Source organism: Rhizobium vallis, assembly GCF_003985155.1.
GTDB classification, from domain to species: domain Bacteria; phylum Pseudomonadota; class Alphaproteobacteria; order Rhizobiales; family Rhizobiaceae; genus Rhizobium; species Rhizobium vallis.
Genome location: NZ_ML133698.1, coordinates 1 through 56,614 on the forward strand (window position 1 = coordinate 1; position 56,614 = coordinate 56,614).

At 60.8% G+C, this 56,614-nt stretch carries 54 protein-coding genes and 2 pseudogenes (1 of these 56 cut by a window edge); 31 read left to right on the plus strand and 25 right to left on the minus strand.

Going from position 1 to position 56,614, the window contains the following annotated elements; translation table 11 throughout:
• Positions 1-53: 53 nt before the first annotated feature.
• Positions 54-209 (minus strand): hypothetical protein, encoded by a 156-nt coding sequence (locus EFQ99_RS35190; protein WP_164736454.1) that lies wholly within the window; start codon positions 207-209, stop codon positions 54-56.
• A gap of 441 nt (positions 210-650) precedes the next feature.
• Between EFQ99_RS35190 and EFQ99_RS28140 the strand changes: the two genes are divergently transcribed.
• The 9 genes from EFQ99_RS28140 to EFQ99_RS28180 are packed head-to-tail and all read left to right on the plus strand — an operon-like array spanning position 651 to position 10,668.
• Positions 651-1,073, plus strand: a complete 423-nt coding sequence (locus EFQ99_RS28140; RefSeq protein ID WP_126924610.1) for a ParB N-terminal domain-containing protein — start codon at positions 651-653, stop codon at positions 1,071-1,073.
• Entirely contained in the window at positions 1,070-2,434 is a 1,365-nt protein-coding gene (locus tag EFQ99_RS28145; protein ID WP_126924444.1) for a Y4yA family PLP-dependent enzyme, read from the plus strand. Before EFQ99_RS28140 ends, EFQ99_RS28145 begins: the two co-directional genes overlap by 4 nt.
• A gap of 11 nt (positions 2,435-2,445) precedes the next feature.
• On the plus strand, positions 2,446-3,456 hold the full coding sequence (locus tag EFQ99_RS28150) for a cysteine synthase family protein (protein WP_126924445.1): 1,011 nt from the start codon (positions 2,446-2,448) through the stop codon (positions 3,454-3,456).
• The gene (locus EFQ99_RS28155; protein ID WP_126924446.1) at positions 3,453-4,595 is read left to right on the plus strand and encodes an NAD/NADP octopine/nopaline dehydrogenase family protein; all 1,143 of its coding nucleotides are present in this window, start codon (positions 3,453-3,455) and stop codon (positions 4,593-4,595) included. The genes EFQ99_RS28150 and EFQ99_RS28155 overlap by 4 nt, the downstream gene beginning before the upstream one ends.
• Positions 4,592-6,472, plus strand: coding sequence for an IucA/IucC family protein (locus EFQ99_RS28160; protein WP_126924447.1), 1,881 nt, complete (start codon positions 4,592-4,594; stop codon positions 6,470-6,472). The genes EFQ99_RS28155 and EFQ99_RS28160 overlap by 4 nt, the downstream gene beginning before the upstream one ends.
• Entirely contained in the window at positions 6,469-7,701 is a 1,233-nt protein-coding gene (locus EFQ99_RS28165; RefSeq protein ID WP_126924448.1) for an MFS transporter, read from the plus strand. Before EFQ99_RS28160 ends, EFQ99_RS28165 begins: the two co-directional genes overlap by 4 nt.
• The gene (locus EFQ99_RS28170; protein WP_126924449.1) at positions 7,698-8,858 is read left to right on the plus strand and encodes an ABC transporter substrate-binding protein; all 1,161 of its coding nucleotides are present in this window, start codon (positions 7,698-7,700) and stop codon (positions 8,856-8,858) included. Before EFQ99_RS28165 ends, EFQ99_RS28170 begins: the two co-directional genes overlap by 4 nt.
• Complete coding sequence (locus EFQ99_RS28175; RefSeq protein WP_208722824.1) at positions 8,855-9,922, plus strand: FecCD family ABC transporter permease; 1,068 nt, start codon at positions 8,855-8,857, stop codon at positions 9,920-9,922. Before EFQ99_RS28170 ends, EFQ99_RS28175 begins: the two co-directional genes overlap by 4 nt.
• The gene (locus tag EFQ99_RS28180; protein ID WP_126924450.1) at positions 9,916-10,668 is read left to right on the plus strand and encodes an ABC transporter ATP-binding protein; all 753 of its coding nucleotides are present in this window, start codon (positions 9,916-9,918) and stop codon (positions 10,666-10,668) included. Before EFQ99_RS28175 ends, EFQ99_RS28180 begins: the two co-directional genes overlap by 7 nt.
• 30 nt (positions 10,669-10,698) lie before the next feature.
• Here EFQ99_RS28180 and EFQ99_RS28185 read toward each other — a convergent pair whose 3' ends face one another.
• Positions 10,699-12,843 carry a TonB-dependent receptor gene (locus tag EFQ99_RS28185; RefSeq protein WP_425376292.1) on the minus strand — a complete coding sequence of 715 codons (2,145 nt, stop codon included), beginning with the start codon at positions 12,841-12,843 and terminating at the stop codon, positions 10,699-10,701.
• Between the two features lie 428 nt (positions 12,844-13,271).
• Between EFQ99_RS28185 and nuoH the strand changes: the two genes are divergently transcribed.
• Genes nuoH through EFQ99_RS28200 form a run of 3 tightly spaced genes read left to right on the plus strand, consistent with a single transcriptional unit; the run spans position 13,272 to position 15,336 of the window.
• The gene (gene nuoH, locus EFQ99_RS28190) at positions 13,272-14,273 is read left to right on the plus strand and encodes an NADH-quinone oxidoreductase subunit NuoH (RefSeq protein WP_126924613.1); all 1,002 of its coding nucleotides are present in this window, start codon (positions 13,272-13,274) and stop codon (positions 14,271-14,273) included.
• Positions 14,274-14,283: 10 nt separating this feature from the next.
• Entirely contained in the window at positions 14,284-14,850 is a 567-nt protein-coding gene (locus EFQ99_RS28195) for an NADH-quinone oxidoreductase subunit I (RefSeq protein ID WP_126924451.1), read from the plus strand.
• A gap of 45 nt (positions 14,851-14,895) precedes the next feature.
• On the plus strand, positions 14,896-15,336 hold the full coding sequence (locus EFQ99_RS28200; protein WP_126924452.1) for a CBS domain-containing protein: 441 nt from the start codon (positions 14,896-14,898) through the stop codon (positions 15,334-15,336).
• Positions 15,337-15,520: 184 nt separating this feature from the next.
• Here the strand turns inward: EFQ99_RS28200 and nuoG are convergent, their stop codons facing one another.
• The 14 genes from nuoG to EFQ99_RS28270 all read right to left on the minus strand — a co-directional run bounded on the left by nuoG (position 15,521) and on the right by EFQ99_RS28270 (position 29,894).
• Positions 15,521-18,088 (minus strand): NADH-quinone oxidoreductase subunit NuoG, encoded by a 2,568-nt coding sequence (gene nuoG / locus EFQ99_RS28205; protein ID WP_126924453.1) that lies wholly within the window; start codon positions 18,086-18,088, stop codon positions 15,521-15,523.
• A 32-nt stretch (positions 18,089-18,120) separates the two neighbouring features.
• Complete coding sequence (gene nuoF / locus EFQ99_RS28210; RefSeq protein WP_126924454.1) at positions 18,121-19,386, minus strand: NADH-quinone oxidoreductase subunit NuoF; 1,266 nt, start codon at positions 19,384-19,386, stop codon at positions 18,121-18,123.
• 4 nt (positions 19,387-19,390) lie between these two features.
• Positions 19,391-19,900, minus strand: a complete 510-nt coding sequence (nuoE, locus tag EFQ99_RS28215; RefSeq protein WP_126924455.1) for an NADH-quinone oxidoreductase subunit NuoE — start codon at positions 19,898-19,900, stop codon at positions 19,391-19,393.
• A 16-nt stretch (positions 19,901-19,916) separates the two neighbouring features.
• Entirely contained in the window at positions 19,917-21,131 is a 1,215-nt protein-coding gene (gene nuoD, locus EFQ99_RS28220) for an NADH dehydrogenase (quinone) subunit D (RefSeq protein ID WP_126924456.1), read from the minus strand.
• 29 nt (positions 21,132-21,160) lie between these two features.
• Positions 21,161-21,697: an NADH-quinone oxidoreductase subunit C gene (locus EFQ99_RS28225; protein WP_126924457.1), complete on the minus strand. Its 537-nt coding sequence runs from the start codon at positions 21,695-21,697 to the stop codon at positions 21,161-21,163.
• Entirely contained in the window at positions 21,694-22,197 is a 504-nt protein-coding gene (locus tag EFQ99_RS28230) for a NuoB/complex I 20 kDa subunit family protein (RefSeq protein ID WP_003582024.1), read from the minus strand. Before EFQ99_RS28230 ends, EFQ99_RS28225 begins: the two co-directional genes overlap by 4 nt.
• Positions 22,185-22,550, minus strand: coding sequence for an NADH-quinone oxidoreductase subunit A (locus tag EFQ99_RS28235; RefSeq protein WP_126924458.1), 366 nt, complete (start codon positions 22,548-22,550; stop codon positions 22,185-22,187). The genes EFQ99_RS28230 and EFQ99_RS28235 overlap by 13 nt, the downstream gene beginning before the upstream one ends.
• A 129-nt stretch (positions 22,551-22,679) precedes the next feature.
• Positions 22,680-24,119: an NADH-quinone oxidoreductase subunit N gene (locus EFQ99_RS28240; protein ID WP_126924459.1), complete on the minus strand. Its 1,440-nt coding sequence runs from the start codon at positions 24,117-24,119 to the stop codon at positions 22,680-22,682.
• Positions 24,116-25,591, minus strand: coding sequence for an NADH-quinone oxidoreductase subunit M (locus EFQ99_RS28245; RefSeq protein ID WP_126924460.1), 1,476 nt, complete (start codon positions 25,589-25,591; stop codon positions 24,116-24,118). Before EFQ99_RS28245 ends, EFQ99_RS28240 begins: the two co-directional genes overlap by 4 nt.
• Positions 25,592-25,600: 9 nt before the next feature.
• Positions 25,601-27,376: a Na(+)/H(+) antiporter subunit D gene (locus EFQ99_RS28250; protein WP_126924461.1), complete on the minus strand. Its 1,776-nt coding sequence runs from the start codon at positions 27,374-27,376 to the stop codon at positions 25,601-25,603.
• Entirely contained in the window at positions 27,369-27,623 is a 255-nt protein-coding gene (locus EFQ99_RS28255; RefSeq protein ID WP_126924462.1) for a hypothetical protein, read from the minus strand. Before EFQ99_RS28255 ends, EFQ99_RS28250 begins: the two co-directional genes overlap by 8 nt.
• Positions 27,620-29,086 carry a monovalent cation/H+ antiporter subunit D family protein gene (locus EFQ99_RS28260; protein ID WP_126924463.1) on the minus strand — a complete coding sequence of 489 codons (1,467 nt, stop codon included), beginning with the start codon at positions 29,084-29,086 and terminating at the stop codon, positions 27,620-27,622. The genes EFQ99_RS28255 and EFQ99_RS28260 overlap by 4 nt, the downstream gene beginning before the upstream one ends.
• A gap of 5 nt (positions 29,087-29,091) precedes the next feature.
• A complete protein-coding gene (gene nuoK, locus EFQ99_RS28265) occupies positions 29,092-29,394 on the minus strand; it encodes an NADH-quinone oxidoreductase subunit NuoK (protein ID WP_008522864.1) in 303 nt (100 codons plus the stop codon).
• Complete coding sequence (locus EFQ99_RS28270) at positions 29,394-29,894, minus strand: NADH-quinone oxidoreductase subunit J (RefSeq protein WP_126924464.1); 501 nt, start codon at positions 29,892-29,894, stop codon at positions 29,394-29,396. The genes nuoK and EFQ99_RS28270 overlap by 1 nt, the downstream gene beginning before the upstream one ends.
• 239 nt (positions 29,895-30,133) lie before the next feature.
• Between EFQ99_RS28270 and EFQ99_RS28275 the strand changes: the two genes are divergently transcribed.
• The 3 genes from EFQ99_RS28275 (at position 30,134) to EFQ99_RS28285 (ending at position 34,992) form a co-directional block, all read left to right on the plus strand.
• Positions 30,134-31,552, plus strand: a complete 1,419-nt coding sequence (locus EFQ99_RS28275; RefSeq protein ID WP_126924465.1) for an NfeD family protein — start codon at positions 30,134-30,136, stop codon at positions 31,550-31,552.
• Positions 31,549-32,322: a slipin family protein gene (locus EFQ99_RS28280; RefSeq protein ID WP_126924466.1), complete on the plus strand. Its 774-nt coding sequence runs from the start codon at positions 31,549-31,551 to the stop codon at positions 32,320-32,322. Before EFQ99_RS28275 ends, EFQ99_RS28280 begins: the two co-directional genes overlap by 4 nt.
• Positions 32,323-32,445: 123 nt before the next feature.
• The gene (locus EFQ99_RS28285; protein WP_126924467.1) at positions 32,446-34,992 is read left to right on the plus strand and encodes a methyl-accepting chemotaxis protein; all 2,547 of its coding nucleotides are present in this window, start codon (positions 32,446-32,448) and stop codon (positions 34,990-34,992) included.
• A gap of 155 nt (positions 34,993-35,147) precedes the next feature.
• Here EFQ99_RS28285 and EFQ99_RS28290 read toward each other — a convergent pair whose 3' ends face one another.
• Positions 35,148-35,459: a hypothetical protein gene (locus tag EFQ99_RS28290; RefSeq protein ID WP_126924468.1), complete on the minus strand. Its 312-nt coding sequence runs from the start codon at positions 35,457-35,459 to the stop codon at positions 35,148-35,150.
• A gap of 240 nt (positions 35,460-35,699) precedes the next feature.
• Here EFQ99_RS28290 and EFQ99_RS28295 point away from each other — a divergent pair, with 240 nt between their 5' ends.
• Positions 35,700-36,830 carry an HPP family protein gene (locus EFQ99_RS28295; protein ID WP_126924469.1) on the plus strand — a complete coding sequence of 377 codons (1,131 nt, stop codon included), beginning with the start codon at positions 35,700-35,702 and terminating at the stop codon, positions 36,828-36,830.
• A 45-nt stretch (positions 36,831-36,875) separates the two neighbouring features.
• On the opposite strand, the gene EFQ99_RS28300 is transcribed toward EFQ99_RS28295, so the two are convergent.
• The 3 genes from EFQ99_RS28300 to EFQ99_RS28310 all read right to left on the minus strand — a co-directional run bounded on the left by EFQ99_RS28300 (position 36,876) and on the right by EFQ99_RS28310 (position 40,269).
• Entirely contained in the window at positions 36,876-37,550 is a 675-nt protein-coding gene (locus EFQ99_RS28300) for a GntR family transcriptional regulator (protein ID WP_126924470.1), read from the minus strand.
• Between the two features lie 41 nt (positions 37,551-37,591).
• Entirely contained in the window at positions 37,592-38,257 is a 666-nt protein-coding gene (locus EFQ99_RS28305) for a GntR family transcriptional regulator (RefSeq protein ID WP_126924471.1), read from the minus strand.
• A gap of 122 nt (positions 38,258-38,379) precedes the next feature.
• Positions 38,380-40,269: a bifunctional sugar phosphate isomerase/epimerase/4-hydroxyphenylpyruvate dioxygenase family protein gene (locus tag EFQ99_RS28310; protein WP_126924472.1), complete on the minus strand. Its 1,890-nt coding sequence runs from the start codon at positions 40,267-40,269 to the stop codon at positions 38,380-38,382.
• Between the two features lie 217 nt (positions 40,270-40,486).
• Here EFQ99_RS28310 and EFQ99_RS28315 point away from each other — a divergent pair, with 217 nt between their 5' ends.
• The 7 genes from EFQ99_RS28315 (at position 40,487) to EFQ99_RS28345 (ending at position 46,066) form a co-directional block, all read left to right on the plus strand.
• Positions 40,487-41,317: a transporter substrate-binding domain-containing protein gene (locus tag EFQ99_RS28315; protein ID WP_126924473.1), complete on the plus strand. Its 831-nt coding sequence runs from the start codon at positions 40,487-40,489 to the stop codon at positions 41,315-41,317.
• Positions 41,318-41,424: 107 nt separating this feature from the next.
• Positions 41,425-41,868: a type II 3-dehydroquinate dehydratase gene (locus EFQ99_RS28320; RefSeq protein ID WP_126924474.1), complete on the plus strand. Its 444-nt coding sequence runs from the start codon at positions 41,425-41,427 to the stop codon at positions 41,866-41,868.
• A gap of 16 nt (positions 41,869-41,884) precedes the next feature.
• Positions 41,885-42,553, plus strand: a complete 669-nt coding sequence (locus EFQ99_RS28325; RefSeq protein WP_126924475.1) for an amino acid ABC transporter permease — start codon at positions 41,885-41,887, stop codon at positions 42,551-42,553.
• Positions 42,554-42,563: 10 nt separating this feature from the next.
• Positions 42,564-43,205, plus strand: a complete 642-nt coding sequence (locus EFQ99_RS28330) for an amino acid ABC transporter permease (protein ID WP_126924476.1) — start codon at positions 42,564-42,566, stop codon at positions 43,203-43,205.
• Between the two features lie 92 nt (positions 43,206-43,297).
• A complete protein-coding gene (locus tag EFQ99_RS28335) occupies positions 43,298-44,029 on the plus strand; it encodes an amino acid ABC transporter ATP-binding protein (protein WP_126924614.1) in 732 nt (243 codons plus the stop codon).
• A 131-nt stretch (positions 44,030-44,160) separates the two neighbouring features.
• Positions 44,161-44,988, plus strand: a complete 828-nt coding sequence (locus EFQ99_RS28340) for a shikimate dehydrogenase family protein (protein WP_126924477.1) — start codon at positions 44,161-44,163, stop codon at positions 44,986-44,988.
• A gap of 31 nt (positions 44,989-45,019) precedes the next feature.
• Positions 45,020-46,066 carry a Gfo/Idh/MocA family protein gene (locus EFQ99_RS28345; protein ID WP_208722825.1) on the plus strand — a complete coding sequence of 349 codons (1,047 nt, stop codon included), beginning with the start codon at positions 45,020-45,022 and terminating at the stop codon, positions 46,064-46,066.
• Positions 46,067-46,180: 114 nt separating this feature from the next.
• Here EFQ99_RS28345 and groL read toward each other — a convergent pair whose 3' ends face one another.
• Positions 46,181-47,809, minus strand: coding sequence for a chaperonin GroEL (gene groL, locus EFQ99_RS28350; RefSeq protein WP_126924478.1), 1,629 nt, complete (start codon positions 47,807-47,809; stop codon positions 46,181-46,183).
• A 397-nt stretch (positions 47,810-48,206) separates the two neighbouring features.
• On the opposite strand from groL, the gene EFQ99_RS28355 reads away from it, so the two are divergent.
• From EFQ99_RS28355 to EFQ99_RS28380, 6 genes and pseudogenes are all read left to right on the plus strand, one after another.
• On the plus strand, positions 48,207-48,497 hold the full coding sequence (locus EFQ99_RS28355; RefSeq protein WP_126924479.1) for a hypothetical protein: 291 nt from the start codon (positions 48,207-48,209) through the stop codon (positions 48,495-48,497).
• 181 nt (positions 48,498-48,678) lie between these two features.
• A complete protein-coding gene (locus EFQ99_RS28360) occupies positions 48,679-49,032 on the plus strand; it encodes a hypothetical protein (RefSeq protein ID WP_126924480.1) in 354 nt (117 codons plus the stop codon).
• Positions 49,033-49,110: 78 nt separating this feature from the next.
• A complete protein-coding gene (locus EFQ99_RS28365) occupies positions 49,111-49,425 on the plus strand; it encodes a DUF2934 domain-containing protein (RefSeq protein WP_126924481.1) in 315 nt (104 codons plus the stop codon).
• A 5-nt stretch (positions 49,426-49,430) separates the two neighbouring features.
• A pseudogene (locus tag EFQ99_RS28370) lies at positions 49,431-49,625 on the plus strand (HD domain-containing protein); the annotation flags it as partial.
• Between the two features lie 128 nt (positions 49,626-49,753).
• Positions 49,754-50,422: a response regulator gene (locus EFQ99_RS28375; protein ID WP_126924482.1), complete on the plus strand. Its 669-nt coding sequence runs from the start codon at positions 49,754-49,756 to the stop codon at positions 50,420-50,422.
• On the plus strand, positions 50,412-51,812 hold the full coding sequence (locus EFQ99_RS28380; RefSeq protein WP_126924483.1) for a sensor histidine kinase: 1,401 nt from the start codon (positions 50,412-50,414) through the stop codon (positions 51,810-51,812). The genes EFQ99_RS28375 and EFQ99_RS28380 overlap by 11 nt, the downstream gene beginning before the upstream one ends.
• An 80-nt stretch (positions 51,813-51,892) precedes the next feature.
• Here the strand turns inward: EFQ99_RS28380 and EFQ99_RS28385 are convergent, their stop codons facing one another.
• The 3 genes from EFQ99_RS28385 to EFQ99_RS28395 form a co-directional block, all read right to left on the minus strand.
• Entirely contained in the window at positions 51,893-52,774 is an 882-nt protein-coding gene (locus EFQ99_RS28385) for an ABC transporter permease (RefSeq protein ID WP_126924484.1), read from the minus strand.
• A gap of 12 nt (positions 52,775-52,786) precedes the next feature.
• Entirely contained in the window at positions 52,787-53,605 is an 819-nt protein-coding gene (locus EFQ99_RS28390) for an ABC transporter ATP-binding protein (RefSeq protein WP_126924485.1), read from the minus strand.
• 93 nt (positions 53,606-53,698) lie between these two features.
• Positions 53,699-54,712, minus strand: coding sequence for an ABC transporter substrate-binding protein (locus tag EFQ99_RS28395; RefSeq protein ID WP_126924486.1), 1,014 nt, complete (start codon positions 54,710-54,712; stop codon positions 53,699-53,701).
• Positions 54,713-54,820: 108 nt separating this feature from the next.
• Here EFQ99_RS28395 and EFQ99_RS35675 point away from each other — a divergent pair.
• Positions 54,821-54,970: pseudogene (locus tag EFQ99_RS35675) on the plus strand (type II toxin-antitoxin system RelE/ParE family toxin); the annotation flags it as partial.
• A gap of 6 nt (positions 54,971-54,976) precedes the next feature.
• On the opposite strand, the gene EFQ99_RS28405 reads toward EFQ99_RS35675, so the two are convergent.
• The gene (locus EFQ99_RS28405; protein WP_126924487.1) at positions 54,977-55,984 is read right to left on the minus strand and encodes a LacI family DNA-binding transcriptional regulator; all 1,008 of its coding nucleotides are present in this window, start codon (positions 55,982-55,984) and stop codon (positions 54,977-54,979) included.
• 207 nt (positions 55,985-56,191) lie between these two features.
• On the opposite strand from EFQ99_RS28405, the gene EFQ99_RS28410 reads away from it, so the two are divergent.
• Positions 56,192-56,614: the beginning of an alpha-L-fucosidase gene (locus tag EFQ99_RS28410; RefSeq protein ID WP_126924488.1), read on the plus strand. The gene runs 903 nt beyond the window's last position; only the first 423 of its 1,326 coding nucleotides appear in the window; its start codon is at positions 56,192-56,194; the stop codon falls past the right edge of the window.

Here is a 56,614-nt window from a genome sequence, read left to right on the forward strand (position 1 = left end):
GCACTTCGATGCGCTACTGCCTTCTGGGATTGTGCCGTCAATTCGCTCCATCCCTAAGATAATTGTGAAAGCTGGCCTGAGGGCAATAGTTCCATGGGGACACGCGATTTTACGCCATGCTTTGCCAAGGCGATGAACTTCAGGAAGCCTTTGTCTGGAATTACGATGCGGACCGGAACGCCGGCATATTCGATCACCTGCTTGGCCATTGCGATCCTCCGATAACATCTGCGCGTCCAGGCGAACCCGGCATAGGCTTTGTATAGTAATTTTATAGACTATAACGGAAAATGAGGATGACTATTCCGGCCGTCCCAAATGAGACAGGCATTTGGAGAAAATAATTCTAGTTTGCCGCGTATCGTCTGGGTGGTCGACGAACAGCGAATAGCACCGACGCTCGCGTTTGGCACAATTGCGCATGTCTAAACTGATTGTGACCGGGTTTTGGCATTCGTCTGCGGGCGCCGATGCCATCCCGTGGCGACATGAACCCCTCGGGTCAGGTCTCAGCAAAATCGTCAGGCAGAGTGAAAACCCTTCGTTGACAGAATTGTCATGATCGCGTTAAGGGTGCGATATAACATGAGTACAAGAATCAAGTTTTTGGCAATTTTAGTCAAATAAGACAACGAAAGGTGGCTGAAACCATGGAATTTCACATTCTGTCCCCGCATAAGTTGATTCCTACCGAGGAGACCGATGCATGCAGGGTCGATGAAGTTCATGGCCTCATTTCCACCGCCGGCTGCTGGACAGTCCCGATCATGGTGGAGAAGGACGCGCTTTTCGTGATGGACGGCCATCACCGTTTGGAAGTGGCTTTCCGGCTTGGGCTGCGTGCCGTTCCAACCATTCTCCTCGACTACAGGAGCGTACGCGTCGAAGCCTGGAGGGCCGGTGAGACGATCACGCCGGCCGACATTTACGACATGGCTCGCAGCCGCCGAAAATTTCCGATCAAAACCACCCGGCACATTTTTTTGGACGATCTCCCCGCGTGCGATGTGAGCCTCGATGATCTCAGACAGTGGTACGAGCCTCTTGATGGTTCGGAGAGGCTTGCCGGATGACTTCCCACATCATCGCAATGACGGGGGCGGAGTTGTCTCCGATTCTCTCTCCTCTTGCTGCTGACATTCTAACCGCGAGCGCGCCGCTCCTGCACCAGTGGATCCAAGAGCACGGGTCTCCGCTTCACCTCGTGCTTCCGTCGGAGCTCACGGCAAATGTTGAAGCCATGCGCCACGTTCTCGACGATCGGGGAGTTGTGTACGCGATCTATTATGGTTCGAAAGTCAACAAATCCTCAGGCCTGATGCAGGCCGCCCTCGAGGCAGGCGCAGGCATCGACGTGTCGAGCGTTTACGAGCTTCGTGATGCTGTGAAACTTGGGGCTCGGGGTGACGATATTGTGGCGACCGGTCCCGCAAAGACGGCGCAATTTCACGACGAACTCGTCCGCATCGGGGCTCTTGTGTCGGTGGATAGCCCAGAGGAACTGACCGACATATCGAGGCGGCTGCCGGCAAATGGCGCCCAGCAGCCTGTCCTCTTGCGATTGCAACCGAAAGGTCATGAGAAAAGCCGTTTTGGCATGGCTGCCGACAAGGTGCGGGCCTGCCTTTCGCGCATCGCCGCCGATGATCGTCTCCGCTTCGATGGCATACATTTCCATTTGAGCGGATATCGCTGGCAGGATCGGGCGGTTGCGTTTGAAGAGGCTGCCAAGCTGGTGGAGGAAGCACGCGCAATCGGACTTTCCCCGACAATGATCGATATCGGCGGCGGATTGCCGGTCCAATATGTGTCTAGGGCGGCATGGGAAGAACATCTGCAGCGCCAACGCGGCGATGATTACCGGACCGGCAAAGTTCCGGCTTCCTTTTATCCCTACGGCGGTCCGCAATCGGCCGCGGCGTGGCTTGGCTGCTTTTTGGGTGCTTTGCTCTCATCGGGCCAGACGATCGAGGATTACCTCAAGCAGCACCAGCTAACGCTCGCGATGGAGCCGGGGCGCTCCCTTGTGGACCAGGCGGCGATTTCAGCTTTTCGTATTACCCGCGTGAAGGATCTCGGAGGCGGAAATGGCGTGATTTTCGTCGAGGGCAGCAGTTTCAGCGCCTGCGAGACCTGGTTTGCTTCCGAATTCATGGTGGATCCCATCCTGCTACGCCAGAACGGCCGGGCTCCCGCCGGTGAGGCCTTCCGGGCCTACATTGCGGGTCATAGCTGCCTTGACGAAGACGTCCTAAGCAATCGTTGGCTTGGCTTTCCCCATGCTCCCGAGGTCGGAGACCTTCTCGTCTGGGCCAATACAGGCGGCTATCAGATGGATCTCCTGGAAAATGAGTTTCATCGGCACCCGATGCCCAAACGGTTGTGCGTAACAAAGAGCGCAGCCGGCGAACTGTCGATCTATCCCGATAACTAGGAGAGAACATCATGCTTCCTACGAACGTGACCCAATTGATTGGGCGCACCCCGGTCATGTCGATCGAGGTCCCGAGCCGAAATTCCAAACTGGTGTTGAAGATAGAAAAGAACAATCCTGGCGGTTCCATGAAGGATCGCATGGCGCGCAGCATGGTGGTGGCGGCCTTGCAGGATGGCCGGCTTGCTCCGGGAGGCACGATCGTCGAATCGTCCTCGGGAAACACCGGTATCGGCCTGGCGCTGGCGGCAGTTGAGTTCGGGTTGAATTTCATTGCCGTCGTGGATCATCATGCCGCGCCGGACAAGATCCGCATGATGCGCGCGATCGGCGCCGAGATCCGCTACGTCGAAGGGGACTTCAGGGAAGATGAAGTTGCCGTCGTCGCCAGGCAGAGACTGGCAGCGCAACTCGGCGCGCAACTGCCGGGCGCCATGTTCATGAACCAGTCCGACAATCCCGCTAATCCTGAAGGTTATGCTGACTATGTTGATGAACTGATGGAGCAACTTCCTGGCGGCATCGATGCATTTGTGGGATGCGTCGGCACCGGCGGGTCGATGACAGGCATTTCGCAGCGGCTCAAGCAGCACTTGCCCACGATCCGCACGATCGCCGTGGAGCCTGCGGGCTCCATCGTGTTCGGACAACCGGGACATTCCTATTACCAGTCCGGAACCGGCACGCCGGCCGGCGACGAAGTCGGCAAGGTCCTCGACTATAGCTGCATTGACGAGGGCGTACAGGTTACCGATCAGCAGGCATTCGAAACTGCGCGTTATATTGCGCGTCGCAAGGCGCTGCTCGTTGGCGGCTCGACAGGCGGGGCGATCTACAAGGCTCTCGAATTCATCGCTTCCGGTAAGTTGCAGGGTACCGTCGTGACGACCGTAGCCGACGGAGGGGAAAAATATCTCGGTTCGGTCTTCGACGACGACTGGATGGCAAAGCGCGGCCTGTTCGACCCGTCGATTGCCGCCCGGCTCGATGCGTGGCTTTTCGGACAGGCACGCGCGGCATGAAGGTCACAATATGCGGGGCCGGGCGAACCGGCCATCTGAACGCCGTCCTGTTCAAACAACGCGACGGCGTGGAAGTATCCGTTCTGACATCATCGGCAGACCTTGCCGGGAAATGGTCGAACGGGGAGCAGGTCTGGCGAGCGAATTCGTCCGATGGCAGCGTTTTGGCGGCGAGGATTGATCATGTCGGCATCGATCCCCGCACAGCGCTTGCCGATGCGGATCTGGTCGTTGTGACACAGCCTGCCCAGGCACGCCCAGCGCTGTTGCGGCAGATAGGTCCCCATCTGCCGGAGAATAAGCGGGTCTTCGTCGGAGCCATTCCGGGATTTTGCGGGTTCGACTGGCTTGCCGAGACTGCGTTTGGTGGCCGCGATAATATTGTGATCTGGGGGATGAAGGACGTTCCCCACACCGCCTACAATCTCGTTGCGGGCAGCGAAGTGCGCATGGGCGGCGCAAAGGCTCAGCTCTATGCGGCGCTTCATCGTCGCGAGGAGGCGGCCGCAAAGGAAGAGTTGTCGGACTTGCTCGGCCGGCTCTACGAAGCGCCGATCGGCATCCTCGACGACTATCTCGAGATTACGCTGACTCCAGGCAATGCATTGATGCATCCGGCGGTCCTCTACGGACTGGTTGGCCCCGGTGCCCCATGGGAGGAACAGCCCTTCGATGAGCCGATCTGCTGGTGGAGCGATTGCCCGCGCGCCGGCGCGGACATGCTGGAAGCGTGTGATGCCGAAAATCAGGCGCTCAAGCACGCCGCCGAAAGGCGGCTCAAGGTCGATCTGGCAAGCGTAAAGCCACTTCGGCAGGAGCTGATCGAGGCCTATGGCGACCAGATCGGCGATGACAGCACGATGTATTCCCTGCTGAGAACCAACAGCGCCTATGCCGGAATCCATGCGCCGCTCGTTGCCAATCCGGATGGACCGGGTCTGGTGATCGATCGGGAAAGCCGCGCCTTTCATGAAGATATTGCTTTCGGTCAGGCCCTCCTCCTTGAGGTGGCCAAGCGGCTGGATGTGCCGGTGCCTGCTATCGAAACCACTTATCATTGGGCGCGGGCCTACCACGGCAATCTGCCGCAACCTCCTCTGAATTTTGTTCCCTCGAAATGGGCGGAGGCAATCGGATGAATGAAAATACCGTCAATTCCCACGCGGGGGGGAGAGATGCGCCCGACCTGCAACTTCACCAGCAGGCAAGGCACAACGCCCTAGCGCGCCTTGTGCGATGCCTCCTCGCCGAACGTATTCTCAATCCCGACGCCTTGCTTTGGTCCGCAGACGGGACACAGGCATGGCTTCCATTATGGTCTGCCAGAAAGGTACTCCATTTCGCAGACTTGCGGCGTTTGCCGGCGAACACGATGTTGAATCGCGGGGCGATCGAGATCATCGATGACAGGGGCAGGCGGCGAAGACTGGAAGCGCCTGCCGATCTCGTCGCCGAAAGCTCATCGGACTGGTCGGTCGAACCCGCCTCGGATGGGATTGCGCGTCTGCTCGCCGATATCGAGAACAGCATGCAGAACGACGCGCTGATCCGTCGTCACCGCCGGGACTGGAGTGCAACGCTGAGCCGGGAAATAGTGGCTGGCGGCGGCACCGGCCTCATTTCCCATCTTCAGCATACGCGTCCTGTACATCAGGCAGCCATGATGCTGGACCAGTGGGGCTCCTTGGAGGGACATCCATTTTACCCGACCTGGAAGTCGAAGCCCGGCCTCACGGCACAGGAGGTCGAGGCCTTGTCGCCGGAATTCGGCGCGCGCGTCAATCTGCGCATAGCTGCGCTGCGGCAGGATTGGGCCTATGTGGAGACGATGCCCCATGTCGACAGCTACAACGGCTGGTTCCACGACAATTACCCCGAGCTCTGGGACGCCTGGGTCAAGGCATTGACGGAAAGGGGGCAAACGCCTGCGGACTGGCTGCCCTTGCCGATTCATGCCTGGCACCTGGATCATTTTGTCCGCCGGGAATTTGCTGACGAGATCGCTTCCGGTGTGCTTCTGATCGATGGACCGGAGATTGCCACGATCCCCTCCATGTCCTTTCGCACGATGCTGCCGGACCTGGAAGAAGCAAGGCCGTTTGTCAAATTGCCGGTCGCCGTCTGGATGACGAGCGAAATGCGGACCTTGCAGGCGAAGTCCATTCACATGGGCCCGAGGCTCAGCACCTTGATTTCCGATATTCTCGCAGCCGACGAAACCATTGGAGGCGAACTGGAGTTCTTCCGCGAAGAGCTGGGGGCGATCCTCCGCCATCCCGAAACAGGCGACGAACATCCCGGCCGTTTCCTCTCCGTCGTCTATCGCGAGGCCGACGGGATCGCACGCAAGGACGGTCTGATGCCCGTCACCGTGGCCGCCTTGCTTGCCGCAAGTCCCGTCGACGGCCGGCCGCTGATCTGCGAACTGATCGCGCGCATGGGCGATGATCGGGCAGCCGCCGCAGAGTTCTTTCGCAATTATGCCGAGGTCGTTCTCAGGCCAACGATCGCCATGTATCTTTCATACGGCATCGCCTTTGAAGCCCACCAGCAGAACAGTACCGTACTCTTCGATCCGTCAGGGCGCCCGCAGCGATTGCTCATTCGCGACTTCGGTGATGGCCGCAGCTTCGCCCCCTTGTTCGAGGCGCGAGGATATTCGCTGAAGCCGTTCAGCCGCGCCGGCATCTTGCCGACCACCTTCAATGACGACATCGCTCTTGTTCGGTCGTTCGTCATCGATGCCTGCTTCGTCTGCCATCTTCATGAAGTGGCGCTTTGCCTGAACGAACATTTCGGGCTCAGCGAAGCATGGTCGATCCTGAGGCAGAAGACCGAAGAAGCGTTTGACCGGGTTCGACCCCGCATGCTGTCCGAAGAATTCTGGCTGGAAGAGCGGGAGGCGTTTCTTAATCGCCCTTGGCCGACCCGTTCCGTCTTGCGCATGCATCTCGAGCGATATCGCGACTATCGTCTGGAGCATCAACTGCCAAACCCGCTGATAGAGACGCCATGACCGGGACTATTGCGGTTATCCGAGGCTTCGGGCCGGTCTTCGCTATCCTCTTCGGCCTGCAGTTCATCTCCATGGGAGCCATGGAGATGAGCGGTCCATTCTGGCCACTGCGCATCGAGGAATTATCGTCTTCCGGCGGAATCTTCGCATTGGCTGGAATCGGGGTCTATGTGTTCCCAATGGTCGGCGTCTCTCTCACCAGCGCCCTGTGGGGAAGGATGGGTGACCGGTACGGCAACCGCCTGATGATGGTCAGAGCGCTTGCCGGGCTTGCGGTCACCCAGATCCTCGTTTCCTTCGCTGAGGACGTCTGGCTGATCCTGCTCCTGCGGTTTCTGCAGGGGTGTTGCGCTGGCTATATCGCGCCGGCCCAGGCCTATGGCATCCAGGTCACCGGCGGCCGTAACCGAGGGGTGCTTCTGACCTGGCTTCAGGTGGCGACCAATGTCGGTTCACTCGGTGGCGCATTTCTCGGCGGTCTCATCCTCGACGCATCGTCCTTCACGACGATCAACCTGACGGCCGGTTCCATCTGCGCTGTCTGCGCCGTCGCTGCCTGGGTGATCCTGCCTCGGCCTGCGGCAGAAACGAGCGGAGCCGGTCGAAGCCAGGCTCGCCAAAATCAAGCATTCAGGGGGCAAGCGACGCCACCTGTCTGGGGCCTATTGGCACTGACGGGAATGATGCTTGCCAGCCGAATGGTTTTGCAGGTGCCTTTCGCGCTTTATATGGCTGAGGTCTTTCGAGCTCCTCACTGGGTCACCGGCTTCAGCTATGGCCTTCTGGCGCTCGGCTTCGTCGTGGCGGCTCCGCTCTGGGCGCAATTTTTCAACGACCGTCCGGCAAGCTTCATCCTTGGTTGGATGATCCCTATTGCCGGTGGATGCGCATTGCTTACCATTCTTGCCGGCCTGACCCGCTCCGTCGAATATTTTGCTGCGATCTATCTGTTCTGGGGTGGCCTGCTGGGTGGAACGACACCCATTCTCGTGGCCCTCATGTCAGCCGCCACGGCCGATGGTCGTCAGGGTTCGGTATTGGGCACTGCCCAGTCCTGGCAGCAGATCGCATCCGTGGCGGGGATAGCCATCGGAGCGGGCACGACCCAGATATTCGGACTTACAAGCGTTTACCCTCTCGTCTCGCTGCTCTACGCGGCATCCCTCTTTGCTGCTGTCGGCCTGTGGTTCTTTGCACGCTCGCGCCTACCTGTTGGAGATTCCCTGTGACCTGCCTTCGCCTCTACGCGTTTGCGATAATCCTGTTGTTGACGCCGCTTACTGCTCTTTCTGCTCGCGCCGAAAATGACGCGATCCCGCAAACGACTGTTACCGTCAAGGATATCGCCGGGCGGGATGTGCAAGTTAAGGTGCCCGTCCGCCGGATGCTGCTCGGAGAAGGCAGACAACTCTACCTGGTCGCATCACTCGACAGAGAGGATCCGCTGCAACGCATCGTCGCATGGCGTAACGATCTGATCGAAGCCGATCCCGCGACCTACAAGCAATATCTCGACAAATTCCCCGACCTCGCGAAATTGCCGACTTTCAAGGGGAATGAAGGAAGTCTGATCGACATCGAATCCGCGATCGTGAAGAAACCCGACGTGGTTCTCCTCAACCTTGAAGCCAAGCAGGCGAATGAAGACGCTCAGTATATCGAGAAACTCGCATCCCTTGATATACCAGTCCTCTATATCGATTTCAGGCACTATCCGCTTCAGAACACGGACCCGACTATCCGGCTGCTCGGCAAGATCATGGGGCGCGAGGAGCGAGCCGCAGACGTGATCGCATTCCGCAAACAGGCGATGGCTCGGGTCGAGGACGTGCTTGCCAAGACGAAGCCGGACCGCCCGAAAGTTTTCATCGAGCGCATCGGCGGATACACGGAGGACTGCTGCCTTTCATTCGGCGCCGAGAATTTCGGCAAATATGTCGACCTGGCCGGCGGGCACAATATTGGCAGTGATTTTCTGCCTTCGACATTCGGCCAGCTAAGCCCTGAACAGGTGGTCGTCTCCAATCCCGATCATGTCATTGTCACCAGCGCCGATTGGCAGGCCTACGTGTCTGGCGGCCACTGGATTCCGGTCGGCCCAAATGCAGATCTGGATGCCTCGAGGAAGAAGCTCGAGTGGTATACGATGCGGGATGCCTATGCCGGGACAACGGCGCAGACGAAGCGTAATTTCCACGCCATCTGGCACCAGTTTTACAACAGCCCCTACGAATTTATCGCGGTCCAATGGATTGCAAAGTGGCTCCACCCCGATCTCTTCGCCGATCTCGACCCGGACAAGACGTTTTCTGAATATCACAAGCGCTTTCTGCCCATCGCCTATCAGCCCGGCTACGCCGTCAGCCTGGATGCCCAAGCACAATGACCGAGGCTCAGACAGTCATCGGCCATGTTAATGCGGTCGGCCGCTATCGCCTGGCAAGTCTCAGAAAGCATCTTGTGCTTTGTCTGCTGATTGCAGCGGTCGTCCTTGTGTTCCTCGCCGATATTGCCACCGGTCCAGCCTGGTACGGACTGGACGATGTGTTGAAGACCGTGCTGATGCCTGCGGATGCGCAAGCCCAGATGCGCGTCGTGATCTGGTCCATCCGGATGCCGTCAGCCCTTATGGCTGTTGTCGTCGGGATGGCGCTGGCGACCGCCGGCGTTCAGATGCAGACGGTGCTCAACAATCCGCTCGCGAGCCCGTTCACTCTTGGGATTTCGTCGGCAGCAAGCTTCGGCGCGGCCTTGGCTCTCGCATTCGGCCTGTCCTTCATTCCGGTCGCCGGCGATTATATCGTTGCGGTCAATGCTTTTATCATGGCGCTTGGATCCGCCCTCATCATCCATTCCGTGGGATTGCGGCGGGGAAGCTCGGTCCAAACGATCGTGTTGCTTGGTATCGCGCTGGTGTTCAGCTTCAATACCGCCTTGGCGATGGTCCAGTATTTTGCCAACGATCAGGCTGTTGCTGCCATCGTGTTCTGGACGATGGGCAGCTTGACCAAGGCAACCTGGCCGAAGCTTGCCGTGACAGTCGCCGTCCTGGTTCTGACCATTCCCATCTTCGTCTATCGACGCTGGCAGTTGACAGCACTTCGGCTCGGAGAGGCTCGGGCAGCATCTTTCGGAATCCCGGTTCGTCGCCTTCGGCTGGAAACGCTGGTGCTCATATCGCTCCTGTCGTCCATCCCGGTAGCATTCGTCGGAACGATCGGCTTTGTCGGACTTGTGGCGCCACACATCGCGCGCATGCTTGTCGGTGAGGATCAGCGGCACCTGCTTCCGGCCAGCGCCATGATCGGAGCCCTGATCATGTCATCCAGTTCCACGGTGGCGAAAGTTCTCGTGCCGGGCGCGGTGTTACCGATCGGGGTCATCACCGCCGTCATAGGCCTGCCGGTCTTCTTTTATCTTATCCTGAAGGGAGGGCGGGAAACGTGGTAGTCCTGAGCACTGAAGCCCTGGGGGCGATTTACGGCGCGCGACCTGTCCTCAGCGACGTATCATTGCCTCCATGCCACGGCGGAGAAATCATCGCGCTGATCGGAGCCAACGCGGCCGGCAAGTCAACGCTTCTGCGTCGTATAGCCGGCATCCTTCCCGGTCCCGGCGAATGTCGGCTGACGGGCGTGGACGATCGCGAAACGGCGATAGCTTACATGCCGCAGGATCAGGTGACCGGAGCTGCTTTGACCGTCTTCGAAGCCGTGCTTTTGGCGCGCAAGCAGACCAGTGGCTGGAAGCTGGCTGATACAGATCTCCATGAGGTCGAGCGAGCATTGGCCGCCTTGCAAATCGCAAATCTCGCGTCCGAATATGTTTCGGAGTTGAGCGGCGGTCAGCGCCAGCTCGTCGCGCTTGCGCAATGCGTTGTCCGCACGCCGACCGTGCTGCTTCTCGACGAGCCGACGAGTGCCCTTGATCTTCATCGTCAGTTCGACGTCATGAGGCATGTCAGGTCGCTGGCGAAGGAAAAGGGACTGCTCGTCATCATCGCGGTGCATGATCTCAATCTGGCGATGAAGTTTGCCGACAAGATCGCCATTCTTGCGCATGGAACGCTGCATGCTTTCGGCCCGGTTGCCGACGTGCTGACGCCTGGAAATCTCGAGACGGCATTTCGTGTGAAAAGCCGTCTCGAGACATGTTCTCAAGGCAAGCTTCACCTGATCGTCGATGATGCAGTGTGAGGCTTGCCTTAACGGACGGTGCTGACAACCTCAGAAGTCTGTGGTTATCGATACCTTGAAGGTGCGCGGCGCACCCTGGGCGATGGTGCTGAAGCTTGCGACCCCAGACCAGTAATCCTTGTCGAGGACGTTTTCGACGGAGGCCCGGAAGGTGACGGGCCTCTGTTCGATCTCCGTCTTGTAGCGTGCGCCCAGATCAAGCCGCGTCCAGGAAGGGATCTTCAACGTGTTCGTCGTATTGATATATTGCTCGCCGGTGTGAATGACATTGGCCGTCAGCGTCAGGCCTTCGAGGAAAGACGTGTCCCATTCCGCTCCGATGTTCGCCTGGATCTTCGGTACGCCGATCGGGCGCTTGCCGCGGGTCGCAGCGCTCGAGGTATTCGTCAGTTCGCCATCCATCAGCACCACGCCGCCAAGCACGCGCAGATCGTCCGTGACTTCGCCAAACACGTTGAACTCAACGCCGCGATTGCGCTGTTCCCCGCCAGCGGTGAAGATCTGCCCGCTGCCGCTTGGCTCCAACTGGCCGAAGGGTTTCTCGATCTGGAATGCGCTGACGGTCATCGCAATCTGTCCGAGGTCGATCTTGGTGCCGATCTCGTATTGGGTCGTCTTGTACGGAGCGAGCGTTTCGCCCGCATTGATGGCTGTCGTCGGAGCAGTATCGCCTATGCTCAGGCCCTGCGCGTAGTTGGCATAGAAGGAAACCTCGTCCCAGGGGCGGACGACGAGGCCAACGAGGGGCGTCACGGCGTCCTCATCCGAAGACGACGAGACAGCACCTGTCGTTGCATTGAAGTTCTTCGAGTCGATCTGCTGAAAGCGACCGCCAAGAGTGAGCTGCACGCGCTCGTCGAGCATCGACAAGGTGTCCGACAGGCCGACGCCGGACAGCCTGGCTTCCGAGACCTTCGGTACTGAACTGGGATTGGCGACGAACTGCTCGATACGACGGACAGGGTCGTACATATTGCTCCGCTGGGCAGTGCCTGAAACGATTGCACGATCGAGGCTCTGGTGGAGATAGCTCGCCTGCAGGGTCAGTGTGTGGGAGATCGGCCCCGTGTCAAACTTGGTGCGGATGCCCGTTTCTGCCGTAAGCCTGTCGACGTCGAACACCGCATTCTGTGGCGTGATGCTGACGTCGCCGGCCGAGTTCAGGATGGTGGGCAGACCAAAAAGGCGATGCACGTGAGAATTGCCGCCACCCACGGCGCCAAACCAGGTGATGTCGTCGGTCAGATCATATTCGACCCTGCCCAAGACCGAGCGGTCCGCGCTCTTCGACCACTCCCACGGCTCCTGAACATTGAGCGATCCGTCGGGTGCGCTCGGCACGATCAAACCGGTGGTTTGAAAGAAGGGACGCTGCGGCGCGTCGAAAGTTTCGCGCTGTCCGATCACGTCGAGTGTGGCTCGAAGGTTTTCCCCCTGATAATCAAGAGCCAAGGCTCCAACGTAAAAGTCCCGTGTCTGATCATCAATCGGCGTGTCACCACCGTGGGCACTGCCGTTAAGACGAATGCCAAATTGCCGTTCGTCGCCGAACCGCCGCGACACGTCGACATGAACACCGCCCTGAAAGTCGGAAGCGTAATCTGTCGTCAGCCGCGTCAAATCCTCATCGAGCGCGCGCTTCGGAACGATGTTGATCGTGCCGCCGACGGCGCTGTTTGGAGAGATCCCATAAAGGAAAGCTGTCGGACCTTTTAGCACCTCGACACGCTCTGCATATTCGGTGAAGACCCGGTAGGTCGGGGCGATCCCATAAATCCCATCAAATGCGATTTCGCCGGCGTTTCCTTCGCCGACCGGAAAACCTCTGATGTAGAACGAGTCCAACATCCCCCCTGACGAGTGGGTATTTCTGACGGACGGATCGTTGTCCATCACCTCGCCCACAGTCTGGGCACCCTGGTCTTCGATTTTCTGGGACGTATACCCGGTCACATTGAAAGGGGTGTCCATGAAATCCCGGTTTCCCAGAGCCCCCAGGCGTGCGCCTTTGGCGATCTGACCGCCTGCATATTCTTCCGGTAGGGTCCCGATCGTGGAAGTGGCGTCTTTCGTCGCCGTAATCACTATTGGTGCCAATTCGGTGGCACTCTGCCCGTACGCGGCACCGTTTGCCACAGCGGTCGCTACGACGGTGCACCCCAACATAAACTTCATACAAAATCCCCTAATCAGTCGTCGCATGATCCCGTGAGCCGCGATCATCAGCACGAAACCGCTAAATAACATGATAAAAAATGTCAAGATTTATGGGTTGCATATGTGCTTGAAGCCACAGTGAAATCGTCCCTATGATTTGCCGGCCTTCGTCGCCAGCCCCGATGGTGATGCCGATGCCTGAGGCGTATCTCGATCCAAGATCAATCTCATCGCTTGAGGTGCTGCTGAACGATCTCAAGGTCGGCACAATTGTCAGGACGCCCGGGCGACACATCATAGCCAGCGACGACATAACTGTGATGGCATTGTATGAGGTGCGTCGCCGTTGTACCATGCAGCCTGACGGTTGCGCACAGTGCCAGGTCTATAGCTGGAGCCATAGTCCGGTCGCACGTTTCAACCCGATGAATAAGTGGCCGCGGATCATGGAGCTTATCGTCGCCCTTGGCCTGATTGTCTTCAAGGTCGCGTTTCTGATTGCGATCCTTCTGCTGCTGCCGTTGCCGCTAACCTGGCTGGAACGCAAGGTCGCCGGGCACATCCAGCAACGGATGGGGCCGATGCGTGTTGGGTGGCACGGGCTGCTGCAGCCGATGGCGGACGGCATAAAGCTCTTAACCAAAGAAGACCACATCCCGGCCGAGGCCGATCGCTTCCTGTTCAAACTGGCGCCAATCCTGGCGCTCGCCCCGCCCTTTGTGGTGTTCGTCGCGATCCCCTTCGGCGAAAGCATCTCGGTCCTCGGCACCGAGATCACCCTCCACGTCTCCAACATGAATGTGGCGCTACTCTTCGTCTTTGCGGTGATCGGGATCGAGGTCTATGGCGTCATCTTTGGTGGCTGGGCCGCTAACAGCAAATACGCGGTTCTCGGCAGCCTCAGGACCTGTGCGCAGATGATCAGCTACGAGATTCCGATGGGATTCGCGGTGATCGGGGTGGTCATGTTGGCGCAATCCATGAGCCTGCTCGACATCGTGCGGGCCCAATCCGATGTCTGGAACATCGTCTACCAACCGGTCGGCTTCTTCGTGTTCTTCGTCGCCGGATTGGCCGAAGCGCAGCGTATTCCCTTCGATCTTTCGGAAGCGGAAGGCGATCTGGGGGCCGGCTTTCATACCGAATACAGCGGCATCCGCTTCGCGTTTTTCATGGTCAGCGAATACGCCATCGTGTTGCTGGTGTCGGTCCTTGTGGTGATCCTGTTTTTCGGCGGCTGGAACGGTGTCCTGATCCCCTTGCCACCACTCCTCTGGTTTGTGCTCAAGGTCGCGTTCTTCGTTTATGTGTTTATCTGGTTCCGCTTCACTTTCCCCCGCTACCGCTACGATCAACTGATGGCGATCGGATGGAAAGTCTTGCTTCCTCTGTCGATGGCGAACATAATTATAACCGGTGTACTTTTAGGGGCCGTAGCGGCTCCGTAGCGAGGCGGCGATGTCGCGCGCGCAGGACAGAGTTGGAACATGGATTGGCTGGGCATTCTTCGCCGATCTGGCGAGTGCGTTGGCTCTGACCTTCGGCTACGTGTTCTCCAAAACCGTCACCATGCAATATCCGGACAAGGAAAAATGGCTACCCTACTCACGCTATCGCGGGCATCACTTCCTGACGCGTGATGAAGAGGGCGAGATCAAGTGCGTGGCCTGCGAACTCTGCGCGCGGATTTGTCCCTGCGACTGCATCGAAGTCGTCCCCTACGAGGACGAGAAGGGGAACCGGCACCCGGCTAAATTCGAGATCGACACGGCTCGCTGCCTGTTCTGTGGGCTGTGCGAGGACGCCTGCCCAGCGGATGCAATCGCGCTTGGCCAGCAATACGAATTTTCGAGTTTTTCCTCGCGTGACCTGGTGATCGGGCGCGACGACCTGCTCGCCAAGCCGGGCAAGGCGGCAACCGGCGGCGGCGTGGTTGCCGCGCGCCTGAATACAAAAAAGGACGTGCTCGTCGAGACGAGAGAGACGAAGGGCTACAACTGGTGGCGGAATATCCGGCGAACGTGAACGCGCGCCATCCGTCGAGCCGGAGCGCGCAGACAGGAGGCTCAGATGCTTGTCGGCGAAATCATGAAGAACAAAGGTGTCGGTGTCATCGCGGTCGCTCCCGATCAGACGATGGTGGAGGTCTTGCGGCTGTTTCGCGATAACAATATCGGCTTCGTCGTCGTCAGCCAATCGAACGACGAATACCTGGGTTCGCTATCGGAGCGGGATTGCTGCAATGCGGTGGCGGAATACGGGGCCGAGGCGGCGATGATGCGGGTCGCAGATGTCATGAACCGCAATGTGGCGACCTGTTCGACACGGGATTTGCTACCCGTCGTGATGGGGATCATGACCCAGCGACGGACACGTCATGTGCTGGTCATGGATGAAGGCGACGTTGTCGGCGTGGTCAGTATCGGCGACGTGGTTAAGCACAGGCTCGACGAAGCGCAGCGCACAGAGCAGGATCTGCAGGATTACATCTGCGGGACCAGGTATCACTGACGTCGCCAGCTTGATGTGAAGACGCTGGGGCAGGGCGGCTTGCCGAGGGCGGCGCCCGACCCCAATCTTCAGACCCCACGCTAAAGCGCGTCGCGATCTTTCAGATTCGCTCCTTGCGCTTTAGCTCTTTGTTTTTACGCATGTCGTTGCCGCAAAACCGCTGCACACTTTTGTGCGACATGCTTTAGATCCGGCTCGTGCGGTCGACCTCAACAGTGGCATGCACCTTCTGGACCTCCACCGGGCATGGGTATTCGCCCCGCCGCATCAGGCCGTTGAGACGCAAGGCTCTATAGTTTTCCGGAACGAAGACGAGGCCTTTGGGAAACCGCTTGTCGACCTTGAGTTGCGCCGTCAGTTCTCCCTGGGCGGAACGCACAATGACCTGATCGCCATCCGACAGGCCAAGCTGTGCGGTATCCTCTGCGCTCATCGCGACATAGGGATCATTGGCGACCGTGTTCAGGATGTCCGACCGTTCGGAAAGATATCCGTTGTGGAACAGGCAGTCGCCGGTGATCAGCATGAGCCGGTCTCCTGCTGTCGGGACGGGCGGCGGCGCAAAGAACCTGGCCACAGGTGGCGTCGGCACCGCCTTGGTGAATGCGCCGTCGGCGCCAAGCGCGTCCTCAGTCAATCCCTGATAGGCCGGAACCAGCCGTGCAATCTCGTCGAAAATTTCGCCTTGCGTCGACGGCCGCAGTGCCTGGTTGCGAAGCGCCGCGACGAAGTCGAAGATCGCCAGATTGCCCCGCGCCTCGAAGGCGGGTTCGCGGAATTTGCGGACCTTCTGGGTCCGGCCCTCGTTGTTGGTGAACGTGCCGGTTTCCTCGCCGTAACCTGCCGCGGGCAGGACGACCTCGGCAAGGCCCGCCGTATCCGTGAGGAAGGCGTCCTGCACGATCAGGAGATCGGCGGCGCTAAGCGCCCGCGTCACGAAATCCCTGTCGGGATAGGCGATCAGGGGGTCGGTTCCGACGATGTAGAGAGCGCCCATCCGCCCGCCGACGCAGAGCTCCAGAATGGCGTCGAGATCCGCGCCGGGTTCGGACGGGATTTCGGCGCCCCAGGTCCGCGCAAGAGTTGTGCGCGCCACATCGTCGGCGACCGCCCGCAGCCCAGGCAGAGCTGCCGGCAGAACTCCCATGTCCCAGGCGCCCATCTGGTTGGCACGGTCGAAGAGGAACTGCATCGCCGGGCCCTTGCCGAGCAGGCGCAGAACCTGCAGCAGGTTATTGATCTGCTGCAGCGTCGCGCGCGCTTCGGGTGATCTCAGGAGGTCGACGCTGACAAGCACCGTGACGCTGCGGCCTTCCGTGAGCTCGGCTGCCAGACGATCCGGTCCGTCAATGCCGGTTTCCGCCGCCGGCTTGCCGATTGTCGCGTCAATGCCCGCAAGAACATCGCCCGGCAAGGCCTGACCGACTGTCGCTGCGAGACCGGCCACCACCGCCGCAAGGCTCGCCGCTTCTCCGCCCGGCAGCACGCGAACCACCACCCGGGCATCGGCGTCCAGACGGGATGGCCGCGCCGAGAGCATGAGCAATCCGGTCTGTCGCCGCCGCACGCTATCCCGCAGCAGGTATTCGGTGACCGGGTTCCCCTCGGTGACGTTGCCGCCGATGACGAGCACGCAGTCGTTGCCGATCACTTCGTCCAGCGGTGCGCGGCTGTTGAAGGCTGCCAGCAGCGGGCCGAGCGTATCGAAGGGCGTGGACCAGCGTGACGAGCAATCAATGTTGTTGCTGCGGAATGCCGTCCGCATCAGCTTCTGAAACTGATAGAGCATCTCGTTGGGGAGGCGAGGCGAGGCCAGTCCGCCGGCAGCCTTGCCCTCGACGGCCGATAGCCGCCGGCGCAGATAGTCCCCAGCCTCATCCCAGGAAACCGGAACCAGGGCGCCATCACGACGGATCATCGGTCGCTTGATCCGGTCCCGGCTCGCGACGAAATCGAGGCCGAAGCGTCCCCGAACGCAGAGCGTTTCGCGGTTGACACCCTCGTCCCACTTCGAGCGCACCCGCATGAACTCGCCCTTGCGTGTGCCGACCGTCAGCTGGCAACCAGTGCCACAATGCGGGCAGATCGTGTCGGTCTCGGTGAGATCCCAGGGCCGCGCCTTGTAGCGATAGGGGAAGCTCATCAGCGCGCCGACCGGGCAGACCTCGACGCAATTGCCGCATTGGTCACAACCCGCGAGACTGCCCTCGAAGCCGGTGACGGCGGTATCCATTCCTTTTTCGATTGTGCCGAGGGCGACTGCGCCGACGACCTCCTCACACATCCGGACACAGCGCTGGCACTGGATGCAGCGGTTGACGTTCATGATGATGACCGGGCTCAGACGGATGTCTTCGGAGTGGAACACACGCTTGTCATCGCGGAATCGGCTCTCGCGGGGCCCGTAGGCCATCACCATGTTCTGAAGCTCGCATTCGCCGCCCTTGTCGCAGATCGGACAGTCGAGGGGGTGGTTGGCGAGCAGCATATCGAGCATGGAAGAGCGCGTTTCCTCGATCAGAGGTGTGTTCGCCCGCACCACCATACCCTCGGTGACGGCGGTGGCGCAGGACGGCTGCAGCCGCCGCAGCCCCTCGATCTCCACCAGGCACATCCGGCAGGAGGCCAGCGCCGGCAGGCGCTTCAGATAGCAGAAGGTCGGGATATCGATGCCCAACCGTCGGGCGGCCTGCAGCACTGTCGAGCCAGCCTCAACCTCCAGCGTTTGTCCATCGATCGTAATGCTAACCATACTTCCTCGCAGTCCTGTCGTAGCGCACGCCTTCAGTGAAAGGGGCACCTGCGCTCCTCGATATGGGCAACGAACTCATCGCGAAAATGCGCGAGTGCCGCTCGCAACCCCATCGCCGCCCCGTCACCCAAGGCACAAAACGTATTGCCGAAAATGCCTTTGCAGAGCATGTCCAGCTGCTCCAGATCACTGGGCGCACCTTCGCCGGCCTCGATCCGGCGCAGGACCTTGACGACCCAGTTCAATCCTTCCCGGCATGGCGTGCACTTGCCGCAGGACTCATGGTGGAAGAACTCGATGATCCGGGTGGCGACCTTGACCATGCAGGTCGTGTCGTCGATCACGATAACGCCAGCCGAACCGAGCATCGAGCCGGCGGCAGCCAGCGAGTCGAAATCCATCCTCACCTCGAGCCCGTGCTCCGGTATAACAGGCGCCGAGACCCCGCCCGGGATCACCGCCTTGATTCTGCGTCCCGACAGCGCGCCGCCGGCATGGTTCTCGACCAGTTCGCGCAGCGGTATGCCCATCGGCAACTCATAGAGGCCGGGTTTGCGCACCTGCCCGCTGAGGCAGTAGAGCTTCGGGCCGGGGCTCTTGTCCGGGCCGATGCCCCGAAACCAGTCCGACCCCCGCACAATGATATGCGGCACGCAAGCGAGCGTCTCGACATTGTTGATCACTGTCGGGCTGGCGTAGAGCCCGGCCACGGCCGGAAATGGTGGCTTCAATCGCGGCTGCGCCCGCTTGCCCTCAAGCGACTCGAGCATCGCAGTCTCCTCGCCGCAGATATAGGCGCCGGCGCCGCAGTGAATGTGTACGGCGAAATTGAAATCCGAGCCCAGAATGCGCTTTCCGAGATAGCCCTTTGCGTAGGCCTCGGCGATCGCCTGCTGCAGACGACGGATCGCCGTCACATATTCTCCGCGAATGTAGACATAGGCGGTTTCGGCCCCAATCGCGTATGCACTGACCGCCAGCCCCTCGACCAATTGATGTGGGTCGCGCTCCATGATGATCCGGTCCTTGAACGTGCCCGGCTCGCCCTCATCGGCGTTGCAGCACAGATATGTCGGCTTGCCCGTGCGCTTCGGCACGAAACCCCATTTCATGCCCGTTGGGAATCCGGCACCGCCGCGACCGCGCAGGTTGGAGCGTTTGACGAGGTCGATAACCTCATCAGGCGCGTACTCGCGCAGCGCCTTCGCCAGCGCCTGGTAGCCGCCGCCAGCCTCGTAAGTCGACATCAAATGACCGTCCGCCACATCGACATTTTTGAGAAGGGTCCGCTCGAACATGGCGCTACTCCCCCGGCAGCCGCGCGGAGGCGTGCTCGACGCTCGCGGCTCCCGCTGTCGCCCGCAGTCTGTCCAGCAGTGCGTTTATCCGCGCCACATCAAGGTGGGCGTGGTAATCGTCGCCGACTTGCATCACCGGAGCCATCTCGCAGGCGCCGAGGCATTCGACGGTCGAAAGCGTGAACAGCCCGTCCGGGGTGGTGTCGCCTTTCCTGATCCCCAGCACCGTTTCCAGATGGTTCAGCAAGTCCTCTGATCCGCACAGCATGCAGGAAACATTGTCGCAGAGCTGCAGGTGGAACATCCCCACCGGCTCGGTGTGGAAGAGGGTGTAGAAAGTCGCCAACTCGTAGACCCAGATCCGCTCGACGCCGAGAATGTCGGCGACCTCTTCCAGCACTGGCCCAGGCAGATGGCCATGTTCTTCCTGCGCGATCAGCAGCGCGGGCATGATCGCAGAGCGCTGGTCGGGATAGCGCGCCGCCGCCTCTTCGATCTTTTCACGCATGGTCATCGCATTCAAATCCTTGCTACTTGTCCACCTCCGCCATCACAGGGTCAAGGCTGCCGAGCACGGCGATCATGTCCGCCAGATAGCGGGCGTTAGTGACGCCGAAGAGGGCCTGAAGATTGACGAACGAAGGTGCCCGCACCTTCATGCGGAACGGTTTTGGCGACCCGTCGCTGATGATGTAGAAGCCAAGCTCGCCCTTTGGCGCCTCGATCGCCGAATAGACCTCGCCCTTCGGCACCTTGAAGCCGTAGGCCGACAGGTCGAAATGCTGGATCAGCGCCTCCATCGAGCAGTGCACCCGATCCTTGTTGAGCGGGAAGGCGATCGTCGGATTGTCGATCTGGAACGGCCCCTCAGGCATCTGGTCGATGCATTGTTCGATGATCCTCATGCTTTCGCGCATCTCGTCGACGCGGCATCGCCAGCGTGCATAGCAATCGCCCTCGTTACGGGTGATGACGTTGAAATCGAGCCGGTCGTAGATCTCGTAGGGCTCATCGCGCCGGATGTCCCAGTCGACACCTGATGCACGCAGGTTCGGGCCGCTGAGGCCGAGATCGACAGCATCCTCGGCGGAGATCACGCCGATCCCCTTCGTGCGATTGAGAAACACCCGGTTATCTTCGAGCAGTCGCTCATAGTCGCGGATACGGTTCGGGAAAATGTCGCAAAACTCCCGGATCTTGGGGAAGAACCCGTCAGGCAGGTCCTCGCGCACCCCGCCAACCCGGCAGAAGGACGTGTGCATGCGCGCACCGGTGATCATTTCCAGGAGGTCCATGATCATTTCGCGCTCACGCATGACGTAAAGCAGCGCGGTCATGGCGCCGAGATCCATCGGCAGCGCGCCCGTGATCAGGAGGTGACCGGAGATCCGTGCCAGCTCGGCCATCATCACGCGGATATATTGCGCCCGGATCGGTGCTTCTATGCCGAGGAGTTTCTCCACCGCCAGCGCGAAGGCGAGGTTGTTCGAGGGCGGACAGAGATAGTCGAGCCGGTCCGTCAGCGGGAAAATCTGGGTATAGGTGAAACTCTCCGCCAGTTTCTCGGTGCCGCGATGGAGATAGCCGATATGCGGATCGACGCGGCCGACGAACTCGCCGTCCAATTCGAGGACGAGCCGAAGAACCCCATGGGTGCTGGGGTGCTGCGGACCGAGGTTGAGAAGCACTTCCCTGGTATTGAGCGCTTCACCCTCAGGCCTGCTGAGCTCGGTGACTTCGGTCATCTCAATGTTCCGGCGTAGAACGGCCTCCCTTACGGAATGTCCCTGGTGGCAAGGTCGGGCTGCGTTGGCGGCGGACCTTCGGCACCGAAGGGGTTCAACTTGTCCTTATAGCCCCTGAGAGGGAAATCCTTGCGCTGGGGAAAGCCCTCGAAGCCTTCCCACATGTAGATCCGGCGCAGATCGGGATGTCCCTCGAACCGGATGCCATACATGTCCCAGCCCTCACGCTCATGCCAGTTGGCGGTGCGCCAGACTCCCGTGACCGAAGACACTTCGGGAGGATCGCCAAGCCGGCACTTGATGCGGACCCGCCACCTGTTGGGCAGCGAATAGAGATGGTAGACCGCCTCGAACCGCGGCGTTTCGGGATAGTGATCAACCCCGCAAATGTCCGAGAGGAAATTGAATTGCAGCGCCGGATGCTCTTTCAGGAGCCGGCAGAACTCGACGATCTTTTCGGGCGGAACGGCAAAGGCGTCGATACCGTGCGCAGTGCCGAGGTCCTCGATTGTTTCTCCGAAGCGCTCCATGATCGGAGCGCGATTGAGGGACGGCCCCGCGCTCATGACGCTATAACCCGATCCAGAGGTGTGCCTGCGAGCGCCCGGGATCTCTTGATCTTTTCTTGAAGCAGCAAGAAGCCGTGCATCAGCGCCTCCGGCCGGGGCGGACAGCCGGGCACATGCACATCGACTGGCACGAAGGTTTCCGATCCCTGCACCACGGCATAGGTATTGTAGACGCCGCCCGAAATAGCGCAGGTGCCCATGGCGATCACCCAGCGCGGTTCCGGCATCTGGTCATAGAGCCGCCGCACGACGGGCGCGAATTTCCGGGTCACGGTGCCGGCGATGATCATGACGTCGGATTGTCTCGGCGAAGGGCGGAACACCACGCCGAACCGATCGAGATCGTAGCGGGCGCAACCGGCCGAAATCATCTCGATGGCGCAGCAGGCAATGCCGAAGGTCTCCGGCCACAGCGCTGATCTCCGGCTCCAACTGATGATGCTGTCGGCCGTGGTGAACAGCACGCTGTCGCGGATCGCGTTGTTTACGCCTCCCATTCCAGCGCTCCTTTCAGCCAGGCGTAGGCGAAGCCCACGATAAGCAGCACCATGAAGACGATCATCTCGACATAGCCGACCAGCCCGATCTCTTTCAGGACGACGGCCCAGGGAAAGAGGAACATCGCTTCGACATCGAAAACCACCAGCAGGATCGCGAGGATGAAGAACGGCACCCTGAAGCGGCCCGCCGCCGCCTCGCCCGCGGCGTCCATGCCGCATTCATAGGGCATGTTCTTGGCGGGGTAGGGATTGGATGGGCGCAGCAGCGAGGAGACGAACAACGTCACCCCCACCACCAGAACGACTCCGGCGACCATGAAAAGAACGGGCAAGAATTCCATTGCAGTCATATCACTGCACCGGTTGCCCACTGACCTCATCGCGAACCGGTAAATCGGTCACGCTACGGGGCGACTTGGGCAATCCTTCCTCCATCTTCAAGTCTATTCCGTCGGTGTGATCATTGCAAATCCAATCGCTCACCCGCCAAAGACCGAATCTTGGGCAAGCTTCAGAAACCACGACGGAAATAGGCCGATGCCGATGGTGCCGGCGGCGGTGACGGCCAGCGTTACGCGCACCAGGGGCGTCAACGCCGGGTCGAACGCCCTCTTCGGCTCGCGCATGTAGATCACCATGACGATGCGGATGTAGAAATAGGCGGCGATGGCACTGAGCAGCACTGCGATGACCGCCAGCATGACGAAACCACGCTCGACGAGGGCAACCAGCACGTAAAACTTGGCGAAGAACCCGGCCGTCGGCGGAATGCCGGCCAGCGAGAAGAGATAGAGCAGCATCAGAAGCGCCAGCCCCGGATGTGACTTGGCGAAACCCGCATAGTCTTCGATGACCTCGCCCGAGACATCGTCGTTCCGCATCATGATGACGGCGGCGAAAATGCCGAGATTCGTGAAAGCGTAGATCAGTAGGTAAAGCATCACGCTGGCGATCCCATCGGCCCCGCCGGCCGCTACGCCGAAAATGGCGAAGCCGGCATGGGCAATGCTGGAATAGGCCAGGAGACGCTTGAAATTATCCTGGACCAGCGCCACGAAGCTGCCGAGCGCCATCGTCACCACCGCAATGACGGCGACGATGATCCAGACGTTCGAGGCTGCGACCAGAGGGTTGAGGAACACCCGCAGGATCACCGCGAACCCCGCCGCCTTGGGGCCAACCGACATGAAGGCGGTGATCGTCGTCGGCGCGCCCTCATAGACGTCCGGCAGCCACATATGGAAGGGAACCGCGCCGACCTTGAAGACCAGCCCCGCGACGATGAAGACCACCGCCAGCAGCAATCCGGGATCGAGCGGATCGCCGGTCACCGCCGCAGCCATCCCGTCCAGTTGCGTCGTGCCGGTAAGCCCGTAGATCAGCGAAACGCCGTAAAGGAAAATCCCGGTCGAGACCGCGCCAAGGATCACGTATTTCAGTGCTGCTTCGTTCGACCGCCGCTCACGCCGCAGGAAGCCGGTCAGCACATAGGTGCAAATCACCATCAGTTCGAGGCCCACATAGATCGACAGGAGATCAGTCGCGGAGGCCATGATCATCATGCCCGAAAGCGCTAGGAGCAGAAGGACATAGTATTCGCTGCTCCCGATCCCTTCGATATCGGCATATTTTCGCGAAAGGAGGAATGTCAGAACGGTGGCAAGATAGAAAACGAACTTGAAGAAGACCGCGAAGCGGTCGGCGATGAACATGCCCGTGTATGCCGGCCGCACCTCGCTCGCCAGCATGAGTGTCGCCAAGGCGGCAATCAACACGACCGCGACCGACGCCCAGACAAGGAAATGTTCCTGTCCCTTTCGCACAAACTGTCCCAGGATCAGCAGGATGCAGGCGCCGGTGATCACCACGATCTCGGGCAGGCTTGCCAGGGCCGACTGGAAAAGCATGGCGGCGGTCATTGGCCGCTCCCCCTGCTGAGCACGTTCGTCAGCAGATGCTTCACCGAGGCATCGATGATGTTGAGAAAGGGTTTCGGATAGAGCCCAACCCAGAGGACGAAGACGGCCAGCGGCAGGATCGCAGCCATCTCACGGGCGCTCACATCGCGTATCTTCAACCTGGCGCCGGCACTGGCCGGGCCGAGCGCGACTTTCCCATACATGCCAAGCAGATAGGCTGCCGCCAGCAATGCACCCAAAACGGCGGCCGAGCCGGCGACCAGGTTGGCCGCAAACCCGCCTGACAGAACCAGCAACTCGCCCACGAACGAATTCGTTCCCGGCAGCGCCATCGACGACAGGGTAAACAGTGCCAGAAACGTGGTGTAGACCGGCGCCACCTTCATCAACCCGCCATAGTCGGCGATGCTGCGGGTGTGGGTCCGCTCGTAAATCAGCCCGACGAACAGGAATAGGGCGCCTGTCGTCACGCCATGATTGAACATCTGCAGGATACCGCCCTCGAGCCCGCGGAGATTCAGTGCAAAAATCCCCAGCGTCACGAAGCCCATGTGGCTGATGCTGGAATAGGCCACCAGCTTCTTCAGATCGTCCTGCGCCAGCGCGAGCAACCCGCCGTAGACGATCGCAAGCACCGAAAGCGCCAGCATCAGCGTCGAATAATACATCGATGCCTCCGGCAGCATCGGCAGAGAGAACCGCAGAAATCCGTAGGCGCCCATCTTCAGGAGCACTCCGGCGAGGATAATGCTGCCCGCCGTCGGCGCCTGCACATGGGCGTCCGGCAGCCAGGTATGGACCGGCACCATCGGCACCTTGACCGCAAAAGCGATCAGGAAGGCGAAGAACAGCCAGGACTGGATCCGGAACGGCAAGTCCTGCCCTGTCAAAGCGAGGATATCGAAGGTCCTGCCACCGTAGAAATAGAGCACGATGACGCCGATCAGGAACAGGAGGCTGCCCGCCAGCGTGTAGAGGAAAAACTTGATCGCCGCATAGACCCGACCCTCGCCACCCCAGACGCCGATGATGAGGTACATCGGGATCAGCATCGCCTCCCAAAAGACGTAGAAGAGGAACAGATCGAGCGCGCAGAAGACCCCGAGCATCAACGCCTGCATGGAGAGAAGGCAGATCATGAATTCCTTCACCTTGCGGTCGATCGCGACCCAGGAGGCGAGCACGCAGATCGACCCCAACAGTGCGGTCAGGAACACGAAGAGCGCGCTGATTCCGTCGATGCCGAGCGCATAATTGATCCCGAGCGCAGGCACCCACGGGCGCATCTCGGTGAACTGCATGGCATGGGTCGTGGTGTCGAATCCGACCAGCATGGCGATGCAGAGAGCAAGGTCGAGGACGGCGAAAGAGAGCGCAGTCCACCGCGCCGCATCGTCACCGCGCAGGAACATCAGAACCGCGGCCCCGGCGACGGGGGTGAATATGATGAAGCTGAGGAGCGGGAAGCCCATGGCACTCCTCTACCGCCACGCCACGACGAAGACGACGGTGGCTGCGATCAGACCGACGACCATTGCCAGCACGTAATGGGTTACGACACCCGTCTGGAGCCGCCTGAGCCGCCCGCCGCCGTGCAGGATCGCGTGGGCAACGCCGTTCACGACGGCATCGACGCCGGCAAGATCGAGCCGGAGTCCTGCCCGCGCCGCGCCATGCAGCAAGGGCAGCGCCGCGGTCTCGGAGACGTTGCTCACCGCCTGCTCATAGCGCGCCAGCGGCCTTTCGGCGAGCCACATGAAGGCCCGCGCACCCTTGCGGTAAAACCAGTCGGTGTCGAGGCTGATCGTCTTCTCGGGATCGAGCGCCCAGAGGAACAGCACGAACCCCAGGGCGGTGAACATCAGCAGCCCGAGGCTCTCCATGACGTGCAGGCCCGTATAGGGTTCGAAATCCACCGGATAGGGCAGAAGCGCATAAAGCGGCTGCGGGAACACCCCGATCGCAATGCAGAGCACCGCCGCCATGCCCATGGCAATCAGCATGTTGCGCGGCGGCTCCCGCGCCTCCAGTTTCCGGTCCGTCCCGAAGAACATGTAATAGGGAAGCTTGAGGCCAGTGTGCAGGAACGTTCCGGACGATGCCATCGTCAGTGCCAGCACCACCAGCGCGCGGTGATCTGCTCCTGCAGCCGCTATCACCATCGATTTGGTGACGAAACCCGAGAAGAACGGGAAGGCCGAGATCGCCAAGGCGCCGACCATGTAAAGCGCCACGGTCAGTGGCATGGTCTTGTAAAGCCCGCCGAGCTCTGTGAGTTTGCGTCGGCCGGTGACGTAGATGACGGCCCCGGCACCCATGAACAGCAGCGCCTTGTAGAGGATATGCGCGAAAGCGTGGCTGGCCGCTCCGTTCACCGCCATCTCGGTCCCGATGCCGATACCGGCGATCATATAACCCACCTGGCTGACGATGTGATAGGCGAGAAGCCGTCGGCAATCGTTCTCCAGCACCGCGTAGATGACGCCGTAGAGCGCCATGATGGTGCCGAGCCAGACCAGGAGCTCGGTCCCCGGAAACGCCCGCGCCAGCACATAGACGGCGGTCTTGGTGGTAAAGGCGCTCATGAACACCGCCCCGGTGACGGTCGCCTCCGGATAGGCATCGGTCAGCCAGGCATTGAGCGGCGGCACGGCCGCGTTGAGGATGAAACCGGCGAGGATCAGGTAGTCGCCGACCCCCATTCCCCCATTGGTGAGGCTCCCCGCGATCGGGCCGAAAAGCAGTGAACCGGTGGCGAGCCCGTGGGAAATGATGCCGCCGAGCAGGACGACGCCGCCGGTGATATGGACCATGAGATAGCGGAAGCCGGCCCGGATTGCCGGCCCACCACCCTGCGCGAAGACCAGATAGGCGGAAGCGAATGCCATGCCCTCCCAGAACAGGTAGAGGGTCAGGTAGTCACCGGCAAACACCACGCCAAGCGCGCTGCCGACATAGACGAATGCCGCCACGTGCTGGCCGGCATCCGTCAGGTGCAGCGCGTAGACCATGCCGATCAGCGCCATGATGGTGAAAACGGTGGCGAAGACGATGCTGAGCTTGTCCACCTTCGCGATCAGGATCTCCTGCCCGATGAACCGCGCTTCGCCATAGCTGCCCGGCTCCATCGCAAGCACGGCAAGGATCGCCAGCGTGGGGATCAGAAGGAGATAGGCCTTGCGGACCGACCCGCTGAGAAACGGGATCGGCAGGGCGCCAGGAATAAAGAGTAGAGCCGGATGGATGAAGTCAGTCATAATAGTCCTCGCGCCGCATCAGCCCGACCCGATGGCCGAGAAACTTGGAAACGAAGATAAGCAGGATGCAGGAGACGAAGCCGTAGACGGCCGACCAGCCCGGCAGGCTGTCCCACAGATATTCGGCGTGTTGGCGAGAAACCAGAAAGTCGGCGACGACGATCAGGACGAGCACGAGGTAGAATAGTCGGCGGCGCGGCCTCGCATATTGCTCGTCACCAAAGAAGTCGACGACACGCTTGATCATCTGATCGCTCCGTCTGCCAGGGTGAGAAAATAGCCCGGGAAAATGCCCATCAGCACCGACAGGATTGCCGTCGCGACCAGCGGAATGGTGACCAACGGAATTTCACGGACCGTCGTCCGGCTCTCCTCCTGCCTCTCCGGCTGGAAGAAGGCGGCATAGCTGACCGGCAGGAAATAGGCGGCGTTCAGGATCGAGCTCACCAGGATGACGACCAGGAACGCGGTCTCTCCCGCCGCCACGGCGCCCTTCGCCAGATACCACTTGCTGACGAAGCCCGCGGTTGGCGGCACGCCAATCATGCTGAGCGAGGCGACGAAGAATGCCCCCATCGTCCAGGGCAGCCTGCGGCCGATACCGGCCATGTCGCTGATGTTGCGCTTGCCGGACGCGCAATAGATCGACCCGGCGCAGAAAAAGAGCGTGATCTTGGAGAATGCGTGCGCCGCGATGTGGATGATCCCGCCGACCATCGCGACCGGCGACAATAGAGCCGCGCCCAGCACGATGTAGGAGAGCTGGCTGACCGTCGAATAGGCAAGCCTGGCCTTCAGGTCGTCCCGCGTCAGGGCGTAAACCGACGCCATCAGGATCGTGAACGAGGCCAGATAGGCCGTGGCGATGCCGAGGCCTAGCCCGCCCACCATCCCCGTGCCGAAGACATGGAACACCACCCGCAGCACGCAGAACACGCCCATCTTGACCACTGCCACTGCATGCAAAAGCGCGCTGACCGGTGTCGGCGCGACCATCGCGGCGGGCAGCCAGGCGTGCATCGGCATCACAGCGGCCTTGGCGAAGCCGAAAAGATAGCAGAAATAGACGACCGTCAGCAGCGCCGCGGAGGCATGGCTCCCGGCCAGCAGTCCCCCCGCGACAAAGTCGAGCGACCCCGCAATATGGTAGGTCAGCGCCAGTGCGGCGAGCAGCGCGCTTTTCGAGGCGCCCATCAGATAGACGAGGTACTTGTGGCTGCCCCTCCATCCCTCTTCGTCTTCGTGGTGGTAGACGAGCGGATAGGTAACGAGACTGAGCACCTCGTAGAAGATCACCAGCGTAAACAGATTGGCGGCGAAGGCGCCCCCGGCGGCGGCCGCAAGACTGCTGGCGAAGCAGGCGAAGAACCGGGTCTGCGCATGCTCGTTCAAATGCCGCATGTAGCCGATCGAATAGATCGCCGCCACGATCCACAGCAGCGACGAGACGGTGGCGAACACCATGCCGAGCGCATCGACCCGGAAAGCAAAGTCAATCCCCGGCAGAATTTCGAACAGGCGCAATTCGACCGTCCCGCCCGCCAGCACCGTGGGCGCCATCGACACGACAATCGCGAACATGGCGATCGCGGCCAACGGCGACACCAGATCGCGAAGTCTTTCGCGGTTGTTCAAAAGGAGAACTGCAAGGGCCGCCAGACCGGCGACGGTGATGGCAAGCAACGGCCGGATCGATACAACCGGGTCCAAAGCCGCTATCCTTTCATCACCGTCACGTCGTCGACCCTGAGGGTGGATTTGTTCCTCACGAGGGCGACCAGGATACCGAGGGCGACGGCAACCTCTGCCGCGGTGATTGCGATGACGAAGATCGCGAAGATCTGCCCGCGGAAATCGGCGTGGTAACGCCCGAAAGCGATGAAATTGATGTTGACCGAGTTGAGCAGCAGCTCCAGCGACATCAGGACGACTAGAATATTGCGCCTGAGCAGCACGCCCGCCGCTCCGATCACGAACAGGACCACGCCGAGCACGATATACCACCAGAGCGGAACCATCACCCCTGCTCCTTCCGCGCCAGCATGATGGCGCCGACCAAGGCCGCCAGCAGGATTACGGAGGCGGTTTCAAACGGCAGGAGATAGTCAGCGAAAAGTGCTGTGCCAAGCTGCCTGACGTCATCGCCGCCGCTGATAGTGACGGGCTCCATGACCGAAAAGCGGTCGCTCCAGAGCACCAGTACGAGCATCTCGACCCCGAGCAGGACGAGCAGTACCAGAGCCGGGAGGTTTCCGCCCGGCAAGAACCGCTGCAACACCGCTTCGCGCACATCGATCATCATGATCACGAACAGGAACAGGACCATGATCGCGCCGACATAAACGAAGATCTGGATGACTGCGAGCAACGGTGCCTCGAGCAAGACGAAGATTGCCGAAACCTGCAGGAAACACGCCATCAGCGCCAATGCGCTGTGAACCGGATTGCGCGCCAGAACCATCGTCAGGGCCGTGATCACGGATACCGTAGCGAACAGAAGAAAGAACCCCTGATCCATCGACGCCGACCCTCCGGCGCGAACTGTCACTCGGCGCGAGATGGCCGGATTTGAGATTGCGCCGCAACTTCAGATGCCTTCGCAAATTGTGCCCTACTATCGGATTTTTCACAAGATTATTGTCATCGGCGGAGCAAAACCAGGCCAGTCCGGATGTGGCGACATGCGCGTTGGGATCGCGTGGCTGGTGAAGAAACTTCTGCCTTATCTTTTGATAAATCTGGCGTATATTAGAGTGTATGAATATTGATCGGGTGACCGTTCTGCCCCGGAAGTTTTGCCGAGAGGCAATCCGTGTTTTCGCTTTGGCATTGATCTGGGGTTCGGCATTCCTGTTTTCCATCGCCCCGACAGCGGGCTCGGAACGCGTCGCTTTACTGCTGCGATTGAATGGCGCCGTCAGCCCGGCGTCCGCCGACTATGTGATACGCGGCATCCAGCTTGCCAACGATCGCAAAGTGGCGTTGATCGTCCTGCAAATGGATACGCCCGGCGGTCTCGATACGTCGATGCGGGACATCGTTCGCGCAATCCTTGCCTCATCTGTGCCAGTCGCGAGCTACGTGGCTCCGAGCGGCGCCCGCGCGGCCAGTGCCGGCACTTACATCCTCTATGCCAGTCATATCGCCGCCATGGCGCCGGGTACCAATCTGGGCGCCGCAACGCCCATTGCTCTCGGGGGGAGCGGACAAGACAGCGGCCAGAACGGCGACAGCAAGGAGCCACAGTCGCGCAACGCTGCAGAGGCAAAGGCAGTGAACGACGCTGCTGCCTATCTTCGCGGGCTGGCCGAGTTGCGTAGTCGCAACGCCGACTGGGCGGAAAAGGCGGTACGCGACGCAGCCAGCCTCTCATCAACTGCGGCCGAACGCGAAAAAGTCATCGATTTCGTCGCGGTCACCGTCGATGAGCTGATGGCGAAAGCCAACGGTCGCACGGTACGGGCAGGAGGAGCGGACATCCGGCTTGATACGACTGATCTCGCTGTCCAGAGCATCGAGCCTGACTGGAGAACACGCCTGCTTTCGGTCATCGCCGACCCGAATGTCGCACTCATTCTGATGGTCATCGGCATTTACGGCCTGATATTCGAGTTTCTCACGCCCGGAGCGGTTATCCCGGGAATGGTCGGCGGCATATGCCTGCTGCTCGGTCTCTACGCCTTGGCAATGCTGCCGGTCAGCTATGCCGGCGTCGGCCTCATCGTGCTTGCGGTTGCTCTCTTGGTCGCGGAGGCGCATGCACCGACATTCGGCGTCCTCGGTCTCGGCGGTGCGGTCGCCCTCGTCCTGGGCGCGACCATTCTGTTCGATACGGATGTGCCCGATCTGAAAGTGAGCCGGCAGGTCCTGGTTGGTATCAGTGTTTCAGCCCTTGCCTTCAGCCTCATCGTCGTTCGCCTTGCATTCGGCGCGCGCCGGCGTGCCGTGGTGACAGGTGCGGAGCAGATGATCGGGATCTCAGGGAAAGTCTCCAGTTGGACGGGCACGACCGGCTACATTGTCACTCATGGAGAGCGCTGGAGCGCCGCCTCAGCCGAACCGCTCACGGACGGAGACGACGTGACGGTCATTGCCAGAAATGGGCTAACCCTCGAGGTCACCCGTGATCCCAGCAAGAATCGGGGACCTGAAGAAAGCAAGGAGAAGCTGAGATGACCATGATTGGAGGTTTCATCTTCTATATCGTCGCAATCGTCCTGTTGCTGATCGTCCTGGCGAGCGCGATCAAGATCCTGCGCGAGTATCAGCGGGCCGTCGTCTTTACACTTGGCCGATTTACCGGCGTGAAAGGCCCCGGATTGATCCTGCTTGTTCCCTACGCACAGCAAATGGTGCGGGTCGACCTGCGCACGCGCGTGCTCGACGTCCCAAGCCAGGACGTCATCTCCCATGACAACGTTTCGGTTCGAGTCAGCGCGGTGATTTACTTCAGGGTCATCGATCCGGAGAAGTCGGTGATCCAGGTCGAGGATTTCATGGCAGCCACGAGCCAGCTTGCCCAAACGACGTTGCGCTCGGTGCTCGGCAAGCACGATCTCGACGAGATGCTCGCGGAACGCGACAGGCTCAACGAAGATATCCAGCGAATGCTCGACGCCCAAACAGATGCGTGGGGCATCAAAGTGGCCAATGTTGAGATCAAGCATGTCGACATCAACGAGTCGATGATCCGTGCGATTGCCAGGCAGGCTGAGGCAGAACGCGAGCGGCGTGCAAAAATCATAAACGCCGAGGGCGAGCAGCAGGCCGCGGCAAAGCTGGTGGAGGCGGCTGAAATGCTGGCCAGACAACCGATGTCAATGCAGCTGCGCTACTTGAGCACGCTGAACGTTATCGCCGGGGAAAACAATTCGACGATCGTATTTCCGTTCCCCATGGAACTCATTCATCTCCTGGACGGCAAGGCCGGCAAGCCAACGGAATGAGCAGGCATTCCGGCGCCCTGGCGCTCCCTCGTGGGCCGCGAATAACTCGACACCATTGACCATTTTTTTAGCAGTTACGGCTATGGTCGCGCCATCAGGCGTGACCTGGGGCGGGGATATCTTATGGCATTCATTGATCGACTGTTGCAGCGCATGCGGATCGTGACGAAGGTTCTCTTCTTCGTGGTGCCTCTGATCGTCCTCATCGCCGGCATCGGTCTCTTCGGTTATTTCACCGCCGGTACGCTCAAAGGCCAGATGACGCTCACCCGGCAGACGATCGACGCTCTTTCCAGTTTCCAGCAGCTGCGCTCCTCGCTGACGGCCTTTACCGACCTTCCGACATCGGCCACGCGCGATCGGCTGATCGCCGGCATCTCCGATCAGGAAAAGGGCGCTGCGACGCTCGATGCCATGCTCTCCGATTCCACGCAGAAGCAGCAGATCTCCGCGGTGCGCGAACTCGGCGGCAAGATGCAGGGTAGCGCCGACGCGCTGTGGGCAGTGTCGCAGGAGCGCACGAATACCGAACACGAGATCGATGACGCCGTGGCGCAGCTTTTCAAGGAAAGCCAGACCGCCCGCAAGCAGCTTGACGTTCTCCAGGATCAGGCGAACGGAAAGGAAGCCTTCGTCCGGGCGCTTCTTCTCGATGCCTCCGCATACAAGAATATCGCCCAACGCATTGCAAAATTGCGCAAGGCGACCGCGCAGGCAACTGCCCCGGCCGATATCGCTGGCGCTCTCGGCAGCCTCCTGCCGCCGCTCGTCAAGGAGATGGGCGCGAGCGCCGCTCTCGCCTCCGACAAGGCCCAAAGCCAGATTGCCGCGCTGAAACCGGTATTGGACAAGCTCGCGGCGATGGCCAAGGACAGCGCCAACCTGACGCTCGAAGGTTATGCTCCCGTCGACCAGGATCTTCAGGGCTTTGAGGAGAAGTTCGGAAAGCTCGCCTCCGGGAATGCCGATACCGCTATCGAGCGTTTTGTCGGCATGGATGCGAATATCGCCACACTTCGCTCGATGGTGGTGATCGTCAACACCGCTTTCAAATCGATCGATGATCTGCGCCTGCACCTGAGTGAACTGAACAGGCGGGTCGATGCCGAAGCGCGGGATGCCGTTCTCGCCGATCTCAAGGCGCTGCGCGAAAGCGCTGCACAGCTCGTCCCCTTGAGCGGGAAAAACGCCGCCTTGCAGGAACTTGCGAAAAAGATCGAGCCGTCCCTTGCTTCGATCGAAAAGGACAGCTCGCTTCTGATCTCGATCGCGGACCGGTGGCAGAAGAACAGAGAGGCCGCGAGCGAGCTGGTGGCCACGGCAAGCCATACGTTGGAACAATTCGTCAGCACGGCGCAGGAGAGCGGCAAGGAAATCAGCCAGCGCTCGGCCACGATGTCGCTCTCGGCGATGATTGCGGGCACCGTGCTGGCGATCATCGGCGCCCTGATGCTGATCGAAACGCTGCGTGGTCCGCTGAAGCGGATCACCCAGACGATGATGAGGCTTGCCGACGGCGATCTGAACGTGGCGATCGGTGACGGCAAACGCGGCGACGAGATCGGTGACATGATCCGCTCCGTAACCGTCTTCCGTGACCAGGCGCTGGAGAAGACCCGGCTGGAAGAGGTCGCCGAGACAAACAGGGCGCGTGACGAGCAGGAACAGGCCCGCCGCGCGGCCGAACAGGCGCGCATCGAGGCCGAACAGAGCGAGGCGCTGAGCGCCCTCTCGGATATGCTCGGCAAGCTTGCCAACGGCAATCTCGCCGCCGAGATGAGCGAGGATCTCGCCGCCGAGTATGTCGCGATGGCGCGGACCTACAATCACGCCATCGATGCGCTGCGCCTGACACTCGCCGAGGTTCGCAACACCACCTACGAAATCGCCGAAGGCAGCACCAACCTTTCGGGCGCAGCCGACGATCTCGCCCGCCGCACGGAGCAGCAGGCCGCCGCCCTTGAAGACAGCTCGCGCGTGCTCGGCGAACTCACCGTCAGCGTGCGGACGACGGCCGAAAACGCCAACCAGACATCGCGCTCGGTCGGCGAAGCATACCGCCAGGCGGAGCATTCCGCGGCCGTCGTCGCCAAGGCCGTCGACGCCATGGGGGCGATCAACCGGTCGTCGGAGAAGGTCAGCAGCATCATCGGCGTGATCGACGAGATCGCCTTCCAGACCAATCTTCTCGCGCTCAACGCGGGTGTGGAAGCCGCTCGTGCGGGAGAGGCGGGCAGGGGGTTTGCCGTCGTCGCGCAAGAGGTTCGCGAGCTTGCGCAGCGTTGCGCCACCGCCGCCCGCGAGATCAAGGACCTCATCTCCACCAGCGCGTCGCAGGTCGGCACGGGCGTCAAGCTCGTCGAGGAGACCGGCCAGGCGCTTTCTGTGATCATGGAGCACTTCACCTCGATCAACAAGCTGGTGCAGGTCATCTCGTCTGCCACGACCACGCAGTATAAGGGGATCGACGAGGTCAACAACGCCGTCCGCGACGTCGAGCACATCACCCAGCACAACGCCGCCATGGTGGAAGAAAACACCGCGGAAATTCATCGGCTCCGCCAGCAGGTGGAAGTCTTGAACGAAAGAATCTCGCACTTCCAGACCGCTGTCGCCGACAGCCGCAGGACGTCGCACGCGGCCGGCCGGCCGATGTCCTTGGCTTCCTGAAGCGACCTGCTTTCCGCATAAGCGGAGCCTGGGTGAAACCGAACGAAGCTTAAGGATTTCTACGCGCTTCAAGCGCCAGAGAGACGGATGCCGGCCTCGACCGGAGCTTCGATGCCGCAGGATAGGCGCAGTCCACGGCCACAGGCCCGGATGGCTCAGCCGATCGAGCGCAGCCCGAGATAGGCGGCCAGGCTGACGGCGGAAAGCGCGATCGTCAGCTTCGGCTTCGCGTCGTCAAAAGTGGCCGCCAGGAAAAGGCCGAGCATGAGAATGACGGATTTTGCCCAGAGGTTCTGATCGGAGACGGTGAAGGCGATCGTCCCCAGAAAGACGGCGCTGGCGACGATCGTCACCGGCGCGGATTTCTCGGCGAGATCGCCGCCTTGGAAATAGGGCAGAAGAAAACGCCGCATGCTCAAGCCGGAAGCCGCGCTCAGGAGAAGACAGGTCAAGACAAGATGCAACATGGGGCCGTCGCCGATCGATCTGCAGATGCGGCTGCGGATGCAAGCCCCATGCCAGCCGTAATCCCCGGAATCGTCATCGGCAGAGGCAATGACGCGGTCTGCATGGCTATTTGCTCGGCGTTGCGATCCTTTTTTCGGCAACTATTTCGCGCTTCGCGTGAGTGGCTCAATTATGTCGCAATACGACTTGAGTGGCGGCAATGGTTTTTATATAGAACTTCCCTCAACATTGGTCTTCTCATGCAACATCCCGTTCCCCCGAAGGTGGGACCGAGCCGCTTCCAACGCTTCCGCTTGTTTTCGCCGATCCTGGCCGGGGCGACCTTGCGGGAGCGATTGATTGCCTGCTTGGGCGCCTTGCTGGCCATCGGCCTCACCGGCATCATCAGCGGCTATCTCTTCGGCCAGGGGCCTCATCTTCCGCTGATCGTCGCGCCGATGGGGGCCTCCGCCGTGCTTCTTTTCGCGGTGCCGGCAAGCCCGCTCGCGCAGCCATGGTCGATCATCGGCGGCAACACCATTTCCGCGATGATGGGCATCATCGCCTCCTATTTCATCCGCGATCCGATCATCGCGACCGGCGTCGGCGTGTCGCTTGCTATTGGCGCAATGTCCTTCACGCGATGCCTTCATCCGCCGGGAGGGGCTGCGGCGCTGACCGCCGTCCTTGGCGGTCCGGTCGTTGCCGGCTGGGGCTTTCTCTTCCCCTTCGTGCCGGTCGCGCTGAATTCCTGCATTCTCGTCGGTCTCGGCTTCCTGTTCCACAAGCTTTCGAGGCGAAACTACCCGCATGTCGTTCCCAAGCCCGCGGAGAACACCCATCAGACCGTCGACCTGCCGTCTGCCGCCCGGGTCGGTTTCCGCGAGGAGGACGTCGATGCGGCTCTCGAAGCGCTTGATGAAACCTTCGATATCGATCGGGCCGACTTGAGCCGGCTGCTGCAGCAGGTCGAGCTGCAGGCGGTCATCCGCTCGAATGCCAAGATCAGGTGCGCCGATATCATGTCACGCGACGTGATCGCCGTCGGCGAAGTTTCCGAACCGGAGGCCGCACGGCATCTGCTCCTGAAGCACAATATCCGCACGCTGCCGGTAAAGGACCCGGAGGGCCGCCTCATCGGCACCGTCGGCTTGCGGGAATTGTCAACGAGCACCGATACGATCTCGGGCGCAATCTCAAGACCGGCGGTGGCAAGGCCTTCGGATGCCGCTCTTTCGCTGCTGCCGGTTCTGACGGACGGGCGCACGCATGCCGTCATCATCGTCGATGACGATTACCGAATTCTCGGGTTGATATCGCAGACGGATCTCCTGAGCGCCGTAGCGCGGCTGCTGCCGAGCGATAGCGCTGAGATCGCTGCCGTAGCTTGAGCCTACGGGCATCGTCCGAAATTCTACATGCGCGGCTGCGCATCTTCACGCAATCTTGTTGCTCTTCAGGACGTGCTCCATGCCGCTTTGTACGTGCCTGCGAAGAACCTCCTTTGCCCCTTCGCTATCTTTGCGCAGCGCAAGCTCGAGCAGCAGCTTGTGATCTTCGACGACCGCGTCGCCGCGGAAGCTCCTGGCCAGCAGGTGATAGCGGAGGAAGCGGTCGAAGACTGAGGAAAGGTTTGCCATCAACGTCGCCGAATTGCAGGCGGAAACGATTGCCTGGTGAAATTCCCAGTCATGGCGCACCCAGTCGATCGTGCGCGAGTCGTCGCCGGACAGCAGTCGCCGCTCCGCCGCTGCGAGCTTGTGATGCGCCGCGACGACCCGGCCTTCCCATTCCAGGTCGCCGGACGCGAATGAGAGATCCATCGCATGGGATTCCAGCACGATCCGCAGGTCGGCGAGTTCCATCAGTTCCCGGCGCGAGGCGGGAGAGACCTCGAAACCCCGCTGCCCTTCGGCGATCACCAGATTTTCGGTCGTCAGGCGGCTCAGGATCTCGCGCAGCGAAGAGACGCTGATCGAGTAACGTTCCTTGGCCTGTTCAAGCTTGATCTTTGTGCCGGGCGGCAAAATGCCGGCGATGATATCCTGTCTTACCTGACGGAAGACGACATCACCGATCGTTTCGCCTGCTTCGCCCAATCGCTCGATCACGGCTTCTCCTGATCTCATTGCGGGCCCTCGCGTGCGATCTCTCAACGCAGCGCATTGCGGGCGAGCGCATGTTCCACGCCGTCCTTGATATGAACGGTCAGAACCTGTTTCGCCATCTGCTGGTCCCGCCCCAAGGCAGCATCCAGAAGCTGCTGGTGTTCCTTGGCCGCGATTTCACCCCGATAGGACAATGCGACCATCTGATAACGCAGATATTTGTCGAAGATGACGGAATGCATCTCCATCAGAAGCTTCGACCCGCAGGCGGAAATCAGCGCCTGATGAAATTCCCAGTCATATCGTTTCCAGTCTTCCGCCTGGCTGGTGTCGCCTGATGCCATCACCCGTTCCATGCGGGAGAGCTTGTAGTGAGCCGAAACCAGACGCGCTTCCCATTCGACGTCGCCGTGTTCGAAGGATTGTTCGAGGGCATGGATTTCAAGCAGGAGACGAAGCGCCGCAATCTCCCTGAGATCGGTGGCCGATACGGGAGAGACCTCGAAGCCGCGCTGCCCCTCCGCAACCACCAGACCTTCGGACGACAGCCGGTTCAAAATTTCCCGAAGGGTGCTGACGCTGGTTTCGTAGGTCTCTTTGAGACTTTCCAGTTTCAGCTTCTGCGCCGGCGCCAGACGGCCGAAGATGATGTCCGCGCGGATGCGTCGGTAGCTGCTTTCCGCGACGGTTTCAGTGGTTGTATTCAGCAAGCGCGACTCTCGGATATTTTGTCGATCCTCCTATATAATTGCCGGCCTCCATCTTATTCAATCGGGTGCGGACACCTAAGGAAATTAATTTTTCTCAGAGGATCGCGGCAACGAAAGGTGTTTCACTTTTTCGGCAGTCCTTCCGGCCGCATCTGCTTCTTCAGGGCGGCAATGCGGAAGATGGCGTTCGGCGCGCCATAGCCGCGATAGTTCCTCCGCTCGACGATTTCGAAGAAGAAGCCCTCGCCATAGGTGCCGCTGTAGAGCTGAAAATATTCCCCGTGCTCGTCGCGGTCATAGAGTATGTTTTCAGCCTTCAACCGTTCGGTCAATTCGGGATCCAGGCCGAAACGGGCTTCGACATCGCCATAGTAGTTCGGCGAGATATGGAGCGGCCGGAAGCCGTTCTTGCGGAGCGCCTCGGCGGTGGCAAAGATATCATTCGTATCGAAAGCGAGATGCTGGATGCCCGATCCGAATTTTTCGGCGATGAAATGCCCGGCGAGCGTCCGCCGGTTTTCGGCGCCGTTCAGGGTGATGCGAAGCGAGCCGGATGCGTTTTCGATCACCTGGCTGCGCACCACACCGGCCGGATCGATGATATCGACCATCGGCGTTTTGTGAGTCTGGAAGATCGAGGTGTAAAAGAGCAGCCAGGTCAGCATCTCGTCATAGGCGACGGTCTGAGCGACGTGGTCGATCCGCAGGAGATGGGCAGGGGTAATTTCAGCCTCGTCTTCGGCAGGCAGGAAGTCGATTTCCAAAAAGCGGCCGAGATCGCTTTTGTCGTCGAGCAGATAGATCAATCCGCCGCCGACGCCCCGGATTGCCGGGATTTCCACTTCGCCGGCGGCGACGGGCTGGCTGAACGGCTCGGCATCGAGCGCCTCAGCCCGGGCGAAAGCCTGTTTCGCATCGTCGACGATCAGCGCCATCGCGTAGGCCGAGGTGCCGTGCACAGCAAAGGACGCATTGGCGAACCCCTTTTCCTCAGTGTTGACGATGAGGCGAATATCGCCCTGCTGGAAAATGCTGACCTTCTTCGAACGGTGCGCCGCCGTCTTGCGGAAGCCGAGCGTGCGCAAGATGCCGATGAGATCCGCGGCATCCTCCTCGTCGGTCGAGAACTCCACGAAACCAACACCTTCTACCGATGCCCGGTTGGGCATGGCTGCGACGGTGAGACTTTCCGTGCTGGGAGCCCGGCGCACCTGATCGCCGAGATAGATCAGCGAACGATGGCCGTCTGCCGCGATCGAACGGGCTTGCCCGCCGCGGAACTGGTCGTTGAAGATCTCCAGTGAGAAATAGCCGTCATAGCCGGTGGCGGCGACGGCGGCGGTGAAGTCCGTGACCGACAGGTCACCTTCACCCGGCATATTGCGGAAATGCCTTGACCAGTAGAGCAGGTCCATGTCGATCAGCGGCGCATCGGCGAGTTGCACGATGAAGATCTTGTCCTTCGGAATGGAGCGGATCGAATTGATGTCGATCTTGCGCGACAGTGTGTGAAAGCTGTCGAGGATCAGTCCGACATTCGAATGGCCGGCCCGCCGCACGATTTCCCAGGCGTCGCGATGGTCGTTGATATGCTTGCCCCAGGCGAGTGCTTCGTAACCAACCCGCAGGCCGCGCTTCGCCGCCCTTTCCCCGAGCTCGTAAAAATCCGCCGCCGCGCGGTCGATGCCGCCGAGGGAAACCGGCGAGACGTTGGAGCAGACCAGTACAAGATCGGTGCCGAGTTCCTGCATCACGTCGAACTTGCGTTCCGCCCGGTCGAACGTTCTCTGCCGATGAGAGGCCGGCATACCCTCGAAGTCGCGGAAAGGCTGGAAGAGGGTAATTTCCAGGCCGTGATCGCGCACCATCTTTCCCACATCGCCGGGACTGCCATCGAAGGCCAGGAAATCGTTCTCGAAGATTTCGACGCCGTCGAAACCGGCCTTGGCGATCGCCTCCAGCTTTTCGGGCAATTCACCGCTGATCGATACCGTCGCAATCGAAGTTTTCATGGCCGGTCCTCCTCCTCTTTGGAAAGCCTTTTTCCGCGTTTTGCGGGGCAGCGTGTTTCGTAATTTAAGTTTCGATATCCATGCCTAAACCAATTTCATCATATATTGTCGAAAAACTACGTTGATTTAAAGATGCTATTATGTCAGTTTTGCGTCGTCGTCAGCAAATGGAGTGCTGACAGGATCCCCCAGGGGATCACGAGAGGAGGAGCACGAAATGTTCGAATTCAAATTGGGGCGCCGCCATGCCTTGCTGGGAGCGGCAGCTCTTATGGCCGCATTTTCCATGGCGCAGCCCGCTGCCGCCGTCACGCCCGCCGAGATCAAGGCGAAAGGCAAGCTGGTCGTCGGCATCCAGGGTGACAATCCGCCGTGGGGTTTCGTTACCAGCGCCGGCAAGCAGGACGGCCTCGATGCCGACATCGCGACACTGTTTGCGAAGGAGCTTGGCGTTGAGGTCGAATTCGTGCCGCTTGAAGTCAATAACCGCATTCCGGCGCTGACCACCGGCCGCGTCGACGTGCTGTTCGCGACCATGGCCATGCTGCCCGACCGCGCCAAGGCCGTACAATTCAGCAAGCCCTATGTCGCCAACGCGATCGTGCTGATCGGTCCGAAGGACAAATCGATAAAGACCAACGAAGACATGGCCAACCTGACGATCGGCGTCGCCAAGGGCGCGGCACAGGACACCCAGGTCACGAAGAACGCGCCCGCTTCGGCGACGATCCGCCGTTACGACGGTGATGCGCCGAGCATTCAGGCACTGGCATCCGGTCAGGTCGAGGCTCTGGGGGGCAATATTTTCTACCTCGACCGCGTGGAGAAGGCCGCTCCCGGCAAGTTCGAGAACAAGCTCGAATTTCAGAAGCTCTACAACGGTGCCTGCACCCGGCTCGGTGAAAAGGAGCTCAATGCAGCTCTGAACACCTTCATCGACAAGATCAAGGCCGATGGCGAGCTTAAGAAGGTCTACGACAAATGGATGAAGGTCCCGGTTCCGGAATTCCCGGCGAGCCTGGAGGGCATTCCCTTCACCGTGAACTGATCCGCAGTTCTCAACCGTACTGACCACTTGCGAGGCCGCATCGTAGCGATGCGGTACCTGCACCGGTGCTGCGCAACGCACGGTACCGGTGCGCCGGGAGCTTGGAAATGAGCAACACGATCTTTGTGCTGAACGGGCCGAATCTCAACCTTCTCGGCGAGCGCGAACCTGCGATTTACGGTACGACCACGCTTGCCGACATCTGCGACCGGTGCCATGCCAAGGCCGGCGCGCTCGGCTTTGCCGTGGATTTCCGGCAGACCAATTTCGAGGGCGAACTGGTGGAGTCTGTGCATCAGGCGCGCAAGCAAGCCTGCGGCATCATCATCAATCCCGCCGGATACACGTTCACGTCTGTCGCGCTCCTCGATGCGCTGAAGACATTCGATGGGCCGAAGATCGAACTCCACATCTCGAACGTGCATGCCCGCGAGAGCATCTATCACAATTCGCTGATCTCCCGCACCGCGACCGGCATCATGATCGGCTTCGGCGCCCGAGGTTACGAGTTGGCGATCGAAGCGATGGCGGGAATGGTGAAGGCATCGTGATCGTCAGGGAAGACCCATGAACTACACATTGGATTTCACCCCGGTTATCGAAGGTCTGCCCGATCTCCTGGCCGGCTGTCTCGGCACCTTCATGCTTGCCATCAGCGGCATGATCATGGCCATCGTTATCGGCATAGGCGGCGTCGCGCTTCGCCAGTCCCGTTTCAAGCCCGTCCGCTGGCTGGTGATCGCCTTCATCGAAATCATCCGCAACACGCCGTTCCTGGTGCAGATCTTCTTCATCTATTTCGCCCTGCCGCTGGCAGGCGTGAGGCTGGATCCGACGCCGACGGCAATCATCGCGCTCGGCATCAATGGCGGCGCCTACGCGATCGAGATCATTCGCGGCGGGGTGCAGTCAATCTCCAAGGGGCAGATGGAGGCAGGGCTGGCGCTCGGCCTGCATAAGGCGCAAGTCTTCCGCCTGATCATCCTCAAGCCGGCGCTTCGGGCAATCTTCCCGTCGCTGACCAGCCAGTTCGTGCTGCTGACGCTGTCGACCAGCATCGCCTCCGCGATCTCGGCCTACGAGCTGACCTCGGTCGCCCAGCGGATCGAGTCCGACAGTTTCCGCAGCTTCGAGGTCTACTTCACCGTGACGGCGTTCTACCTCGTCATTTCCTGGCTGATGATGCGTCTCTTCGCATTCATTTCGGCCCGCTATTTCAGCTATCCGGTCAAGTGAGGGGCGCTGCATGGGTCGCGATGAATTTTTCTTCCTGCTCCTCGGCCTGAAATGGACGGTCGCCCTGTCCGTCGTCGGGTTCGTCTGCGGCGGCATCTCCGGGCTCGGCATAGCGCTCGCACGGACTTCGGGCATCCGGTCGATCGAGCGGATCACCGCCGGCTATATCGCCGTCTTCCAGGGCACGCCGCTCTTGATGCAGCTCTTCGTCGTTTACTACGGCCTGGCCCTCATCGGCATCAGGCTCGACGCCTGGGCCGCCGTTTCCGTCGGGTTGACGCTGCATGCGAGCGCTTATCTCGGTGAGATCTGGCGCGGCTCGATCGATGCGGTTCCGCGTGGCCAGACGGAGGCGGCCAAGGCGCTTGCCCTCGGTTACGTCTCGCGGATGAAGGACGTCATCCTGCCGCAGGCATTGCGCATCTCGCTTCCGGCAACGATCGGCTTCCTCGTCCAGCTCATTAAGGGCACGTCGCTTGCGTCGATCGTCGGTTTCATGGAGCTGACCCGCGCCGGCAACATCGTTTCCAACCAGATCTTCCAGCCGCTGACGGTCTTCGGCGTGGTCGGCGTCCTGTACTTCCTGATGTGCTGCCCACTGACAATCTACGGCGCACATCTCGAGCGCAAGTTCGCGGCATCGGTGCGGTAGGCAACGGTCATGATGCGCAAGCCTTTCACAATTTCTGAAGACGGAGTTTATCGATGAACGACCGCTCGAATGCGGCGAATGCCGCTGAGATGATGATTACGATGACGGGCGTCGAGAAGTGGTATGGCGCCTTCCAGGCCCTTCATGACATCGACATGACGGTGCGCAAAGGCGAGAAGATCGTCCTCTGCGGTCCGTCCGGCAGCGGCAAGTCGACGCTGATCCGCTGCATCAATCACCTGGAACCTTACGAGAAAGGTGAAATCCGCGTCGGCGGTCTCCTTCTCGGGCATCAGTCGAAGACGATCGATGCGGTTCGCCGCGAAGTGGGCATGGTCTTCCAGCAGTTCAATCTCTTCCCGCACCTGACCGTGCTGCAGAACTGCATGCTGGCGCCGATGAAGGCGCTCGGTCTCGGCAAGGCGGAAGCCGAGGCGAGGGCCCGGCAACTGCTTGAGCGCGTCAAGATCGCCGAACAGGCGGAGAAATATCCTGCCCAGCTTTCCGGCGGTCAGCAGCAGCGTGTCGCGATCGCCCGGGCGCTCTGCATGCGGCCGAAGGTGATGCTTTTCGACGAGCCGACATCGGCGCTCGATCCAGAAATGGTCAAGGAGGTGCTCGACACGATGATCGACCTCGCCAGGGAAGGCATGACGATGATCTGCGTCACCCACGAAATGGGTTTTGCCCGCCAGGTCGCCGACCGCGTCATCTTCATGGCGAGCGGGGCGATCGTCGAGGAGGCCTCGCCGGGCGAGTTCTTTTCCAACCCGAAACACGAACGCACACGGAAGTTCCTGGGCGAAATCCTCGGCAGGCACTGATGCCTCCCGGCGTCGCGTCATGACGCGGCAGCCGTTACGAAAGTCGCCATCTGCCCGGTCGGCCGGGCGCCCGAAGCCGTCCAAGGTGGTCTCATGCCGCAGGCAAAGCAAAACTCAAAAGGTTCAAGCCGATGATCAGCGGCACGACGAAACTTATCGCCCATCTCGGCTATCCCACGCACTCGTTCAAGGCGCCGCTGATCTACAACCCTTATTTTGAAAAGCACCATATCGATGCGGTCGTGGTCCCGATGGGGTGCCGGGCGGAAGATTATCCGGAGTTCCTGAAGCTGGTCTTCAGGCTTTCCAATATCCATGGCGCGCTCGTGACCATGCCGCACAAGATCTCGACCATGGCTTTGCTTGAAGACGTCTCGAAGAATGCCCAAGTGGCCGGGGCCTGCAACGCGGTGCGACTCGGCGCGGACGGCAGGCTGATCGGCGATATGTTCGATGGCGAAGGCTTCGTGCGCGGCGTGCTGCGTCGGGGCCGCCAGCTTCGCGGCAGCCGGGCGATGATGATCGGCGCGGGCGGCGTCGGCTCGGCGATCGCCGCCTCGCTCGCCCAGTCGGGTATTGCCGAACTCGCCCTCTATGACGCGCATGCGCCGATGATGAACGGCTTGGCAGAGCGGCTCCGGCTCCACTATCCGGCCCTGAATGTGACGACCGGTTCGGCCGACCCCGCCGGCTTCGATATCGTCGTCAATGCGACGCCGCTTGGAATGAACGACACCGACCCCCTGCCGTTGGATGTGTCCCGCATCTCGCCCTCCGCATTCGTGGGCGAGGTGGTGCTGAAGCAGGAGATAACGCCATTCCTCGCCGCGGTGCGGGCGCGCGGCTGCGAATTCCAGGTGGGGATCGACATGCTGTTCGAGCAGATCCCCGCCTATCTCGAGTTTTTCGGCTTTCCCACAACCACCGCAGAAGAACTTCGGGCGATCGCCAGGGTGTGAGGCGGTCTGTCCTTGAGCAAGGAGTGATTTCGTGTCCCAGAAAATTGTATTGATGGGAGCAGGACTGATAGGGAGGGAACATGCCGCGCTGCTGCGCGCCAATCCCCGGGTTGAACTGGTCGGCATCGCTGACGTCTCCGAGGCGGCGCAAGCCGTCGCCGACGAATTCGGCGTGCGATTTTTCACCGACATGCGTGAGATGCTCGACCAGATGCGCCCGGACGGCGCCATTATCGCCCTGCCGAATGCCCTGCATGTGGAAGCGGCGCTCGCCTGCGTTGAGCGCATGGTTCCCTGCCTTGTTGAAAAACCGATCGCCGACTCGCTCGACGCGGCGATGCGGCTTGTGGCAGCGGTGGAGGAAGCAGGCGTACCGGTGTTGATCGGCCATCAGCGGCGCTACAGCCCCGATATCGCCAAAGCCCGTCAGGTCGTTCGCGACGGCACGCTCGGCCGGCTGGTTGCGATCAACGCCATGTGGATGACGGACAAGCCGGCTGCCTATTTCGACGCGGCATGGCGCCGCCTGCCGGGCGGCGGTCCGCTGCTCATCAACCTTATCCACGACATCGATTGCCTTCGCTTCATTTGCGGCGATATCGACGAGGTCATGGCCTTCACATCCAACGCCGTTCGATCATTCGAGGTCGAGGATACGGCGAGCGTCAGCGTCCGTTTCACAGGCGGCGCCCTGGGGACGCTTCTGATGAGCGACGCGGCGGTATCGCCTTTCAATTGGGACACTGCCGCAGGACAGGCGCTTTATTTCCCGCACCAGCCGGAAAACTCCTATCATCTGGCGGGCACAAAAGCGGCATTGTCGGTTCCGTGCATGGATCTCTGGCGACACGAGACGGAAGCCGGTCATTGGCAGCATCCCCTTGTGCGCCAGCACATTACGCTCGATGGCAGCCGCGCTTATGAAAATCAGCTCAACCATTTCGTCGATGTCATCGAAGGCAAGGCCAAACCGCTCATTTCCGCCCGCGACGGCGCGATGACCCTCGCCACGGTGCTGGCAATCGCCCGGGCCGGCAGGGAAGGCCGCACCGTCGCCGTTTCGGAAATGCTGACCTGACCTCGCGTTTAAACCGTCTCCACTCCTTCGGGAGGCTCGGGCGACGATGTCGGCTGGCGCTCTGACAAGTTGCTCGGTGCATGGTTGTCCCGAGCTTGTCGCGCAAAGACGCACTCAGTAATCCATGCCGCCGCCGGGAGGCATTGCCGGAGCAGCCTCCTTCCTGGGTTTCTCGGCGATCATCGCTTCCGTCGTGACGAGGAGACCGGCGATGGAAGAGGCATCCTGGAGCGCGGTGCGAACGACCTTGGCCGGATCGATGACGCCCTGGGCATAGAGGTCGCCATATTCGCCCGTCTGGGCGTTCCAGCCATAGGAGAACTCGCTCTTTTCGCGCAGTTTGCCGACGATGACCGAGCCTTCCGCTCCGGCGTTTTCGGCGATCTGGCGCGCCGGCGCCTCGAGTGCGCGGCGGACGATGTCGATGCCGACACGCTGCTCGTCATTGGCGGTCTTGATGCTGTCGAGCGCCTTGACGGACCGCAGCAGCGCCACGCCACCGCCCGGCAGGATGCCTTCCTCCACCGCCGCGCGGGTTGCATGAAGCGCGTCGTCGACGCGGTCCTTCTTTTCCTTCACTTCGACTTCCGTCGAGCCGCCGACGCGGATGACGGCAACGCCGCCGGCGAGCTTGGCAAGACGCTCCTGCAGCTTCTCGCGGTCGTAGTCGGAGGTGGTGTCTTCGATCTGCGCCTTGATCTGGGCGATGCGGCCCGAGATGTCGGACTTGGCGCCCGAACCGTCGACGATCGTGGTATTTTCCTTTTCGATCGACACCTTCTTCGCACGGCCGAGCATGTCGAGCGTGACCGATTCGAGCTTGATGCCGAGGTCATCGGAGATGACGGTGCCGGCGGTGAGAACGGCGATATCTTCGAGCATGGCCTTGCGGCGGTCGCCGAAGCCGGGAGCCTTGACGGCGGCGATCTTCAGGCCGGCGCGCAGCTTGTTGACGACGAGCGTTGCAAGAGCTTCGCCTTCGACGTCTTCAGCGATGATCAGGAGCGGCTTGCCGGTCTGGACGACGGCTTCGAGAACCGGGAGCATCGACTGCAGGTTCGAGAGCTTCTTCTCGTGAAGCAGGATATAGGGTTCCTCGAATTCGGCCCGCATCTTGTCGGCATTGGTGACGAAATAGGGGCTGAGGTAGCCGCGGTCGAACTGCATGCCTTCGACGACTTCGAGTTCGGTTTCGGCGGTCTTGGCTTCTTCGACGGTGATGACACCGTCATTGCCGACCCTTTCCATGGCTTCCGCCAGGAAGCGACCGATTTCGGCATCGCCGTTGGCCGAGATCGTTCCGACCTGGGCGATTTCAGAATTGTTGGAGATTTTGCGGGCATTGATCTTCAGTTCGCCGACGATGGCGCTGACGGCGAGATCGATGCCGCGCTTCAGGTCCATCGGGTTCATGCCCGCGGCAACCGCCTTGGCGCCTTCGCGAACGATTGCCTGGGCGAGAACCGTTGCGGTCGTGGTGCCGTCACCGGCAATGTCGCTGGTCTTCGAAGCGACTTCGCGGACCATCTGGGCACCCATGTTTTCGAACTTGTCTTCGAGTTCGATTTCCTTGGCGACGGAGACGCCGTCCTTGGTGACGCGCGGGGCGCCGAAGGACTTGTCGATGACGACGTTACGGCCCTTCGGGCCGAGCGTTACCTTGACCGCATCGGCAAGAATATCGACGCCGCGCAGCAACTTGTCGCGGGCTTCGACGCTGAATTTGACTTCTTTAGCAGCCATGTCCTCACTCCTTCATCGGCCGAAGCGGTTTTCCCGGAATTGCGTAAAACGAAAAGTCGGAGCGGTTCTGCGTTTCCAAGAAAGGCCGAACCTGCAGTACCCCGCGCCGGCGGATGCGAAGCCGCGAGCGCCTTGTGCAAATGATCTGGTTTGGCGGGTTTCGATTTCAAGAGGTTAGATGAAGAATTGGCACTCGCTGTCGTCGACTGCCAACGTGCGGCGGGAACGGAATATCGGCTCCGGCGTTGGGCAATAACGGCGATAGTCGCCGTGCTCGGATTTCGAAGGCGCGTTCAAGCCGCCTCAAAGCTTGAATTCGGATTTCGGCATTCCCAGCTCTTGGGTGATCGAGGCTTGATGAGCTCGATTGTATCCCACGTCTTCAGGAGTGGCTGAAATGGAAGAGATGACCAACATAATCAAAGACCTGAGCATCGAGGAACGCGAGGAAATCTTCGTCGATATTGCCCGTACGCTGGAAGACACAGCGCGTGAGGCGCTGGTCGAGGGCAACAGGCAGTTCGCGGCCCTTTCCACCAACATGGCCGAAGCAATCCGCGTCAACGCCGACGAACTCGCCCGTGATGATCCCGAGAATGCCGAGCGGGTATTGCAGGAGGCAACGGCGATGATCTTGCAGTTCGAGGCCGTCCACCCCTATCGCATGGTGAGCATGGCCGTTCACTGATGCCGGCCGGGCCGTCCCGCATCAAATGAATCCTCACTTCTATCCTCTCCCGCCGGAACTCTAGGGGGCCCGCAAGGGTTATTGGATCACGACAGCGAAAGCTGATCGATGACGCCTGCCGCTGCCCGGATACATGCTTCAGCGGGGCGGCAAGCACCTTCAAGGGAAGGAGGACCATGTCATGATTTCCATATCTACCGTGCCGCCCGAGAACGGCACCGACGATGCTCGCTGCGCTGATACGCAAGAGGCAGAGAACGACCGCAAAAGAGCATTGGAAACTGCCCAGCGCAACGCGAGAGAGGCGACGGCTCGCGGCAGCGACACCGAAACCCAGAGCCTGCGGCTTGCCAGGGAATATCTGCGCCTTGGCGGCCATCGCCTGTCAAAGATCGACGACAACATCATCACCGTTCGCCATTGGGATAAGGATCCGCCGGAGGCCGAGCGCTTCTGGCAGGAGCGGGTGGAAACGCTTTCGAGCGATGAGCGCCGGCAGGTGGAGCATTTTCTTCCCACCATCAACACGCCCTGAAAGCTTTGATGCCTGCCGAAGCTGCAGCGAGACGGCGGTCTCACGTCCTCGATCGGCTGTCTCGAATTGGAGGAGATCATGGCCATAGACAAACACGAACAGATACGTCGGCGCGCTTACGAAATCTGGGAGGCCGAGGGCCGGCCCGAGGGTGCGGATCTGCGCCATTGGCTGCAGGCCTGCGACGAACTGGCCGGCGAGGACGAGAATAAGACGCTGCAGGACATGATCGACCAGGATGACCGGGACGATGCGGCTCTGCTTCAGGGGGCCGGCGAGAGCGGTGATTTCGATCCGCCTCGAACCACGCCCGGCCGAACCGTCGAAGCGACCGTGCCCAAGATTGAGATCGCGACCGGCGAAGCCAAGACCAGGAAGATCGAAGGACCGTGATCGTCATGCAGCACCTCGACCATGCCGTTCAGATCGCTCACGACGCGCATGAGGGGCAGATGGACAAGACCGGCGGCCCGTTCTTTGCGCATTGCCAGCGGGTCGCAGCTCTCGTTTCCGGCGACGAGGAGCGAACGATCGCCTATCTCCACGACGTCGTCGAGAAAGGCAGCGGCCGGACGCACGACAGGCTGAGGGAATAGGGCTTTAGCGCCTCCTCCATGGTTTCGCGCATGCGGAAATGGGCGCCCTCGTCCGAAAGCTGAGCGCCGCCGACCTTCCACAGGCGCGCTTCCGCCAAGCCCTCCGCACGTGTTAAGGGGGATGGATGAGACTGCTTGTGGTGAAGGACAACAAGGATCTGGCGGCTTGGCTGGGCAAAGCCCTGCGGCAGGCGCAATATACTATCGATATCGCCTATGATGGCGAGGATGCGGAGCATATGCTCAAGGTGGCGGAGTATTCGGCGATGATCCTCGATCTTGCGCTGCCCAAGCTCGACGGATTGACGCTTTTGAAGCGACTGAGGCGGTCCGGGAGCAAGCTGCCGGTCATCATTCTGACCGCGAATGCGAGCCTGGACGGCCGTGTGGCCGGGCTCGACGGCGGCGCCGACGATTATCTCGCCAAGCCTTTCGAAATCGCCGAACTCGAAGCCAGAATCCGCGCTGTGGTCCGTCGCGGGCAGGACCGGGCATCCTCAGAGATCACTGTCGGCAACTTGCGCTTTTCCGGCGGCACACGGCAGTTCTTCGTCGAGGGCGAGCCGCTGCAGCTGACGCCGCGGGAATATGCCGTTCTCGAACAGCTTGTCATGAAGCTCGGCACCACGGTCTCGAAGGCTGCCCTTTCCGATAGCGTCTTCGGTTTCGACGACGAGGCGGATCCGAGCGCCATTGAAATCTATGTGCACCGGCTTAGAAAGAAGCTCGAGAACAGTTCGGTTCAGATCGCCACGCTGCGCGGGCTCGGCTATCTCCTCAGATATGTCCAGTAACGTCGTCACAAAGGCCGGAGCTACGATCGCGCGGCTCAGCCAGAGCCTGAGGGTGCAACTGCTTTGCTGGGTGCTGCTGACGCTCTTCGGCGCGATCGGCTTCAACCTCTACGACAGCTTTTGGACGGCTGATGCGACGGCAAAGCTGGTTACGGATCGAACGCTTCTGGCCTCGGCCCGGGTGATCGCCGAGGCGGTCCGCGTCGACGAAGGCGGCAATGTTCTGGTGGATGTGCCGCCGGCCGCGCTCGAAATGTTCGATACGGGCTTCGGCGACCGCGTATCCTACCAGGTCATCACCGCCTGGGGCAGCCTGGTGAGCGGCTTTCCCGACCTGCCGTTGCCGGTCGTCCAGCGCGCCGGCGAGGATCGCACCTTCCATGGCGCTGCCGTGCGCGTCATGATGCTCGACCATCCCGTCGTTGGCCTTCCCGACGACGGCGCGATCTCAGTGACCGTCGCCGTCACGCATAAGAGCCAATATGCGATGCGAAGGCAGTTGTGGCTTTCGGATTTTTCGAAGCAGTTCGTGCTCGTCTTCGTCGCCAGCCTGGTGACCATCCTCGGGCTTCAGCGGGGCCTGGCGCCGGCGCTCAGACTGCGGGACGCCGTGCGCCAGCGCGGCCGCAGCCGTCTCGATCCACTGTCGCCTGATATGGTGCAGAGCGAGCTGCGCCCGCTCGTCCATGCGCTGAACGACCATATGGAGCGCGTGCAGAACCAGATGGCCGCGCAGCGACGCTTCGTATCGAATGCCGCCCATCAACTGCGAACGCCGCTCGCACTGATTTCGACGCAGGCAAGTGTCGCGGCCCGCGAAGGCGATGCGGCCCGCCGCGACGAGGCGCTTGCCGCGCTTCGCACCAGCACGCGGCAGATTTCGCGGCTCGCCAGCCAGCTTCTCACCTTGTCGCGGGCCGAGCCCGGAAGCCGGCGCCCGCGCAGTGATGAGACCGATCTCAGCAGGGCAGCCCGAGAGATCCTCGAAGTGCACGCCGAGGAGGCGCTCAGGCGCAACATCGACGTCGGACTGGAAACGGACGGCCCCGTCATACTCGAGGGCGACGGCACGATGCTGCGCGAAATGCTGGTTAACCTCATCGACAACGCGATCCGCTACAGCAGTGCCGATGGGCGGGTGACCGTTGCGGTCGGGCAGGCGGACGGCAACGCCGTCGTCACCGTCGAGGACAACGGGCCGGGTATTCCTGCAGGCGAGCGCGAACAGGTTTTCGAACGGTTCTACCGGATCATGGGAACCGAAAGCGAGGGCAGCGGCCTCGGGCTTGCGATCGTCCGCGAGGTCGTCGAAGGTGCCGGAGGTTCGGTCTCGCTGGGCGATGCGAATGGAGGTGGTCTCATCGTGACGGTGCGGCTTCCGCTTGCTTAAATCGCAGACGCATCAAATGAATAAAAGCCGGGCAGGACGCCCGGCCTTCGCTTCGATCTGCCTTGGGAGGTCGATCTTGATTACTGCGTATCGATATGCTGCTGCGGGCGCCACTTCGCCAGGCGGTTCTCGATCAGCGTCATGATGTATTCGGCAACAAGCGTGACGACCATGACGAGCAGGATTGCCGCGAACATGCCGGCTGCGTCGAACGTGCCCTTGGCGATCGAGATCAACTGACCAATGCCGAAGCGGGCACCGACGAACTCGCCGACGATCGCGCCGATGATCGCAAAGCCGAAGGAGACGTGCAGGCTGGCGAAAATCCAGCTCATCGCCGAGGGAATGACGACCGTGCGGGTCACCTGCCAGTCGGAGGCGCCGAGGATGCGGGCATTGGCGATCATGTTGCGGTCGGCTTCGCGCACACCCTGGAAGGCGTTGGCGAAGACGACGAAGAACACCATGATGAAGGCTAGCGCCACCTTGGACGGCAGGCCGAGGCCCATGATCATGATGAAGATCGGTGCAAGGACCACGCGGGGGATCGAGTTGATCGCCTTGATGTAGACGGAGAAGATATCAGACAGGAAGCGGTTGCGGCCGAGGCCGATGCCGATGAAGACGCCGGTGATCGAGCCCGCGAAGAAGCCGATCAGCGCCTCCTCCATCGTCACCCACAGATTGTACCAGAGCGAGCCTTCGGTGGTGCCCTCGGTCGCCCATTCGTAGAGGCGCTGAAGCACGGCGCTCGGGCTCGAATAGAAGAACGGGTCGATCCACTGCATGTTGGAGGAGAGCTCCCACATGCCGATCACGAAGACCAGGATGGCGATCTGCCAGAAGCGCACCAGCGTGTTGCGCCGGCGTATCGCCTTCATCGCGGAGGCTTCGATCTCGGCATCTGACGTGCCCGGACGGAACAGGGTGGCCGAACCGGCCTCGAAAGTCGTGTGTGCCATGATATCCTCCCGTCAGGCCGCTTCGCTTGCGCGGCGGTAGCTGGTCTCAACCTCCTCGCGCAGGTCTTCCCAGATCGTCTTGCAATAATCGATGAAATTCTGCTCGTAGCGGATTTCCGAGACGATGCGGGGGCGGGGAAGATCGATCGGGTAGACCGATTTCACCGTAGCGGGACCGGCGGTGAGCACATAGACCTTGTCGGCAAGCGCCACGGCCTCTTCGAGATCGTGGGTGACGAACACGACCGAGGCCTTGCGCTCGGCCCACAGCTTCAGGAGCTCTTCGTGCATGACCGTACGGGTCTGCACGTCGAGCGCCGAGAACGGCTCGTCCATCAGCAGGATTTCAGGCTCGTTGATGAAGGTCTGCGCCAGCGAGACGCGCTTGCGCATGCCGCCGGAGAGCTGATGGGGATAGTGGTGCAGAAACTTCGACAGGCCGACGCGCGCCAGCCAGTCGCGGGCGCTCTTTTCCGCCTCGGCGCGGGGCGTGCCGCGGAACAGCGGGCCGGCCATGACGTTGTCGATCACGTTCTTCCAGGGAAAGAGCGCATCGGTCTGGAACACGAAGCCGACGCGCGGGTCGATGCCGGTGATCGGCCCGCCCATCAGCCGGACTTCGCCGGCGCTCGGACGGGCAAGGCCGGTCACGAGGTTGAGTGTGGTCGACTTGCCGCATCCGGTAGGGCCGACGACGGCGACGAACTCGCCGCGGGCGACCGTCATGTTGAAATCGCGCAGCGCCGTCAAGGACTTGCCGGTTGGCGAAACGAAGCGCCGGCTGACGTTGATCAGCTCGATCGCTGGGATCTGTTTGTTGTCCTGTTGCATGGTGATACCTGAGGCGTGCTTCAAGGGCGCGCACGCAAAGCCCATGATCGAACGGACGCCGCTCCCGGTCGCAACCCGAAGCGGCGCGACGGACTACTTGACGTTCTTGACGAATTCCGTCGTGTAGGTCTTGGAAAGGTCGATCTGCTTGCCCTTGACGTTCTTGGAGAACTCGGACAGCACGGCCAGAACCGTCTTCGGGCCGTCTTCGGGCATTACGCCATCTGGTGTGAACATGCCCTTACCTTCTTCAAGCGCCTTGATGTATCCATCCTTGTCGCCGACGTAGAAATCCTTCGGCATCTTGTCGGCGATCTCCGCGCCCGAATGCGTGTTGATGTATTTCAGCGTCTTGACGAAGGCATTGGCGAGCTTCTGCGCCTCTTCCTTGTGCGCATCGACCCAGGATGTTTCCATGTAGAGCGAGGCCGCTGGATAGGTGCCGCCGAGCGCCTTGCGGGTCGCCTCGACCGTGCGCATGTCGACGAGAACGCTTGCTTCGCCTGTTTTGATCAGGCGTGAGATCGTCGGCTCTGTCGTCATGCCGGCCTGGATCTGATCCTGCTGCATGGCGGCGATGAAAGTGCCGCCAGCACCGACAGGAATGGTGACGACGTCGCCGGGCTGCAGGCCGGCCTTCGAGGCCATGAACAGCGTCAGGAAGTTGGTGGACGAGCCGAGGCCGGTGACGCCGAGGTTCTTGCCCTTGAAATCGGCCGGCGACTTGATCTCAGGATGTTTGCTCGAGACCATCTCGACCTCGCCCGGCGCCTGGCTGAACTGGACGACGGATTCGACGAACTTGCCCTTGGCCTGCAGGTCCACGCAGTGGTCGTAGAAGCCGACGACACCCTGGACGGCGCCTGCCAGCAACTGGTTTTCGGCGTCGACGCCGGCCGCTTCGTTCAGGAGCTCGACGTCGAGGCCTTCGTCCTTGAAGTAGCCGAGGGATTCGGCGAGCTTGGCGGGCAGATAGATCTGCTTCTCATAGCCGCCGACCATGATAGTGATCTTGTCGGCTGCGCTGGCGGCACTCGCCGTGAATGATGCTGCAGCGAGAAGCGCGGAAAAAGCGATGGTGTGAAAATGGCTGTGTGAAGAACGCATGGAAATCTCCTCCTTGTGTTTGCGAGCATCGTCGTCTCGTCACCTTTGACCGTGTCTCCTCCACGATGCTGCCCTTGTCCTATGACGTCGAAGCTTTCAACTAGCTTTCAGCTGCTCGAGCAGCCGCGCCCCGGCGAGCGGCTTGAGGAGTTCGACCTCGGGAGGTTCGCCTCATTCTCGTCGGTCGTTATGAAATGTGCTATGAAATCCGGCAATCGACGATATCTATGGCGGCTTTGGCAGACACGTGATCAGTAGAAGCCGTCACAGCCGCCTGGTCGATTCTCCGCGCACGAATCTCGGCGTCAGGATGATGTCCTGCGGCGGCTCGGCGGCGGCCTCGGGGCTTGCGATCCTGGCAAGCAGGCGTTGTGCGGCCAGTTCGCCGAGCTTCTGCGCATCCTGCACGACCATGGTGATGCGGGGCGTGATGACGTTGCTCCAGGGCACGTCGTCGACCATGGCCAGCGACACGTCGTCGGGACAGCGGAAGCCCATTTCCTGCATCACCTGCAGGGTCGCCAGTCCCGTCATGTTGTTGGCGCCGATGATGGCGGTCGGGCGGTCGCGGCGGGTTAGCAGCCGCATCGCCTGTGCGTGGCCGCCGGCCCTGGTATAGCCGCCCTCGACCACCAGCGAAGGATCGACTTCGACCCCGGCGCCGGCCATTGTGTTCAAGAATCCCGTCAGACGCTCGTTGGCGGTATAGAGGCTACTCGGGCCGGAGATCAAGGCGATGCGCCGGTGGCCGAGCTGCAGCAGGTGCTCCGTCAGAATGGTCGTCGTCAGCGGATTGTCGGAGCCGACGAAATCACGCCCCGCACCCTCCACCTTCTGGTCGAACATCACGATCGGCGTCCTGAAGTCTCGCAGGAAGGCTGCGTATTCCTCGCCGTGCCCGTTTGCCGCCAGCGCGATGCCGGCGATCTTCTGTGCCTCCAGCCGTTCCAGCAGTGCGCGCTCGAGATCGGCCCTGCCGGAGGAATCCGCGATCAGGACGAAATAGCCGTTGTCGAGCCCCTGGCGCTCGATCTCCCGGCGGATGTCGCCGAAGAACATGTTGCCGAGATTGGCCGCAACGAAACCGATCAGCGAGCTTCGCCCGCGCGCCAGCGTCTGGGCCACCGGATCGATGCGGTAGCCCGTCGATTTTATCGCCTGCTGGATGCGGTCGAGCGTCTCGGCGCCGACCCGCTGCGGGCTGTTTAGCGCCAGCGAGACGGTGGAGATCGAAACCCCCGCCAGGCGCGCGACGTCGCGTATGGTCGTCATGTCTATCGAACCGGTTCTAAAGCTTTCTTTTGTCAGATTTTATGCGCCGTTGCAACATATCTGGCCAAATTACCCATTCTTCTGGGGTTTCCAATAAAGTTTTCCGGTTTGAGGATTTCGGCTTGACAGGCGACGGATCAAGGAAGATGTTTTCTTACCGAACCGGTTCGACATGACGTAGAGCCGGAAAACAGGGAGGAGAAACCTGTGACGAGTTCGGAGCGCCAACTTGAAAATTCGGTGCCGGGAGCGGGAAAGCACGCCTGGTTCAGCCATGACCGCCTCGGCATGTTCATCCACTGGGGCCTCTATGCCCTGGGCGCCCGGCATGAGTGGTTGAAGAACCGCGAAGAGCTGACCGACGAGCATTATCAGCGCTATTTCGACAATTTCGATCCCGATCTCTACGATCCCAAGGAGTGGGCGCGCCGTGCGCGTCTCGCCGGCATGAAATATGTCGTGGTGACCACCAAGCATCACGAGGGTTTCTGCCTCTGGGACAGCAAGCTCACCGATTACAAGGCGCCGAACACGCCCTGCGGCAAGGACCTTCTGACGCCGCTGGTTGAGGCCTTCCGCGCCGAGGGATTGAAGATCGGCTTCTACTATTCGCTGCTCGACTGGCACCAT

Coding starts and splice junctions, on each gene's coding strand:
- EFQ99_RS28280 (WP_126924466.1), top strand. CDS start 31,549: ATGACCATGATTGGAGGTTTCATCTTCTATATCGTCGCAATCGTCCTG.
- EFQ99_RS28405 (WP_126924487.1), bottom strand. CDS start 55,984: ATGACGACCATACGCGACGTCGCGCGCCTGGCGGGGGTTTCGATCTCC.
- nuoH (WP_126924613.1), top strand. CDS start 13,272: ATGGAGCTTATCGTCGCCCTTGGCCTGATTGTCTTCAAGGTCGCGTTT.
- EFQ99_RS28155 (WP_126924446.1), top strand. CDS start 3,453: ATGAAGGTCACAATATGCGGGGCCGGGCGAACCGGCCATCTGAACGCC.
- EFQ99_RS28330 (WP_126924476.1), top strand. CDS start 42,564: ATGGGTCGCGATGAATTTTTCTTCCTGCTCCTCGGCCTGAAATGGACG.
- EFQ99_RS28355 (WP_126924479.1), top strand. CDS start 48,207: ATGGAAGAGATGACCAACATAATCAAAGACCTGAGCATCGAGGAACGC.
- EFQ99_RS35190 (WP_164736454.1), bottom strand. CDS start 209: ATGGCCAAGCAGGTGATCGAATATGCCGGCGTTCCGGTCCGCATCGTA.
- EFQ99_RS28200 (WP_126924452.1), top strand. CDS start 14,896: ATGCTTGTCGGCGAAATCATGAAGAACAAAGGTGTCGGTGTCATCGCG.
- EFQ99_RS28145 (WP_126924444.1), top strand. CDS start 1,070: ATGACTTCCCACATCATCGCAATGACGGGGGCGGAGTTGTCTCCGATT.
- EFQ99_RS28325 (WP_126924475.1), top strand. CDS start 41,885: ATGAACTACACATTGGATTTCACCCCGGTTATCGAAGGTCTGCCCGAT.
- nuoG (WP_126924453.1), bottom strand. CDS start 18,088: ATGGTTAGCATTACGATCGATGGACAAACGCTGGAGGTTGAGGCTGGC.
- nuoD (WP_126924456.1), bottom strand. CDS start 21,131: ATGACCGAAGTCACCGAGCTCAGCAGGCCTGAGGGTGAAGCGCTCAAT.
- EFQ99_RS28270 (WP_126924464.1), bottom strand. CDS start 29,894: ATGGATCAGGGGTTCTTTCTTCTGTTCGCTACGGTATCCGTGATCACG.
- EFQ99_RS28150 (WP_126924445.1), top strand. CDS start 2,446: ATGCTTCCTACGAACGTGACCCAATTGATTGGGCGCACCCCGGTCATG.
- EFQ99_RS28250 (WP_126924461.1), bottom strand. CDS start 27,376: ATGACTGACTTCATCCATCCGGCTCTACTCTTTATTCCTGGCGCCCTG.
- groL (WP_126924478.1), bottom strand. CDS start 47,809: ATGGCTGCTAAAGAAGTCAAATTCAGCGTCGAAGCCCGCGACAAGTTG.
- nuoK (WP_008522864.1), bottom strand. CDS start 29,394: ATGGTTCCGCTCTGGTGGTATATCGTGCTCGGCGTGGTCCTGTTCGTG.
- EFQ99_RS28335 (WP_126924614.1), top strand. CDS start 43,298: ATGATTACGATGACGGGCGTCGAGAAGTGGTATGGCGCCTTCCAGGCC.
- EFQ99_RS28380 (WP_126924483.1), top strand. CDS start 50,412: ATGTCCAGTAACGTCGTCACAAAGGCCGGAGCTACGATCGCGCGGCTC.
- nuoE (WP_126924455.1), bottom strand. CDS start 19,900: ATGACCATGCGTGAAAAGATCGAAGAGGCGGCGGCGCGCTATCCCGAC.
- EFQ99_RS28255 (WP_126924462.1), bottom strand. CDS start 27,623: ATGATCAAGCGTGTCGTCGACTTCTTTGGTGACGAGCAATATGCGAGG.
- EFQ99_RS28185 (WP_425376292.1), bottom strand. CDS start 12,843: ATGAAGTTTATGTTGGGGTGCACCGTCGTAGCGACCGCTGTGGCAAAC.
- EFQ99_RS28230 (WP_003582024.1), bottom strand. CDS start 22,197: ATGGGAGGCGTAAACAACGCGATCCGCGACAGCGTGCTGTTCACCACG.
- EFQ99_RS28235 (WP_126924458.1), bottom strand. CDS start 22,550: ATGACTGCAATGGAATTCTTGCCCGTTCTTTTCATGGTCGCCGGAGTC.
- EFQ99_RS28225 (WP_126924457.1), bottom strand. CDS start 21,697: ATGAGCGCGGGGCCGTCCCTCAATCGCGCTCCGATCATGGAGCGCTTC.
- EFQ99_RS28165 (WP_126924448.1), top strand. CDS start 6,469: ATGACCGGGACTATTGCGGTTATCCGAGGCTTCGGGCCGGTCTTCGCT.
- EFQ99_RS28195 (WP_126924451.1), top strand. CDS start 14,284: ATGTCGCGCGCGCAGGACAGAGTTGGAACATGGATTGGCTGGGCATTC.
- EFQ99_RS28320 (WP_126924474.1), top strand. CDS start 41,425: ATGAGCAACACGATCTTTGTGCTGAACGGGCCGAATCTCAACCTTCTC.
- EFQ99_RS28315 (WP_126924473.1), top strand. CDS start 40,487: ATGTTCGAATTCAAATTGGGGCGCCGCCATGCCTTGCTGGGAGCGGCA.
- EFQ99_RS28340 (WP_126924477.1), top strand. CDS start 44,161: ATGATCAGCGGCACGACGAAACTTATCGCCCATCTCGGCTATCCCACG.
- EFQ99_RS28395 (WP_126924486.1), bottom strand. CDS start 54,712: ATGCGTTCTTCACACAGCCATTTTCACACCATCGCTTTTTCCGCGCTT.
- EFQ99_RS28290 (WP_126924468.1), bottom strand. CDS start 35,459: ATGTTGCATCTTGTCTTGACCTGTCTTCTCCTGAGCGCGGCTTCCGGC.
- EFQ99_RS28295 (WP_126924469.1), top strand. CDS start 35,700: ATGCAACATCCCGTTCCCCCGAAGGTGGGACCGAGCCGCTTCCAACGC.
- EFQ99_RS28285 (WP_126924467.1), top strand. CDS start 32,446: ATGGCATTCATTGATCGACTGTTGCAGCGCATGCGGATCGTGACGAAG.
- EFQ99_RS28240 (WP_126924459.1), bottom strand. CDS start 24,119: ATGACCGCCGCCATGCTTTTCCAGTCGGCCCTGGCAAGCCTGCCCGAG.
- EFQ99_RS28140 (WP_126924610.1), top strand. CDS start 651: ATGGAATTTCACATTCTGTCCCCGCATAAGTTGATTCCTACCGAGGAG.
- EFQ99_RS28275 (WP_126924465.1), top strand. CDS start 30,134: ATGAATATTGATCGGGTGACCGTTCTGCCCCGGAAGTTTTGCCGAGAG.
- EFQ99_RS28360 (WP_126924480.1), top strand. CDS start 48,679: ATGATTTCCATATCTACCGTGCCGCCCGAGAACGGCACCGACGATGCT.
- EFQ99_RS28365 (WP_126924481.1), top strand. CDS start 49,111: ATGGCCATAGACAAACACGAACAGATACGTCGGCGCGCTTACGAAATC.
- EFQ99_RS28390 (WP_126924485.1), bottom strand. CDS start 53,605: ATGCAACAGGACAACAAACAGATCCCAGCGATCGAGCTGATCAACGTC.
- nuoF (WP_126924454.1), bottom strand. CDS start 19,386: ATGTTCGAGCGGACCCTTCTCAAAAATGTCGATGTGGCGGACGGTCAT.
- EFQ99_RS28245 (WP_126924460.1), bottom strand. CDS start 25,591: ATGGGCTTCCCGCTCCTCAGCTTCATCATATTCACCCCCGTCGCCGGG.
- EFQ99_RS28375 (WP_126924482.1), top strand. CDS start 49,754: ATGAGACTGCTTGTGGTGAAGGACAACAAGGATCTGGCGGCTTGGCTG.
- EFQ99_RS28160 (WP_126924447.1), top strand. CDS start 4,592: ATGAATGAAAATACCGTCAATTCCCACGCGGGGGGGAGAGATGCGCCC.
- EFQ99_RS28385 (WP_126924484.1), bottom strand. CDS start 52,774: ATGGCACACACGACTTTCGAGGCCGGTTCGGCCACCCTGTTCCGTCCG.
- EFQ99_RS28175 (WP_208722824.1), top strand. CDS start 8,855: ATGACCGAGGCTCAGACAGTCATCGGCCATGTTAATGCGGTCGGCCGC.
- EFQ99_RS28310 (WP_126924472.1), bottom strand. CDS start 40,269: ATGAAAACTTCGATTGCGACGGTATCGATCAGCGGTGAATTGCCCGAA.